A 49,254-nucleotide genomic window follows, 5' to 3' on the forward strand; every position below is an offset into this window, starting at 1 on the left:
ACTGGACTTTGTTCCCAATTCAATTGAACTAAAAATTTTTTAGCCTATACCCGCTTGACTTAAACTAAGGTTTAAGTCGTATGATATTCCCGTCGACAATAATCTGGAGGACTCTAGGATGAACTACTATTCGATTGGAGAAGCAGCTGCGCAATTAAATGTACCCGAATCCACTTTGCGATTTTACGAGAAAAAAGGCTTGGTGACGTTAATCGAACGCGACGAAGCAGGCAGACGGCTATACTCGGAGCATCAAATGGCATTGCTTAGAACGGTCATGTGTTTGAAAAACACGAATATGCCCATCTCCGACATCCAGCAATATATCAATTGGATCGTTGAAGGCGATAGCACCATCGAGAAACGCCTTGATATGATGCTTAAGCACAAGCAAGCGGTACTTGATGAAATTGCGCTCATGCACCACTCATTAGATGGCATTGAAGAGAAAATAACGCGATACACAAACAAAATTCAGGAGGCACTAACATGAAAATGACAGGAAATACGATTCTTATTACAGGCGGAGGCTCCGGAATCGGACTAGCTTTTGCCGAACGTTTTGTACGCGAGGGCAACACCGTGATCGTTACGGGACGACGCGAGAAGGTGCTGCAAGAAGCACAAGACAAACTACCCGGTCTGATTACGCGCGTGAGCGATTTGGGAATTGAATCCGAACGGATCGCCTTGTTCGAATGGGTAACCGCAAATTATCCGGATACGAACGTACTCGTGAACAACGCCGGAATTCAGCAGCGCTTCAACGTATTGAAAGCCGACGTAAAAACCGACTGGCCCTCCTTCAACAAAGAAATTACGACGAACATTGAAGCGCCTTTCCATCTGTCTATGCTATTCGCCCCTGTATTCGCGGAGAAAGAATACGCGGCTATTATCAACGTCACATCCGGACTAGCCTTCACTCCATTCGCGATTGCGCCGATCTATTCGGCTACGAAAGCGGCGCTTCATTCCTTCACGATGAGCCTGAGACTCCAGCTGTCGGCAACATCCGTAGAAGTCATTGAAGTCGCGCCACCAGCGGTAAATACCGATCTTGGCGGAACAGGTCTCCATGTCCATGGCGAACCTCTTGACGCCTTCGCGGACGGCATCTTTGAAGGTCTCCGGGAAGACAAGCCGGAAGTCGGCTACGGCACGTCCGTCGACCGTCTCCGCATGTCTCGCGATGATATCGACAAATACGCCCACAGCATGTATGAAGCTACAAAAAATATGCTCAACTAACTGTTTCCGCAACAAAAAGGAGCTGCCATTATCGTCATGGCCAGCTCCTTTTTGTTGCGGTTGCACAGTGATTCCGTCAAGTAGGCAATCAAAACGACAAAAATCCAATCGCTATGCCAATGGCCTCTCCGATGGAAGACGGTATAATTAAATCAACTCAATTCAGGCAAAGGAGAACCCGAATGAAAGCCATAATCGTCATGTTCGATTCATTGAACCGCCATATGTTGCCTCCCTACGGGGGGAAGGATGTTCACGCGCCAAACTTTAGCAGGCTTGCGGACAGAAGCGTAACCTTCGACAACAACTGGGTAGGCAGCATGCCATGCATGCCGGCAAGAAGAGATTTGCTCACCGGCCGCCATAACTTCCTGCACCGAAGCTGGGGGCCGCTGGAGCCTTTCGACGATTCGTTGCCCGCATTGCTTCGGCAACATGGGGTTTATTCGCATTTGGTCAGCGACCACTACCATTACTGGGAAGCAGGCGGTGCCACCTACCATACCCAATACACGACCTGGGACAACGTGCGGGGGCAGGAAGGCGATCCATGGAAAGGCCATGTCGCCAATCCCGAAATTCCGGAGCATGTTCATCAATACGAAGGGTATCGCGGATGGCTGTTCCGGCAGGATTGGATTAACCGGCAATCTATGAGCACGGAGGCCGACCATTCGCAGTCGCAGACCTTCGAGAAGGGGCTGGAATTTATGCGGACCAACCGGAGTGAAGACCGTTGGCTGCTTCAGATTGAAGCCTTTGATCCGCATGAGCCTTTTTTTGCGCCGCAGGCTTACCGGGATCTGTATCCCCATGAATATAACGGCAAGCCCTTCGACTGGCCTAATTATGCTAAGGTACGGGAAACTAGACAGGAAATCGAGCATTGCCGCTTCGAATATTCCTCGCTGCTCAGCATGTGCGACGCATCGCTTGGCAAGGTGCTGGACGCGATGGACGAATATGATCTGTGGAAGGATACGATGCTGATCGTCACGACGGATCATGGCCTGCTCCTCGGCGAGCATGACTGGTGGGGCAAAAGCATGATGCCCTTCTACAACGAAATCGCCCGCACGCCGTTATTTCTATGGGATCCGCGTTCCGGCGACCGCGGCTCAAGATGCGGTCAATTAACGCAGATGATTGATCTTGCCCCAACGCTGCTCGAGCTGTTTGGCGTTCCGGCTACGCCGGATATGATCGGCATTCCGCTAACGGAGGCGCTTAAGGCGGACGCCGATGGAGGACGCAGTCGCGAAGCCGTGCTGTTTGGCATACACGGCGCTCACGTTAACTGCACCGACGGGCAATACGTATATATGCGCGCACCCGTGCATCCGGACAATTCGCCTTTATACAACTACACCTTGATGCCTACGCACATGGCTTCGTTATTCTCCGTAGAAGAGCTGCGCGGCATGGAATTGGCCAAGCCCTTCCCGTTTACGAAAGGCGTAAGCACGCTCAAGATCAAAGCGGACAGCTTTGTTCCCGCCCATCGGATGGGGACGCTGCTCTATGACACGGTTAGTGATCCGGGGCAGTTGCAGCCGCTGGATGACGAAGACGCCGAGAACCGGATGAAGAAGCTGCTCGTATCGCTTATGAAGGCAAGCGATGCGCCGCCGGAGCAATATGAGCGTCTTGGCTTGGCTTAACGAAGCCGGCAAACCTCCCTCGGGAATCAGTTATCCGGATCCGGTGAATAGCCGTAATCCCGGTATTCCTGCGGAGTGACGCCTACCAGCTTCTTGAACAGGTAAGTAAAATACGCGGTTGTCTGAATGCCTACCTGTTCGGCGACCTCGTAAACTTTAATACTGGGGTCCTGCAGCAGCTTCCTGGCCCGCTCAATTCGGGTATCCTGAACAAACTCCGAGATCGTCCGGCCCATTTCCCGCTTGAACAGCACGCTAAGATAGCTGGCGTTCAAGTTGAAATGCTCCGCCAATTGCTTCACCGTCCAATGCTCGTGAAGCCGCTCCTCGATGAACAGGGATACTCGCCGGATCAGGTTATGCTGCTGATTCAGCTGCGCCTTCTGCTCTGTATCCATGTACCGCTGCACGTAACCGGCCAGCAGCTCCGCTAGCTGAAAGGCGCTGCCGCAATCGAGCATTTGCCGCCAGAGCAGTATGTTCCCTTCGCTATCGGGCTCGTTCTTCCACTTCAAATGGCGGATCAGCTCTCCAAGGAAGCTCATGGCGAAGGCTTGCGCATAAGAGAAAGAAGCATTGCCGGTCGAGAGCAGCGCATCCTTGATCTTGTTCATGTATTCAGCGACCTGCTCCGCGTCTCCGGAATCCAGCCGCTTAAGCAAGCCCGGAATAAATTCGTCATGCATCCGGTAGGCCGCGAATTCGCCCGGCTCTAATTCGTTCCCGCGTACGATCTGCCCGTCGGCAAGCAGCCTCGCCTTGGTCATGCTGAACCGTATTTCCCGGTATAATAGCGGCGCATCTTCCCATGCGGAGCCTTCTCTGCTGCAGCCAATCGTCACGCTTGCCCCGTATTGCTCCCTCATGATGGATTGTATGAATCGATATTGCTTCTCTGCCTTGGCGCGGGCTGCCGGAGCCGGGTTGACGTGAAGCGCGACAAATTCGTCAAACGAAGCTTGCGCAAGCCAGATGGAATCGTCTTGGGAGAAAGCAATCTCCACCGTTTTCTTAAAGCTGCTTCCGAGCAGCATTCGCTGCTTCGCCTCCTGCACCGAAGAGGGATTACGATCCAGGCCAAGCACGATAATCTGGTATCCGGGATCCAGCTCAGGCAGCGTCAGCAGTCCGTCCCACGATGCAAGAAGCTCATCGACGGGAAGGGATTCGGCAATCAGGTCGTCTACGAATCTCTCCTTGATAAGCTTGACGCTGTCCGACACTTTCTTCTCAAGCTCCCGGGTCTGCTCCACGACTTCCTTCCGCATCTCAATGGCACTCCGGAAGCTTTGTAGCCGCGAAGTTACCTCTTCAATCTTGAGCGGCTTCAGCACATAAGCCTGCGCGCCGACATGGATCGCATCCTGGACGAATTCGAATTCGTTGTAGCCGCTAATCATCAAAATCTGAATATGGGGATGCAGCCGCTTGGCTTCCGCAGCAAGCTCGATCCCCGTCATGCCGGGCATGGAAACATCCGAGATCAACACGTCAAATTCCGAGTCTAGAAGAATCTCTATCGCTTCTTCTCCCGATTCTGCCGTCCGAGGGACCGCATAGCCAAGCTCTTCCCATTCGATATATCGGACGAGTCCCTGCACATGCGATATTTCATCATCCACAATAAGTACGTTCAGCATCTTTATCGCCCCTTCTTAATGGCTGGCTGGGCCTGGCAGGCCGGAAAATCAATCGTAACCAGCGTCCATGCCCCCAAAGCGCTTTCGATTGTATAACGGGCATCTTCGCCAAAATAAATTGCGAGCCGCTCCTTAATATTGGTAGAGCCAAAGCCGTTGCCTTTCCCCTCATATACGCCATTGGCCAGTTGCCTGATCGTATCCCCGGAAATGCCCTGTCCGTTGTCGAACACCGACATAACGACCCGGTCGTCCCTTCTCTCTATGGAGATACGGATGAAGGCGTCCGGCTTGCGGACTATTGCCCCATGCTGATAGCAGTTCTCCACAACCGGCTGCAGCACCGTCTTGATCGTATACAAATCAAGCGCAGATTCGTCGATATCCCATTCAAGCCGGACTTTGCCCGGATAGCGGAATTGGCAGATTTCCAGGTAAGCCTTCACATGCTCTACCTCATCCCTGATTCGGATAACGCTAATCTGATTGTTCAGCGTCAGCCGGTAGAAGGTCGTTAGCGCGTCGATAATCTGAATTTGCTCCTGATCCTTGGCATCCATGGCTCGCCAGCGGAGCAGTCCCAGCGAATTATAGATAAAATGGGGATTAATCTGCGCCTGCAAAGCCCTGAAAGCCTGCTCCTTCTCCTGCAAACCGGCTTGCGTAATGTCTTCGACGAGTTTGCCTAGACGTTCGGACATCAGGTTAAACCTATTTTCCAGGTCGCCTAGTTCGTCCTGCTCGCTGTACCGGATAGCCGCTTCGAATTCCCCTCGCGACAGATCGCCCATTCGGTTGCCAAGCTTGCGGATCCGCCGAACGATATTTTGCACGACGGTCATCATCAGCGATATGGAGAGCAGCAGGAAGAAGATCGTAATTCCGGCAATTAGAAGCAGAATCCTACGGTCCTGCGTGCTGAGCTGCCTCATCGCGGTAGAGGATACAACGCTCCACCCGGAAGACAGCGGCTTGACAAGGAGCAGCTCTTTGCTATTCGTTAGATCCAGCCAATGGGCCGAATCGTTGATATTGTCCTCCGCGAGTTCCACTTGCCACTCGCTTATCGCAAGCTTCTTCCCGATCTGCTCCCGGTCGGTCGATGCCAGGATGCTCCGGTCGTTATCCACGATGAACAGGCTTCCCTTATCGTTAAAGGGACGGTCGACCCGCTCTCCGAATACAGCGTCATAATCCAGCAAGATATATACAAGACCGAGCGGAGTTCCCGTCCTGTCTACAATCTTGTGCGTGATAACGACACGGTCCGGGCTGCCCGGCACGTTGCTCCATTTGAGCGGCTCCGATGCCGCCATGGTATCCCGATACCAAGTGCTTTCCGTTTGGCCCGCAATGATTCTCGATTCCGGGCGCCATAACAGCTGACCGTCCTGCACTAGCGTGTCATTCGTATGATAAATGCGGAAATCCAAGATGCCCGGCAAATATTTGCCCGTAAGCAGGAAGGTACGGTCCGCGTAATTGACCGTATCCACCACTTCGGCCATATCGTCGTAATGTCTGGAGAGCCGGGCTATCAGTTCGCCGTCTGTCGCCGTTCGAACGGCCAGCAGATCGTAATTTCGTTTGCTGAAATCGGTAATCTGAGCCGTCTGCAGGACTGTCTCGTCCACGGCGGACAAATAGCTGTTGTGAAAGCCCCGGGCGACCAGAAACGCGGAACCGCTTCCGAGCAGCAGTGTTGGCAACAGCAGGATGAGTACGTATAAGGACAAAATTTTGCCGCGGAGACTCATGCCGCGGGTAAATCGGATGATCCATCGAGAGAGAGGGATACGCAAGTTGACCCGCTCCTTTCCTGATAAACGCCCAGCCGCAGCCGACGGAAGGGAAGCCGGCATCTCCGGCTTCCCTTCTCTCACGGCTTGAGTTGCGCCGTATATATGTTTTTTATGCTCCCGGGAATTGCTTAGCCAGCAGCTGATGCCATTCATCCTTCAGTTCGCTCCAATGCGCGCGTTTCTCAAGCGCCGACTGGAATTCAGTCCATGCCGCTTCGAAGGCTTTGTCATCCTTGGCCATCATCAGCTTCGCTTTGTATTCTTTCCTCACGTTTTCCAGCTCGGGCGAATATTTCTCCCACAGGCTGCCCGGTTCGGATTTGACCAAGTCATACTTTTCCGCGACCCGAATGGCTCCCATTTTGCTGATCGCGTTAGTGAAATCGATAGTCTTCTGGCGTCCCGCTACAGAATCGGTAGCTTCGTAATTCCACCATGGGTACCATTCGTTGCTGTACGAGGACGTCGCGTAAAGCTCAGGCGTTGTGCTTGCTTTCTTCGCCGCATCGCCGGAATCATGAAGCGCCGTGTAGTTCTCGTCGATATAATGCCATTTGCCGAGCGGCTTATCGACCCAATCCCAGAACGTGCCCGCAGGTCCTTCATTGACGACTTGCTGCATTTCCGGCTTAGGCGTAAGGGTATAATCGAAAAATTTGAGTATGGCGTCGAGATTTTTTGTATTTTTGCTAATATACACGTCATCGCCCGGATTCGGATTGATGATGGAGTTAATGCCGACTTTGTCTACGCCAGCAACTTTAGGATACGGAACAGTCTGATAATACCAAGCCGGTGCGGTTGGTCCGTTCAGCACTTCCCACAGATGAGCATCCATGTTGAAGAATCCGCCAACGTTCATCGCCATGCGACCGGACTGGTTCTTTTCCTTGTAGCGTTCTTTTTTGTCCGTAATCGCTTCTTTGTCGATTAGTCCTTCGTTGTACATCTTGTTCATCCATTTGTAAGCTTCTTTGTATTGCGGATTATCATAGATGAACTCGTAGTCGTCGCCCTTCTTCTCCACCGGAACGACGCCACCGCCGCTGGTCGATACGCCAAACGTGTTCAGGATCACGTTCTCGTCATTAGCATCCGACAGGAAACCAAGCGGGATAAGCTTGTTGCCGGAGGCGTCCGTCTGCTGGCTTGCTGCCTTCAAATATTGCTCAACGCCTTCAATCGTAGCCAAATCCTCTTTCTTCATGCCTGCTTTCTCCAGGACGTCCTCTCGCACGAACCAGCCAAGCGATGCCCAGCCCGGCCATGGATCTTCCGGGTTCTGGTCATACCACGTCGGTATGGACCAGATATGTCCGTCCTTATCCTTCATCGCGTCCAAATATTGCTTCGGAACCGAAGCGAGTCCCGGATATTTGTCCGGCATGTCAAAGTACTGCTCGAGCGGTTGGATCGTGCCGGAACGGATCATGGACGAATTGATAACGTCGCTCCGCCCAAAGATTGCCGCATCGTCGAAGCCGCCGGTATTCAGCTTCAGGTTAAGCGCGGTTGAGGCATCGCCCTGCGTGGATTCTATCTGCACATCGACAAACGGTTCGTTCTCTCTCCAATATTTTTGCACCATGCTGTCGTTGTTGACGGTAGTCGTCCATCCAAGCCACAGACTGAACTTTCCTGCTTGCTGCTTGCCTCCATCGGCCGTCTGCCCGGTCTGTTCCGGATCCTGCGATGGCAAGTTCGCCGAGTTGCCGCCTCCGCCCGAGCAAGCGGTTAAGGCCAGCATAAGCGCGGCAAGCGCGCCGGCCGTGGTCGATTTCGCGTAAAATGCGCGACTTTTCATGTTTTTTCCCCTCTCTGTCTGGCTATTTGGTATATGTGGTGAATCCTAATACCCGAGTCTTAACCTTTGACCGAACCAATAAGTACGCCTTTGACAAAAAATCTTTGAAGGAACGGATACACGCACAGAATCGGAATGGCGCTTACCATAACAGTTGCCATCTTGACGGACATCAGCGTCACCTGGGCGAGGTTTTGGCTGCCGCGCGCAAGTGCCTCCACGCTATTATTAGAGCCCATCACCACCGAGATATCCTGGGCGGAGAGCAGCTGCTGCAGAAACGTTTGAACCGGAATCAGATTCTGGTCCGAGACGAAGAAGGCGCCTGCGAACCAATCATTCCAGTGCATAACGCCCGTGAAGAGACCAAGGGCCGCGAGCATCGGCTTGGATAACGGAATGATAATCGAGAACAAGACTCTTGGCGGCTTGGCACCGTCCATCTCCGCCGATTCAATCAACGCTTCCGGCATGCCTTGGATAAACTTCAGCATGACGAACATGTTCCAGGCCGAAAAAGCGCTTGGCAGAATGTATACCCAGAACGTATTGATGAGCGACAGATTAAACAGCTGGATATAGAACGGAATGAGACCTCCGCTGAACAGCATCGTGATCAGGACGATCGTCAGCAGCACCCTTCTCGCCGGCATCTGCCTGTAGGACAAGGCGAAGGCGGCAAGCAGTGTTACCAGAAGACCGCTTACTGTCCCAATGATTGTACGCAGAATCGTAATCAGGTAAGAGTGCTGAATAACCTTGTTGCCAAGCACGATATGGAAGTTGGACAACGTGAATTGCCTCGGCCACAAATATACGCCACCCTTGGCGGCATCGCTTCCCGTGTTCAGGGAAATCGCCAGCATGTAAACGAAAGGATAGAGGACCGTCAGGCAGAGTAGCAGCAGGAGCACGGTAATAACCGCCTGTCCGAACTTTTCGCCGGTTGAACGTTTCATCGGTTACCAGAGCCCCTCTCCGTTGATTCTTCTGGATATCTGGTTCGTGCTGAGAACCAGCAGCAGACTAATAACCGAAGACAACAATCCTACTGCCGTGGCGCTGCCGAAATAGCCTTGCTGCAAACCGCTTCGGAGAATATAAGTATCCAGAACATCCGCAACAGGCTGGTTAGCAGGATTCATCAGCGGATAAATCTGGTCCATGCCGACCGCTATGAGACTTGGCATGCTAAGAATCAGGACGATGGAAATCGTCGGCAGGATACCCGGGAACGTAATGTGCCGAATTTGCGCCAGACGACCCGCTCCTTCTACCTTGGCTGCTTCGTAGAGCTGCGGATCGATGGACGTGATCGCGGCCAGATACAGAATCGTGTTCCAGCCAACCTCCTTCCACAATCCGCTGGCTACGATCATCGGTCTGAACCACTCGGTCGAGCCTAAGAAGAATACCGGATCCCCGCCGAGCGACACGATCAGCTGATTCACGAGACCATTGTCGAGAGTAAGCAGCGACTGCAGAATGTAAGCGACTACAATCCAGGAGAAAAAATGGGGCAGATAACTGACCGATTGAACAAATCGTTTGTAGCCCCCATGGCTTACTTCATTAATCATCAAAGCCAGTATAATGGGTGCCGGAAAACCGAATACGAATTTAAGCAACGCGATGTACACGGTGTTCTTCACCACCAGCCAGAATTGGCTGTCTTGCAGGAACGCAAAGTTTTCGAAGCCGGTCCAAGGGCTGTTCCAAATCGTATAGCCGATATGGAAGTCTTTGAACGCGACCTGTATACCGGCCATCGGCACGTAGCTGAACAGCAGAAGCAGCACGACGGCCGGCATGATCATGATATATTGCCATTTGTATTTAAGTATGGCAGACATCGTATCACCTCTTTCTAGCTTCATTGTACGGCAGCGCCGTCCTTTCGAACTACGCAACAACGATTGGTTTTTTATCGCTATGTTTGTCAATTTGATTGGCTGCCCCGAAGAAAAAGAACACACGCAAACGGCTATCGCCAGGCGTGTGTCCTCTTTTCCATGAAGAGCTTATTCAAAAGTATCGTACAGGCTTGTAACGACTAGCTGCTCGCGGAACGCAGATAGGCTAAGCGGCTCGGACAAGCCGTCCTTCTGTACGGTAACTACGGCCGGACGGTCTGCCGAAAGCGCAAATACGTTGTTGCTCCAGCGGGCGTCGGCATGGCTCAGCTCCAGCAGAACAAACGGCGCAAATGCCTGGCTGTCTAGCGTAACGATAAACCGATCTTCTTCCTCCGCCACCTCTGCGCGGATTTCGGGATTCAGCAGTTCAAAATGTTTCGGCTTCACGAACAAAGCCGTCCCTTCGCTTATTATCTCTCCGCCCGCTACAAATTCGAAAGCGAGATAGCTTTGGCTCAGCAGCTGCTTGGTCGTAAGTATCTCCGAGAAGTCCAGTGAGACGACCTCTTCGGAAGAGAGAGAAGCAAGCGTTACTTCCGTTTCGCCCAATTGCATGATCTCCGATTGACGGTCCAGCAGTCTCCAGCGAAGCTGCCCTTTGACCTCCTGCAGCGTTTCGTTGGTCACGTGAAGCGATACCGCCGTCCCTTCTTCCAGAGCGGATGCAAGCACCGGCGCAAAGAAACGCTTGGCGGCGTGATGCGTTGCTTTCCATCGGCCGAAGTAGTCCAAACTGGACCAGGACGCCCCCGGCCAGATGTCGTTAAGCTGCCAGTAGACCGCGCCCATGCATCTGCCTCGGTTGCGTCTCCAGTGCTCCACGCCAACCCGCATGCCTTCCGCCTGGATAAGCTGGGAGACATACAGCAGCTTCTCGAAGTTTCTCGGATATTTGAAATATTCGCTGATGTAATACATGATCTTTTCGTTACCTGTGCCGTTCTTCTGATGGGCTTCCATGACCCGCGAGAAAATATTGCGGTCTTCGGGAAGCGTAAACGTCTCCACCGTCTTAATGGACGGGAACGATTGCAAGCCGAACTCGGACATAAAACGCGGATGCAGCGTCCGGTATTCCGTTATCGGCTTCCGCCCGTGCCAGACATCCCAATAATGCATGTCGCCGATATCTTCGTTATTCGGATCTTCGATCCCGCCCTTGGAGGACGGCGAAGATACCAAATAGGAGGTGTTTGGATCAAGCGACTGCGACAACACCGGCAGGAACTCTTCGAACTGCTTCAGGTAATCGTCGCGCTGCTTCTCCCCGTAGCGCTCCGTCCAGCCCCAATACGCCCAAGCGTATTCCAGCTCGTTGTTTCCGCTCCAGAGACCAAGCGAGGCGTGATGGCGAAGCCGCTTCATATTGTCGATCGTCTCGAGGCGGATATTTTCTTTGAACTCGTCGTTGAAATCGTAAGCTCCGCATGCGTATAAGTGATCCTGCCATACGATCAGGCCATGCCGGTCGCACAGCTCGTAGAAGTAATCGTCCGCGTAGTACCCGCCGCCCCAAACTCGGATACAGTTGTAGTTAGCCTCGACGCAGCTTTGGATCAGCTGCTCCGTCCGCTCGTTGCTGCGCCGACCGAAGATGTTGTCCTCCGGAATGAAATTGGCGCCCATCGCGAAGATCTGATGACCGTTGATTTCAAACGCAAACGACTCGCCCCACTGATCCGGTTGGCGCACGACATGCAACGTGCGAAGGCCGATGCTTAGCGAGCGTTCGTCCAGAATCCGGTCTCCGCACCGCAATTCAACCCGCAGCCCGTATAATGGCTGGCTTCCGAGATTGTTCGGCCACCATAACTCGGGATCCTGAACATTAATCTCAAGACTTGCAGTGTCTCCGATCTGGTCGGCTGACGCTTCCAGCGTCCTTCCATCCGGTGTCTCGATAACAGCATGAAGAACAAGCGGCTCTTCAGAGGCCCAACGTTGTAATTCTACGGCGATATTCAACTGAACGTTATTGGCGCTATGCTGCTGCGTAATGTAGACATCGTCGATTCGGCCGATATTGAAGCCGATGAGAGAGATATCCCGCCAAATGCCCATATCCGGCAGCTGCGGACCCCAATCCCAGCCAAACATGCTATGCGCCTTGCGCAGATGCGAGATGCCCGGTACGGCGTCGGCACAGCTTGTCAGGAAAAGCTCCTTATCCTTCGCAAGCACAAAGTTCGTCGCTGAGCGGATAACGACGTGAATGTCATTGCTGCCTGCGGCGAGCAGCCCTTTCACATCCACTTCGTAGGTCCGGTGCATATTGTCCGTATTTAATACGGCTTGTCCGTTTACGTAAACCTCGCAAAGCGTATCCAACCCCTCGCAGCGGAGCAATACGTGGTCCATCAAGAGCAGATCCCCGTCGACGAGGAAGCTTCGGCGGTATTCGTAATCGAACTTGGTCAGCTCCAAAATATCGTATTCGTTATCGCGGTAATAAGGATCTTCCATCTTACCCGCGGTCATTAGATCATGGAATACGGAGCCCGGAACAATGGCGTTGTTCCACTCCGCTTCATCCGTTCTTTTCATTGTCCAATTGCCATTTAGCGTTACTGAGCGCATGCTTATCAACCTGCTTTCAAATGTATGGATTGTGCTGGAATGATGCCATTCCTTAAATATCAGGTAAGGAGGAAGGCATGATTCGGCCCTATCGTAGCATTCGAAGTAGAATATCGTCTTGTTATGCAGATGCTTTTTTTGTGCTATATTAACATCACTATTTTATATCTAACAAAGACAAGGAAGGCGGCCTCCATGACCGTTAACATGCTGTACGCCGCGGCGCTGATTGATCCGCTGGTGCAATCCAATTTCCACATCGTGCATTCGGTGAGGCATGCCTATCCGCTGCACGGACACGACTTCTACGAAATCTTTATCGTCATTTCCGGCCAATGCGCGCATCTGGTGAACGGAGATACCCAATTGCTGAAAGAGGGTTCTATGGTGTTCATCCGTCCCGATGATACTCATAGCTATGATACGCTGGAAGGTGAGGACTGCCGGTTCTTGAACGTCAACTTCTATAAAGAGGTTGTAGAAGGCGCTTTCGATTACATTGGCCACGCGGCGTTTGCCCAAGCGCTACGGAGCCCGCGGCTTCCGCCCGTCATCCTGCTGCCCGAAGCAGACATGGAGGCTCTCATGAGGAAAAGCGAGCAAATCCAGTTATTTAACTCCACCGATAAGCAAAAGGCAAGAGCGATGGCCCGCAGCTTCTTGAGCGATGCCTTAACTCATTTCTTCCTTCACTTCCGCAATGACGGCACGCAAGCGCTGCCGCAATGGTTCGACCATCTGCTTGCGCAGCTGCAGCGCAAAGAAAATTTCAGCGCCGGACTGCCCAGATTGCGGGAATTAACGGACCGGAGCGACGGCCATCTTAACCGCGTATTCAAGCAATATCTCCGCATGACGCCAACGGCTTATTTGAACCATCTGCGCCTTGGCCATGCCAAAAACCTGCTGCTCACCACGCAGCTGCCCATCGTCGATATCGCTTACGACGCCGGGTTCGATAATTTAAGCCATTTCTACCATCTCTTTAAAGACGCCTACGGGATTGCCCCCGGCAAAATCCGAAATTGGCAATAGAATCGAGGCCGTCCCAAAAGGTGATCACTCACCGTGAAGACGGCTCGCATTAGCAATTAAAGAGTGTTATTTATGGGCAAGCGAAAGCTACCCGACTTCGAGGTTAACTTTCGGTAAGCCTCGAAGCAGGAATCTGCGGAATCCCCGGTTATTTTTATTTGGCTATGTTAAACTCTAATGTTGATTGTTGAGCTGCTGTATTTCATGAAAAATAGGTGCGCGGCGGGGCCTCCCCATCTTACGTTAGTTTGGCTATGTTGCACGTAGTGCAATATATTTCCCTTTAATTAGGCCAATGCGCAAATTATACTGCACGGAATACAGGATATGAGGTGGTTTAGAACCCTTATAGGCATTTTTTAACTTCTATCCTGCATCTTGTGCAGGATATCTCTAGTTAGTGGGCTCATACGCCTAAATATGCTGCATTTCGTGCAACGCAAGCGAAGTGATCGGCGGGGGGGACTTTGATTGAGGTTTTTTTTTCATTTGTGAACCTACTTTTTAAGACAGGTTTTACAAAAACGGAGAAGTTCGAATGATTCTGGAGAAATTAAAAGCTTTCTGAAAGAAAGCTACTTCGAAAGTATAAGCTTATGTCCGCCTTTTCTCGGGGATTCCAACATTGAATTAATCTGATAAGGGAACCCCCGAGCAACAGCGGTCGGAAGAACATTCGTATTCGCAGTTTGCAGCTTAAAACCTTCTTAATCAGTATAGGCTCACATTTTCCTGTACTGGTTGGGCGATTGCCCCTCAAACTTCTTAAACACCTTGCTGAAATATTTATCGTCGTCATAGCCGACCATTTCGGCGATTTGAGCGATTTTCAGATTCGGATTTTGCAGCAGCAGCTTAGCTTTCTCGACCCGGATACGACCAAGATAGTCGAATACATTCTCGCCCATTTCCTGCTTGAAGCGGCGTGAAATATATTCCCTGCTCAAATAGAAACGTTCCGAAATATCCTGCAGCGTTACTTCGCGGTTATAATGCTGCTCCATGTATTTCGCGATGTCGCGCATGACGCTATGCTCTTTGTTGCCACCGGCGCCTGTTAGGGCGGCATATGCAGTGAGCCCGTTAATTAGCTCGCGTCTGCATAACTCGAGCGACAGCTTGCCCTCTTCATCGAGCAGCACCGATAACGGCAAGCCGGAAGGCGGTTCGAGCGGTTCATCCCGCACCTGCTTCACGGCCAGTTCTTGATTCCACCGGCTTAGCATCGCTTCGTATTCGAAGCGCCACAGCTCCACCTGCTCCAGGCTGACCGACGGCAGCATCCGGGCAGCTTCCAAGAAGCTATCGACCGCGGCTTCCAGATCCTTTTCTTTCCCGCTCCATACCGCCAGACGGAACCGTTCCTCATAACTTGCAATACTTAGCGAATGAACTCCCGCTTTGCGTCCGCTTTCCTGGCTATGAATATAGCTGCTGCCGGTCAGCAGGTTTCTTTGTTTTAATGCCATCCGTCCTGCCTGATAAGAAGCCGAAAGTCCTCCAGGGAAAGGCATCGCTTGACCTACGCCGTAATGGAAACGGCCATGGATCGTTTGCTCAATCCCATCCGTAATCCGCGCCAGTATCGTCTCCCATTGGGCCAACCGGTCCCATAACAATAGGATAATCTCATGCTCGCTGTTCCAATAACGGAAGGCGAACCCGACATTGTTATGCCTTAGTATTTCGTTAGCTACATTGATAAGGCAAAAAGTCAGCAAATCCCTGTTGCCGCTGAACTTACGGGAGATTTGCGGCTCAAGCATCTCCGTGCTCAGAATGATTACTTGGCTTGCCGTTACCCGTTCCAGCTTAAACTCTTCCCTCAAGTCTGCCGGTACGCTTGCATTCCCGGATACGGCCGTCTCGCTGATTAACGTCGAGAACAACTTATCCCGATAAACGGGCTTGATCTGATTAATCTCCATATTGCGCTGCTGGTCCAGCTTTCGCGCGTGATCTTCCTGTTCCCAGCTCAGCTTCACCTTTTGCAGAGCTTCCATCAGCTGCTCCGGATCAATGGGCTTCAGCAAATAGTCTTGCCCGCCATATTTCATCGAGCTGCGCACAAGATGGAAATCGTCGTATCCGCTTATAACAATCGATTTACTCTTGCGGCCGTTCTCTTTCATCCAAGCTAGCAGCTCGACGCCATCCCGGTTTGGCATCCGCATATCCGTTATGACAATCTCGGGCGCAATACGCCCAAGCAGCTCGATGGCAGAGTCGCCGTTATCCGCTTCAAAAATCTGTTTGATCCCAAGCTGCTTCCAATCGATCAACAGCTTAATCGCTTCCCGCACATGTTGTTCATCGTCTACAATGAGTATGTTCATGCTCGTTCCTCCAACTCTTGCACAGGTATTCGCAGCGTGACGCTAAATCCTTGAGTAGGCGCCGAATCGATGCTCATCTCCGCTGCCTCGTTATAATAAAGCTTCAGCCGCATCCATACGTTGCTGATGCCGATGCTTTTTTGCTCCTCAAGCAAAGCTCCCGTTGAACGGAACAATAGCTGCCTTAACTCGCGCAGCTTGTCTTGCTCCATCCCGCTGCCGTTATCCTCGATTCGGATCATTAGCCATTTCCCTTCGTCCGCCACTTCCGAGAATAATCGCAATATGCCGCTGCGTCCCGAATTCTCATATCCATGCTTGAAATAGTTTTCGATTAGCGGCTGCAGCAGCATTTTGGGCACTTGAACCTGCAGCGATGCCGGGTCAATATCGTAATGCACGGTTAGCTGTTCGTTGAACCGCTGCTGCTGAAGCTCGAGATACGCTTTGGCGTGGTTAAGCTCCATGGCGAAAGGCACGACCGATTCGCTTGTGTTCATGTTGTACCGCATCATTTTCGCTATGGAAGTGATAAGCGTGTATACCTTTGGCACCCCAGCATGCAAGGCAAGCGTTCCGATCGATTGCAGCGCATTATACAAAAAATGCGGATTAATCTGCGCTTGCATCGCCCTCAGCTGATTGGTTTTATTGGCAATCTCTAGCCGGTATTCACTGTTGATCAGATCCCTGATCGTTTGAATCATCGTGTTGAAACGCCTTGCCAATATGCCGATTTCGTCCTTCCGGTCAACGGGCACCGCGACATTGAAATTACCGGATTGCACCTGATTGATATGGCCGATAAGCCGCTTGATCGGCTTGGTGAACTGGTACGATACAAGGAAGCTTGCGATGACCGCGAGCACCATAAACAGAGCTATAACCGACGTGTTGATCGCCCGAATTGCGGTTGCGCTCTCGTACACATAGGAGTACGGAAGCTGCTTCACGACCACCCAATCCATGTAATTGGTATGGAGTGTATCATAAATAACAATGCCTGAAAATGACTGATCCTTCCATTTCATGACGCCATTCTCCTGCTGGGAAGCAAGAACTTGGTCCGTCCATTTCAGCTCCGATTGGTCTCCTTGTCCATTAACCGAGCATATAAAATTTCGATTCCGGTCGATGATATACAGCTGCTCCTCGGAAGACATGGTCAGCTGCTTGCAAATTTGGTTCAGATCATCGGATTTGACATCCATGGACAAATAACCGATTACTTCGTCGCTGGGAGTCCGGATAATCGGCCGCCGCAAAGTGAAAACGCTTTCCTCTTTGACGGCGCGGCTCCAATCCAAATTATAATGGGCGCTAGTATGCGTCGCCTCCACAAACGGCTTGGAGCTTGAACCATTTCCCTCCGGCCACTCCAGCGGTTGGTTGAATCCTCTGCGGAAAAAACCGCGCGCCATCAAATACGTCAGCTTGCCTTCTCCGATCTGCAGCTGTATTTGGTGAATGCCGTTAGTAGACTGATAAATGTTCAGCATATGAGAATAAATCTGCAAATTATTTTTCTCGTCAAACATCTGCACGTTTACATTTGGCGACTCTCCCCGCTCAATTAAGGCATACAAAGAGTTGGACTTATTGATATTCATATAGACATCAAGCGAGTTTTCGTTGATTTTGTCCATATAGCCCAGGATGTTGTTTTTGCCAAGCGCCAGCAGGTTTTGATTCTCGTGAATCGACTGCTGCGTCACCTTGTCCTTGATGTAATAGTTCGAAATAATCATCGATACGGTAATCGGAATGATCGTGACGGCAAGCAACAACGCCATCAGTTTCCGGTTAATGCTCGTTGTGAACGCAAACATGACACCTTACCCCCAGGTCAATATATTACACCAAACCCATCATATCTATCGGTGGTTCAAATTTCAATAACTGTTTATAGTCTAGCTATACACCGATACTTAATGCCGCATTACGAAGGGGGACTCCAAATTGAACTTACGAAAAAGATCAAACGAATGGATGCAGCAGCTCGTATTTGTCGGGCCCGGCATGATTGTCTTCTCGATCATCGTGCTCATCCCGTTCCTGTTAGGCTTCTACTTTTCCTTCACGGAGTGGAACGGCCTTGATCTCGACAAAGCGAAATGGATCGGCATGGATAACATCCACCGTATCTTTATGAAGGACGATAAGTTCTGGGCATCGTTTAGATTTACGCTGAAATTTACCGTCGTAACGGTCGTTGTGACGAACGTTTTGGCTCTTACTCTAGGGCTATTGCTCACCCGCGCGATGCGGGGACGGAATACGCTCCGCACGATTTTCTTCCTGCCGAACATGATCGGCGGCATTCTGCTAGGTTACATCTGGCAGTTCATTTTCACAAAAGGCTTCAAAACGATTGGCGAAATGACCGGCTGGCATTTCTTCGAGCTTCCGTGGCTCGGCACGCCGGAGACCGGCTTCTGGGGACTCGTCATCGTATTCGTGTGGCAAACCACCGGCTACATGATGGTCATCTACATTGCGGCGATTGTTGGCGTACCGAAAGATTTAATGGAAGCCGCAACGATTGACGGAGCTACCTACTTCCAAACCGTTCGCAAAATCGTGATGCCGCTCGTTATGCCGGCGATTACCGTATGTTTGTTCCTGACTACTTCGGGCGCGTTCAAAATGTTCGACCTTAACCTGTCGCTCACCAAAGGCGGTCCGGGTACTTCTACTCAGTCGCTTGCTTATAACATTTATGCGGAAGCACTGGTTAACAACCGGTATGGACTTGGCACCGCCAAAGCGATGTTATTCTTCTTTGCCGTATCCATCATTGCCGTCACGCAAGTGTGGCTGACCAAACGGAAGGAGGTTGAAGCGTAACATGACCGCTTCCCGTTCCCGGCTTTGGGCCGTTGCAGCTGCGGCAATCCTGCTCGCTCTGCTGTTCATCGCGCCTTTTTATTTCGTACTCGTCAATTCCGTCAAAGCGCTCGGCGAGATTATGGTGGATGCCGCCTCTCTCCCGGACAAGTACTTGTTCTCGAATTACTCGAAGGTGTGGGATATTATTAAATTCCCGAAAGCTTTGCTGAACTCGGTCCTGATTACCGGAATCAGCGTAACCGGCATTGTAATCATCAGCGCCATGACCGGCTACCGGCTAGTACGCCGGCCAACCGTATTCAACAAAATCTTGTTTACGGCGTTTATTTCGGCGATGATCATTCCGTTCCAATCGGTTATGTTGCAGCTGGTTCGCGTAACAAGCTTCCTGGAGCTCCGCGCTAACCTCTTCGGGATCGTCGTCTGTTATCTTGGCTTTGGCTTATCGCTGTCCGTCTTCCTGTTCCATGGCTTTATCAAAAGCGTTCCGCTTGAGATCGAAGAAGCCGCGGTTGTAGACGGGTGCTCGCCTTACGGCGTATTCTGGCGGATTGTGTTCCCGCTGCTTCGTCCGATTATCGTGACCGTTATTATCCTGAACGGCTTATGGATCTGGAATGACTATCTCCTGCCCGTTCTAATCATCGGCTCGAACAAAGATCTGACGACCATTCCGCTTGCGATTACCCGCTTCTTCGGGCAATATACGAAGCAATGGGATCTCGCGCTTGCTGGACTAACGATGGGCATTATGCCGATTATCGTCATGTTTCTTCTGCTGCAAAAACATATTATCGAGGGGATCTCTTCGGGATCGCTCAAAGGCTGAAATCAATATTTTGCACTTTTCACGACAAAAACGTCTGTGTTTCTTGGTTTTAAGCTTCCATATAATCAAACTTGTAAAGAGAACAACCTTTTGACAAAAATGGGGAGGTTAACAAAATGAAGAAGCTTTCTATTCTACTCGCTGCAGCGATCCTGACTTTGACGGCTGCCGGCTGCGGCAACAACGGCAATAACAATGGCAACTCCGGATCCGAGGCTACAAACAAACCTGCCGAATCCGCCAACGCAACAACGGAAGCGACCGAAGCTCCGAAAAAAGACGTAACGATTAAGGTATTCCAGTTCAAGGTCGAGATTGCGGATGCGCTCAACCGGATGGCTGAAGAATATGAGAAAGAAACCGGCGTTAAAGTCCAAGTGGAAACGCATGGCGGCGGCGAAGACTATAATGCCCTGCTGAAAGCTGAAATCGCTTCCGGCTCCGAGCCTGAGATCTTCAACTCCGAAGGTTATGCCGCGCTTGAAGCTTACTACGACCGTGCAACCGACTTGTCCGGCGAAGCTTGGGCGAAAGACGTAATCCCTGCAGCAGCAGGTCCCGCGCAAGTGGACGGCAAGCTGCTCGGCATGCCGATGAACATCGAAGGCTACGGCATTTTCTATAACAAAGATTTGTTTGAGAAAGCGGGCATCACTACTCTTCCTAAGACGTTAACAGAGCTGGAAGCGGCCGCGAAAAAACTGCAAGACGCAGGCATCACGCCGTTCTCGACAACAAACGAATGGTGGTCGATCGGTCATCACACGATCAACGTTGGTCTTGCCGAACAGCCGGACCCAATCGCCTTCATCAACGGTACGAAAGACGGCAGCGCAAACTTCAAGGACAATGACGTATTCAAGAAATGGATCAACTATGTAGACGTTGTGTTCAAATACAGCCAAAAAGACAAGTTGACTACTGACTATGCAACGCAAGTAGCTAACTTCGCATCCGGCAAAGCCGCTATGATCCAACAAGGTAACTGGATCCAAGGCGACGTTGACAAAGTAGCGAAGCTGAACGTTGGCCTGCTTCCTATTCCGATTGACGACAGCGGCAACGCTCATATCTACACAGGCCCTGCAAACTTCTGGATCGTAAACAGCAAATCCAAAAACGCGGAAGAAGCGAAGAAATTCCTGGCGTGGATGGTTACTTCCGACACAGGCAAAACTTATCTGACGAAAGAATTCAAATTCATCCCTGCTCTTACTTCGATTAAACCTACGGCTGATGAAATCGGTCAAATGGGCGTAGCGGTATCCGAGCAAGCGGCAACAGCGGGCGGCTGGCATTGGGGCCGTTACCCAGACGGCGTACCGCAAGGCTGGGGCGCTGCGATGCAAGAATACCAAGGCGGTTCGATTGACAAAGACCAGCTTCTCGACAAGTTGGAAAAAGCGATTCAAGAAATCGTAGAGAAGTGAGAAAACCTCTAACGAGGCTTCTCGAAGAGGCGTGATAGGAATCAACCGGTTAGCGGTCTTGAAAGGTCTACAGCAGACTTTTCAAGGCTGCTTTCTTTTTTACAACAACATGGTCCCGGTTCATTTTGGTTCGATGGTAATTTTGAATTTGTATTGGGAAAGGCTATAATGGAATTAACTGTATCAGGACGTAAGGAGATAATAGCCGATGAAAAACGTAAAAATCTTTTCCGGTTCATCAAACCGCCCTCTCGCGGAAGAATTGTGCCGGCAGCTAGACGTACCCCTTGGAGACATTGAAATCTCCAGACTGGCAAGCGGCGAAATCAGCTTGCGTTACATAGAGTCCATTCGCTCGGCGCATGTCTATATCGTGCAATCGCTGTCGCATCCGGTCAACGAGCATTTGGTCGAACTTATGATTATGATCGATGCGGCAAAACGCGCTTCCGCCAAGACCATTAACATCGTAATGCCTTATTACGGTTATGCCCGCCAGGAGCGCAAGTCCGCTCCGCGCGAACCGATTTCCGCAAAGCTTGTTGCCGACGTGTTAACTACGGTTGGCGCCGACCGCTTAATCACGGTTGACCTGCATGCAGATCCGATTCAAGGATTTTTCGAAATTCCGGTTGACCATATTACCGCCCTTGATCTCATTACGGATTATTTGAAGGCGAAGAACATTCCGAATCCCGTCGTTGTTTCGCCGGATGCCGGACGGGCCACAACCGCCGAGAAGCTGGCGAACTACATGGATTGTCCGTTCGCGATTATGATCAAGAACAGGCCCGCCCACAATGCTTCCAAAATCACTCATATCATCGGTGAAGTCGAAGGCAGAACGCCGATTATTATTGAAGATCTGATTGATACAGGCGGCACCATTATCAAGGTCGTGGAAGCTCTCCACAAACGGGGTGCCAACGACGCCTATATTTGCGCGACACATGGCCTCTTCTCGGAGAATGCGCTGGAGAAGCTGTCGCATCCTTTCATTAAAGAAGTCGTCATTACCGACACGATTGCGATCAACCCTAACCATTCGGACAAGTTTATCGTGCTGCCGATGGCTGATCTTCTGGCGAATGCTTTGCGGATCATTAATAATGGCGGATCGATAAACAGATTGTTTAAGACGAAGCAGATGTGATGTTTGTTAATAGCATGCTGCAGGAAAGTATCTTCTTCCAGTTGCCATTGGGATCATGAAATTTGATTGGAATTTTAGTTGTAATTTCATGAGTCCCAAAAGCAAGCGCTGCGCTCTTCCAGAAGATACTTTCCTTCCGCACATTAACGAACTCACAAACGCTTCACCCAAACAATCTGTTTGGGTGGGAAGAGAACAACAAGGGCTGAACCAATCGTCATGCTCATTGACGAATGGTTCAGCCCTGTTTGTTTATATGTAGTCTTAACGATGTGGCGCATCGTTTAGCTCCTACTTCCTGCTGTTGTTTGGACCCTTAAACGTTGCGGGGCATCGTTAAGGGTCCAAACAGCTGCCCAGAATACCGGCCGGTTTTGGTTTACTTGATCCGGTATAGTCCGTATTTCTTGAGGCTTTCGCGAATCGGAGTTTTATCTTCTTCGAGGCCAGCGGTACCGCCATTTAAGGCCAGGTCGACCTGCCAGGCGGTTAAGTCGGCAACGTTCATCGACTCCATCTCCTCCAGGCTGTAGAAGCCCGCGCCGTCTACTTCTACGCCGTCCGGTTTAGGTACGCCGTCAATGTATTCCATTTCGAAAGTAATATAAATATCATGAACCGAATGAGGACGGTCTCGCAGTCCGATAATCCTAGTAACGATCGCGCGGACGCCGGTTTCTTCCCATACCTCGCGGGCAATTGTTCCCCTGATCTGCTCGAATTGCTCGATATAACCGCCAGGCGTTGTCCAATACCCTTTGCCCGGCTCCTGCGCGCGCCTGACGAGCAATATTTTGTTGTCTTTCACAACGCATGCGCCTACGCCTACGCTATAGTTGCCCCAATGAACAAAGCTGCAGCTCGGACAAGCTTTACGGTCTTCTCCGCCTATTTCGCGAACCTCCAGCTTATCGCCGCACGCCAAGCAGAAATTAATGTTCTCCATTCTAAAAGCCCCCTGTCTTACGATAATGGAAAATAGCCAACAATATAGTGAACATTATACCGCAGCTTTACTTTCATTTGTCTTTATTTTTTTATGTATTCCTAACCTTCCTTTCAGCTTTGTTTAATCTTAGCAGAACATAATTAACCATACTCCCTATTTGATATAGCTTGTCTCTTGGGCCCGCATTCCCGATGCGGGCCACTTTTTTTTGTATAAGAAAAAACCGGCTCAAATTTGAACCGGTCTAACCTTTTATTCAAATGGATAACGAAGTCCCCACTGCCGGCGGATTTCGTCCATCGTCCGCATTAGCTGAAGAGATTCATCAAGCGGAATAATGTCGCTCTCCAGCTTGCCTTCGCGGAGATATTGGCCAGCCGCTTCGGCTTCATATACAAAACCAAGCGTAGAACGGTTGTCTGCGAAGGTTTCTTCCGTTCCATCCTCCTGAGTAATTGTTGCAGATTTGGCATTAAAGAAGGAAGGAATACGAATGGAACCTTTTGTCCCCACTATGTAGGCATCGCTGCCGGAATTCAGCCGGATGGCTGATGTCAGCATCGCCGTCTGGCCGCCTTCGTACGTGAGCAGCATGCTGTTCTCCTCATCGATTCCGGTCTCGCCCAGATGAGCCGTACTGAGCACCTGCTTAGGCTGCCCCCCAAACAACATCGAAGCCAAAGATAACGGATAAATGCCTACGTCAAGCAAAGCGCCGCCGGCTAGCTCGGGATTAAACAAACGTCCTTCAGGATTAAATCCGGTACGGAAACCAAAGTCGGCTTTCAGGAGACGTAGTTCTCCAATTCGGCCTTCTTCAATCCATTCGCGGACTTTGCGAATAACCGGCAAAAACCGCGTCCACATGGCTTCCATTAGGAAAATCCGATTTTCTCTTGCGTACTGCACGATTTCTTCTGCTTCCTTCACGTTAACGGTGAAAGGCTTCTCGCATAATACCGCTTTGCCTGCGCGCAGACATTGTAGCACGTTCGCCCTATGGGTAGGATGAGGCGTCGAAACGTAAATAATGTCGATCTCGGCATCATTCACCAATTCCTCATAACTTCCATAGGCTTTTTTTCCGCCGTATTTACCGGCAAATTCGGTTGCCTTCTCTAACGAACGCGAGCCAACGGCAGTAAGTTCCGCATTGCTGGCAAACGCCAGATCGCGAGCGAATTGGGACGCTATCCCACCAGGGCCAAGTATGCCCCATTTGATCGTTTTGTTCTCCATTATTCCTGCACCTCCAAACGCAGTATATCAGCATTCCCGCTGATATGAAAGCGTTTAAAGACGCATAATTCTCTTAATTTTGCTGTCTTGAAATGATATATAACGTAAACCAGATAAATACAAAACCTACAAGCTGCGCAGAAGTAATGACCTGGCCAAACACGAACCAGTTAAGCAAGACGCCAACCATCGGGAAGCTAAGCTCGGCGATCGTTGCGTAAGAAGCTTTGATTTTACTCAGACCTTTATAATAGAGAAGCAAGCTGAGCAGCCCCGGCAGAAGCGCTTGAAGCAGCAGATTAACGATAACAGCTGTAAGATCCGTACCTTCAGCAAGCTTCCAAGCCGCTCCTTCCGACCATGTAATGACAAGCAGCAGCGGCAATGCCATCATAAATCTCAGTGAAGTAACCGTTTCGTATTTCATGCTGCCAAGCAGGTAACGCCCCATGACCGTCGAACCGCCCCATAACGCAGCGGCGCCAAGCGACAATAGGCTGCCTACTTGAACGAATTCATTCATATGGCCAAACGGCAATGAAAATCCAAATGTCAGAAAATACGTTCCGATCATCGCAATTACAAGCAATGGGCCAATTTTCTTAGGCAGCAGCTCTTTCAACAGAATTCTTGCCATAACGATCGCAAACAGCGGCTGCAGCTTCTGCAACAATAGAACCGCATTGGGATTGCCATGCACCAGACCTTGCGTGAACAGAATGGTTGCAAGCGCCGACCCGCCCCAAGATACAAACAGCAAGGCGCCAAGCTGGCGAAGCCTGACTCCGCGAAGATCCGCTCGAAATTTCCATAATACAGGCGCAGCGGCTAGAAATAAAATAACATGCTCCAGCAATACAATTTGCGTTGAAGTCAACGTCTTGAGCAATATGATCCGGAATACCGGATCTACTCCCCATAACGCTGCCCCTAGGACAACCAGCCAAAACTCCGGCCTCACGGGTGATTTGGTGCGAATAAGCGGTGTAGCAGTAACATTGTTCATCTTAATACCCTTTCTGAATACAGGACCCAAGGTGAAACGGCTTCGCCGTCCCTAGGCGGGAAAGCGCGTTTCATTCCGATGAATTCTAAGCGTCTATAGGATAAAACCTATAAATGCTTAGAATTGAAAAAGCCCCGATCCGCTTGTTGCTCGCGAATCGGGGCCAACTTAAATAAACTTGCGTTCCGGCTATACTAACGCCTTCCGCAGTTTATTCAAGCGATCTTCTATCATCCGGACTATACCGTCGGCCTTGGAATTGCACCAAGTCAGTCCCCTTGCTGTTAGACAGCTCAGGGAGTCGCGGGCTTTGTTATTCCCTTTCCCTTAATAGTCAGAGTAATGGGAATAACATTTACCGCCGGTCAGGAATTTCACCCTGCCCCGAAGATCCTTATTCTGTTCATTTGAAATAATTTGGATTGAGTATAACGCCGATGCTTCCGAGTTGTCTAGTAGGAATAGAATTGTTTTATCGGCCAATCGATTAAACCTTTATTTGAAGCGATTCCCGGACAAGCGGCGCTACTTGCGTAGCGAGCAGCTTGATCGAGTGCTCCACCTGCGCTGGCGGCATGCCGCCAATGTCCATTTGCGCCATAAATCTCGAATGCCCGAACAGCTCGTGCTGGGCTACAATTTTCTCGGCAATCCGCTCAGGACTGCCAATTGCGAGCGACTCCGCCAATTTATTGAAATCGTCCCTCGAGAGAGGTTTTCCGTTCTCCTTGCCGCCCATGAACTGAAGATAGTACTTCGAATATCCGGCATAAAATTCATCCAACGCCTGTTCCGTCGTCTCCGCGACGTAACAATGGCCGGTTATGGCTACACGAAGCGTATCGTTGCCGTAACCGGCAGCCTGCCCCGCTTCCCTATAGCAATCGACCAAATGCTTGTACTTTGCCGGTTCGCCGCCAAGCAGCGCCAGCGCCATGCCTGCTCCTTGCCTGCCGGCAAGCGCCGCGCTCTCCGGCGTGCTGCCAACGCCTACCCATACCGGAATAGCCGCCTGCTGCGGACGTGGAGCAATCTCGGCATCCTCGAGAGGACTGCGAAGACGGCCGCTCCACGTAATGCGTTCCGAAAGATTTAATTGCCTCATTAATTCCAGCTTTTCGGCAAACAGCTCTTTATAATCATCAAGCTCGAATCCAAACAATGGGAAAGATTCAATATAAGCGCCGCGCCCGGCGATCATCTCGGCACGACCGTCCGAGATCAGATCAAGCGTCGCAAAATCCTCAAATACCCGTACGGGATCAGCGGTTCCGAGTACCGTTGTGGCGCTTGTAAGACGGATTCGGGAAGTCGCTTGCGCAATTGCCGCAAGCACAACCGGAGGAGAAGATAACGCAAAGTCCAGACGATGATGCTCCCCGACGCCAAACACGTCAATTCCCGCTTCATCGGCTATGATTGCCGCTCGAATGATCTCCTTCATTCGTTCTCCAGCCGACTTAAGACTCCCTGTCCGGGAATCATAAGCAAGATCGCCTAATGTATAAACTCCAAATTCAAACGTTTTGTCATTTCTTGATGGCATCCGTAAGTCCTCCTCAGCACAGCCAACCAAATCTTTATTCTCTAATGATTTGCCATGCTTCCATTCCTATTCATGTACGCAAAGTAAGTAATATACGTAAAGTAAGTAAATGTCTAGTGTAATTGTGCCTAATTCTGTCCCTCTAGTCAAGCCTCGCTTCAAAAAAACAAGGCCGTTACTCCTGCTCCGCATACCAGCCGATTGTTCTTGTCAGCCCTTCTACAAGGGAAAATCGAGGTTTCCATCGCACCTCATCCCTAAGTCTGCCTACATCAGCCCCAATAATAATGGGCTCTTTCGGAGGTTCATTCCCGAATATAATCTTGTCCTCGCTGCCCATCAAGGTACCGATCTGCAAAGCAAGTTGCTTCAGTTGAATCGGCTTGCCGTTTGCAATATTTACCGTTCCTTCGCATCCGCTTTCGAATAAAGCGACGAATGCGTCCGCTGCATCTTCTATATAAATGTAGTCTCTATTAAGATCTCCGAATTTGCAAAAAGCTTCCCGCTTGTTTATAAGCGAAGTAATGATCGAGGCTACAAGCCGGTTCCCTGGATCATGCGGACCAAAAAGGTGAAACACCCTGCCCCATGCCGCGCTGAAACCTGCGATTTGCGCGTAGGATTCCAGCCAGATCCGCAAGCTGTTTTTGCTTGCCGCATAAGCATTTGCAAACGAATCGGGGGATGAATTTTCTGTAAGCAGCCCTTCCTCCCACCTATATTCCGCACCTGTTCCAGCTACTACTACGCGTTGTCCGCCGCATTGAACGAAATGATGAATGAGCGCCATGCTATTCCTCGTCCATTCGTAATTGGCAAGCGACCGGTAACATTGCGGCGGGACCGCATCCCATGCAAGATGGATCAAGGAATCCGGTTTTACGCTCTTTATAAACTTTACTCCCTCATCTCCATTCAGCAGATTCACGCGATGCCATATCCCGCCTGTTGCAAGGGGAGTTTGCCGATAGGTGGCATGAACTTCATACCCTTTGTCAAGCAGCAGCGCAACAACGTAACGACCAATCCAGCCGGTAGCACCGGTAACGGCAACCTTATGCATCATTATCTAATCCTTATCTGTTTATATTCCGGATGTAATCGCAAATCTCCTGTGACCGCCGCATAACTCAAATACTGCAACTCAAGTTCCTTCGCGTTCATGGGATGATGGCTTCCCATGTTGCGGCGCAAGGCGGATTCCGGGATTGTTGGACCAATCTGAAGTTTTCTTGCGCGCATCGGATTTGTCCAGGGACTATATGAAAACTTGAAAATGAAAGTGGGTTGCAACAGCACCTCATGGGCTCTCGTTGTCCAATGCCTGCCTGCAGTATAGTGACCGCTCTTGTGCTTATGAATAAATCGGTTCGCATACAAATTCGACGCTGACGGAAAAACGCCATGATAACGCTGCTTAACCAGCGGCAAGGCGTACACGGGATCATTATAATAACCGTCAGGATCAACCATCGTAATGGTCCGGATCCCATACATTTGCCCGCCGAGCCTATCCATAATCGGAAACAATTGCTTGCCGTAACGGCCGACAAGAAACTCCGTCGTATTCAGCACCATTTTCCATCCCTGTACGGTTTTCTCCAAATCCATCACTTCGTTATCCACATCGACCGCATGAAAATCCGGCACCTTGGAATCCCGAATTTCCCAATGCGGAGCCAACTTCCGGATCCATTCGACCGACTTATCCGTTGATCTGCGGTTAATCAGAATCCCATGATCAAATAATGGGACGTGGTGCGCCAGCCACCATGGCAGCAAATATTCCTCATTATAGAAGTGGGAAATAAGCGTCGCCATTTGGTCACCTCCGCTGTTCTAGCAGTCTACTTTATATACCTTATCTACCATTATATGAATGCGAAATAGAAGAGGTTCTCCACTCCCCGCAACCTTCCTGTAGGTCTCCGGAATCACTCCCAAAGGAATAAAAGAACGAAATATTTTTCAATTGACGTAAACGGTTGCATGATTTATAGTGAGAACGAGCCAAATATATAACAAGCCTTTTGGCATGTTACTAGTTCGACTAGGCATGAGCCAAGGAGAGTATCCGCCCGAATTACCGGCGGTGTCTTTTCTTGGTTTTTTTGTGCTCAAATTGGGGAATTTACTACTGAGAGGAGGGATTGACGTGGGGATCAAAGGACAACTTCGGATCGATCGGATCGTTGGCAATAATGTCATCCTAACGATGGAGCCGAACTCATCGAGAGAATATGTACTGTTTGGCAAAGGCATTGGCTTCTCGTGCAAAGGCCAGAAATTTATCGATGCCGAAGACCCACGAATTGAGAAGCGTTACCGGCTGGATGATCGGGATAAGGCATTGCATTACCACTCTTTGCTTGAAGAATTGGATCCCGAAGTGGTGCAAATCTCAGAGCAGATCATTGATGAGATTCGAGAGCGGCTCGGCACTCCTGTCGATCCGAAAGTGTATTTCGCTTTGCCGAGTCATATTCAATTTGTTGTCTACCGGTTAAGAAACGGCATGGAGATCGTCAATCCTTTCCTGTATGAAACGAAAATGTGTTATCCCCAGGAGTACAAAATCGCGTCCAAGGCCGCAAAAATGATCAGCGAGAAATTCGACGTCATCATCCCTGAAGATGAAGTCGGCTTTCTGACGTATCACGTGTATTCGGCAGCAGGGTCCGTTACCGCTGGACAGCTGGTTCAGTTAACGGAGCTGATGAACGAGATCGTAGAGCGGATCGAAGAATGGCTTGGCACGCAAATGTCGAAGACGAGTTCGGATTATGCAAGGCTGATTATGCATCTGCGTTATATGATGGAGCGCATCCTGCAGAACAAAGAGACCGAAAATCCATTTTCTGCGGAAATACGAAACAAGATACCTACTGAGCATCAGAAGGCGGAAGTAATCGCGGCTTTGATCGGGGAAAGATTAAGCATGAAGGTTTCCTTAGATGAAATTGGTTACCTCGCCATGCATTTGTACCGGTTATTCCGGTCGGTGGATGCAGACTAACATAGACAAACAACAACATGGATAGCAAGGAGAAGATCATATGAAATGGTTTGGCAAAAAATCGAATTCCGTAAGTGTATCCGCGCCTCTGAGCGGCAAACTCGTTCCGCTTAGCGAGGTGCCGGATGAAGCATTCGCACAAGGCCTGATGGGAGAAGGCGTTGCAATCGAGCCGGAAGACGGACGTGTAGTTGCTCCGTTTGACGGTGTGGTCAGCCATTTGATCGATACGCATCACGCGCTCATCATTGAGCATTCGTCCGGCTTGCAGCTTCTCATTCACGTGGGAATCAACACGGTAGCCCTGAACGGCGATGGCTTCAAAGCGCTCGTAAGCACGGGAGATTCCTTCAAAGCAGGTCAAACGCTTCTGGAATGCGACCTGGACAAAATCCGCAATGCCGGTTATCCGGTGATAACCCCAATTATCGTAGCTAACGAGGATGGTGCCGAGAAAGTGGAATGCACCTTCAAATCCGTAAAAGCCGGTGATCCGGATACGATTAGGGTTATTTTGAAAACCTAAACTATTGACATGGAGTGAGGATAAGATGCTCGCATTTTTGCAAAAAATCGGTAAATCTCTAATGCTTCCTGTCGCGGCTTTGCCTGCGGCAGCCCTTCTGCTTCGTTTTGGCAATATCGATTATGTAAAGGATTTCGGCTTTGGACAATTTGGTGACTTCCTGAACCATTATATCGCGCCATTCCTTGCCGCCGGCGGCTCCGCAATCTTTGATAACCTGCCTCTCATCTTCGCAATTGGCGTTGCGATCGGGATGGCCGGCGATGCGGTTGCAACGCTTGCAGCTGTTATTGCGTATCTTGTGCTTACAAACGTACTCAGCAAGATTCCGGTTGTATTCACGAGTCTCGTTGAAAAAGACACAACGCTTAACATGGGTGTTCTCGGCGGTATTATCGCAGGTCTTGTCGCTTCTTACTTCTATAACAAGTACCATGACATTAAGCTGCCGGATTGGCTTGGCTTCTTTGGCGGCAAACGGTTTGTACCGATCATTACCTCGTTTGCAATGGTTATCGTCGGTTTGATCTTTGGCCTTATCTGGGGACCTGTCCAATCGGGTCTCGACACGTTTGGCCGTTGGATTGTAGATCTCGGCGGTATCGGCGCGTTTATCTTCATGACGGCTAACCGACTGCTCATCCCGTTTGGTCTGCACCATGTTATCAACGCGATCGCTTGGTTCCAAATCGGCGATTACACGGATGCTGCAGGCAATGTGGTACACGGTGACTTGCACCGCTTCTTTGCAGGCGACCCTACTGCGGGCATGTTCATGACAGGTTTCTTCCCGATTATGATGTTCGCCCTTCCGGCTGCTGCCTTCGCGATTATTCATTCGGCCAAACCGGAGAAACGCAAACTTGTATCTTCGATCTTTATCGGTTCCGCTCTTGCCTCGTTCCTGACAGGTATTACAGAGCCGCTTGAATTCGCGTTTATGTTCGTGGCTCCCGTGCTTTACGTGATCCACGCCGTCTTGACCGGTATTTCGGCTTGGCTTGTAGTTGAGCTTGGCATTCACCACGGCTTTGGTTTCTCGGCCGGTTTCCTGGATTATGCCATCAACTACCCGCTCTCGACGAAGGGCTGGATGATCATTCCGATCGGCCTCGTATACGCGGTTGTATACTATGTGCTGTTCCGCGTCGTAATCGTGAAGCTGAACCTCAAAACGCCTGGTCGCGAAGACGATGAACTCGTTGAGGAAGGCGGCAGCGCAGTTGCTCCTGCTGCTGGCGACGATAAAGCTAGCCAAGTGCTGGCAGCGCTTGGCGGTTCCGGCAATATCGAGAGCATTGACGCTTGTATTACCCGTCTTCGTCTCATCGTTAAAGATGATAAAGCGGTAAACGACGCTGAACTGAAACGTCTTGGCGCTGCCGGCGTCATGCGTCTTGGCAAAGGTGCCGTTCAGGCGATTTTTGGTACCCAATCGGAACGTTTGAAAGAACAAATCAAAAAACGGATGTAGTTAGAAATATATGGCAATACGTTTAGGAGGCAATCATGGTGGAGAAAGCATACGTAGTAATGAACCCGACGGGCATCCACGCCCGTCCTGCTAAAAAAATTGTTGAAGCGGCTAAAATTTGCGAAGGTACCGTTTATTTGGAGAAAGGCGGACGCAAAGTGAGCGCTAAAAGCTTGGTTAACGTCCTCTCGATCGGCGCAAAGCAAAACGATACGGTAACGGTCAGCGCTGAAGGAGAGAAAGCGGAAGCCGCGGTTGATGCTATTGGTGCGGTGCTGGCAACTGCGGAAGCAGAGTAAGGAGGCCCGCAAATGATGGCAACTGAGATTAAAGGAATCGCCGCATCGGAAGGTTATGCGATCGGCCGTGCGGTGATCCTCCGCGAAGAAGCAGCACCGCAAGGCATCACTTATATTGACGCTGGCCAAGAAGAAGCCGAGCTGACGCGATTTGACTCTGCGGTTACGGCGGCACGCGGTGAGCTTGAAGCGATTCATGCTCGCATGCTGGAAGACGGCCGCGAGAAGGAAGCGGAGATCTTCGAAGCTCATCTCATGCTGCTCGAAGATGAAGAGCTCATTGGCGCAGCGCAGGAGAAGATCCGCGGTCAACGTTACAAGGCGGAAGCCGCCATGAATAAAGCCGGCGAAGATGTGGCAAGCATGCTTGCCGCTCTCGATGACGAATATTTGCGGGAAAGAGCCGCGGATGTCCGTGATGTCAGCAAACGCGTGATCCGCAAGCTAAGCGGCGCAAGCGACTCCGATGCTATGCAAGCGGCTGCCGGAGATTCCAAGTCGAAGTCGATTTTGTTCGCTTTCGACCTAACTCCTTCGGATACCGCGCAGCTTGATCCTTCCGTTATTGGCGGCTTCGTGACCGCAGCGGGCGGACGTACTTCCCACTCCGCGATCATCGCGCGTTCGGTGGGAATACCTGCGATCGTGGGTGCAGGCGAAGCAGCGCTGCAGATTGAAGACGGCAAGCTGGTTATCGTTGACGGAGCGGCAGGACTTGTCCTCGTAGATCCGAAAGACGACGAATTGGCCCGTTATGAGGCCTTGCGGCAACAAGCGGAAGGCAAGCGCGCTCTTCTCGAGCAATTCCGCGGCAAACCGTCCGTCTCCGCTGACGGCCATCAGGTGGAGCTTGTTGCCAATATCGGCTCCGCCCAGGATGCCGTTGCGGCAAGCGAGCATGGTGCCGAAGGCGTTGGCTTATTCCGAACGGAATTCCTGTATATGGGCCGGCCGGATTTGCCTACCGAAGACGAGCAGTTTACGGCATACAAAGAAGTGGCTGAAGCGTTCGGCCATGGCGCCCCTATCGTTATCCGCACGATGGACATCGGCGGCGACAAGGAGTTGCCAAGCTTGCAGCTTGAGAAAGAAGACAATCCGTTTCTCGGGTACCGCGCGATCCGTATTTGCCTGGACCGTCCGGAACTGTTCAAGACGCAGCTCCGTGCCGTGCTGCGGGCAAGCGCTTTTGGCGAATTAAAAGTCATGTTCCCGATGATTGCAACGCTAGGCGAATGGCGCCAAGCGAAAGGGCTGCTCGAACAGGCCAAACAAGAGCTCCGAAGCGCAAATATCGCCTTCAACGAACAGATTGAAGCCGGCATCATGATCGAGATTCCCGCGGCAGCCCAGATGGCAGACCGTTTCGCCCGCGAGGTTGACTTCTTCAGCATCGGAACAAACGACCTTGTTCAATATACGATGGCTGCAGACCGGATGAATCCGAAGCTTGGTTATTTGTCTGATCCGCTCCATCCTCCTGTCCTGCGCTTGATCGATCAGGTTATTCGGGCGGCGCATAAGGAAAACAAGTGGGTTGGCATGTGCGGCGAAATGGCGGGAACGCCAATCGCCATTCCGATTCTGCTTGGCATGGGACTGGATGAATTCAGCATGAGCGCATCCGCCGTCCTTCCTGCCCGCGCGCTCCTCTCCCGTCTTGATCGCGCTAAGCTCGCTTCCCTAGCGGAAGCCGTGCTTGATCTGGATGATGCGGAGGCGGTACGAGCTTATGTAGAACAGCAGGTACCGGAGCTAAATCCATAAACCGCAGAAAGACAGCTTACAGCAGAAACATTGCTGCTGGAGGCTGTCTTTTTTCTTTGGTTACCTTCCCCTCTTTACATACTTACTTTTTTATAGTATCTTAATTTTAAGATAACTATTACTCATCACTTTCACATAAAGGAGTGCTTCAATCATGACAACTACTTTCCGGGCAATTGAAGGCGTATTTCAAGGAGCTCCCTTCCATATGGTTGGCGACGGCTTCCGGGTATCCAATTATTTCCCTGGGGGAACCAACTTCGGCCAGCGGTTCAGTCCTTTTATCCTGATGGATTATAATGCCCCATTCGTATTCCCGCCTAGCCGAGAGGCGAAAGGCGTCGGCGCTCACCCGCACCGCGGCTTCGAAACCGTTACGATCCCTTATGAAGGATCTGTCGAGCATCATGACAACATGGGCAACCACGGCGTAGTTGGTCCCGGCGATGTGCAATGGATGACAGCAGGTTCGGGATTGCTCCATAAGGAATACCATGAGAAAAGCTTTTCGGAGCAAGGCGGCTTGTTCCATATGATCCAGCTTTGGGTCAACCTTCCCCGGGCACACAAAATGCATGCCCCTAAATATCAGGAGCTGCTTAAAGCGGATATGGGATACGCTGAGCTTCCGGATGGCGGCGGTACGGTTCGCGTTATTGCGGGCAGCTACAACGGAGTAACCGGCCCCGCGCAAACCTTCACGCCAATTAACCTGTTCGATATGGCGTTCAAAGCAAACGGAACCGCAACCTTCGAGCTCCCTTCCGCCTACAATACGGCTGCTCTCGTGCTGAAAGGCAGCGCCGTTGTGAACGAAGACAAAACGGTATCGGAAGGGGATTTCATCCTTTTCTCCAATGTTGAAGGTGACATTCGAATCCAAGGATTAACCGATGATACCGTCGTGATCGTGCTGAGCGGCGAACCAATCGATGAGCCTGTCTTCCAGCAAGGACCTTTTGTAATGAATAGCAGGCAAGAAGTATTCCAGGCTTTCGTGGATTTCCAGGATGGCAAAATGGGAACAACCGATTTCTGAAAGAATGCATGGATTCAGTAGATATAAAACCAGCGGCAGCCATGGCTGCCGCTGGTTTTTATTATTCAAAATCCGCTACGGTAAATCTAGTGTTTTATGCTATAATTTCTTGTTGGTATTACTATTTTTATCCAAAAAGGAGAGTATTAATGTCGCGTTCAGCAATTCGCACGAAATGGCTTGCAGGCATGATGGCAGCCGCAATAGCCGTAACGCTTCCTGTTCCGGTGAGTAAGGCCGCCGCAGCAAGCCCCGCGCCAATCGCGGATAAGGTGCCGCATTATACGGATGTACCGGATAAAGCTTGGTACGCAGAGGCGGTAAACGATTGGATTGCGAAGGGAATCTTAAGCCCGAAGCAAGGAGACAAGTTTGGACCCGAGGTTGTGATGACGCGGGGTAATTTTGCTTTTCTGTTTGCCTATTCGTTGGGCTTGTCCCCGTCCGAGAACCCTTCTACATTTAAAGATGTGAAAGATGACAAATTGGCCGGATACTACGCCGCTCTCCAAGAGGCGGGTCTCGCGCACGGTTTCCCTGACGGCACATTCCGTTCGAGCTTGCCTGTAACAAGAGCTGAAGCAGCCAGCTGGATCGCGGCTGCCAAACATCTAACAGCGCAAACCAGCAGTTCATTTCGCGATGTACCGGCGAAAAGCTGGTATGCCGGCGCGGTTAACGCGTTGACAAGCACCGGAATCATTGCCGGAAAAGCTAAGGATCGATTTGCCCCGGGCGACGTCATTACGCGGTCCGAAACCGTTACCCTCTTATATCGTTCTTTCTATAAATCTTACCGGATCGAGGATATCCATGATGACGGCACGATCATTATCGACGGCCATTCCTATCGTGCGGATAATTCGTTAAAAGGTTTATTTCAACCTTCGAACAAGTCCATCTTGCATGATGCTGCCATTCAGTTCACCCGGCGCGAGAATAAGATTGTTTCCGTCGAAACGCTGATAATCGGTTATAAAGACGCCTTGGACGGTCAGCATGCGAATCTCGTCTTGAATGCGCAAGGCAGCACGATTAACGGAACTGTTATCGTAGATGCGGATCAGGTTACGCTTGCCAACGTGATCATTAAAGGCGATTTGTATCTTGCTCCGTCTATCCAATCCAATTTCTCCGCGTCAAACGTGCAAGTAAATGGCGAGACGGTGTATGTGGAAGATGCTAATCGCCCACATACGCAGGTAGCGAATTTGTCGCTGCAGAACAGTGATTTGGGTCAATTGGTACTCGAAAACAGCGCTAATCTGAAGCAGATCGATCCGGCTAATCCCGTTCCGGGGACTCGCAGTCTGGCGTTGTCATCTCCTCCCATACCTTCTGGCGCTGGGACGTCACCGGGTCTTTACGTTCAAGTGATTGACGGCCTCATTCAACTGACCAATTCCGGCGGGACGACGAATTTCTCGGCTGGACAGTTTGGCTACGTGCCAAGCTTTCAACAACCGCCAATCGTTATACCTAGTAACCCTGGATTACAGTTTACGCCACCGCCTATATTCACACCAACACCAACAGTCCCGACAACACCAATAACACCGCCAAGTCCGGACACAAGCAATACGGGCGGCAAAAAGGTTGTATGCGAGAACATGAAATGCGACTTGGTTGCTTTTGTGCCTACTGAGGTCAGTACCGGAAGTACCGGTTCGATTGGCGCAATTACCGTTCAATCCGGTACTAGCTTGAACTATACGGGCAATCCGCAGATCGATACGCTTATTATCGGCGATCCTAGTGCAACAAGCGGCAATGGCGCGACTTTCACCGGTAAAGCCAATATCAATCATGTTACCGTAAACGGCAGCGGCGGCACGAATACAATCTCTCTGGTGGGCACAATTGGAACGCTTGAAATACAAGGCACTTCCCTATTGTCTTTGCCGGGAAATACGCAAATCAATAACCTCATTCTGCCGGCAGGGGTAAAACCACAGGCATTGTTCGCGAATCCGAACGACTTATCAAAAGTAGCGGCGATTAATGGACAATTGATTGCGCCATCCGCTCCTTCTACATCCACACCGCAGCCAGATCTGACACCGCCTAACGGTTTGAGTTCAAAAGCGGAGGTTACGCAAAAGTTAGGAAGCACTACTCATGCCGTTCTCTCGATCGCGGACGCCGATGCGGCAGAGCAAGGCGTCGATTACTATAAAGTGTTCGTAGCGGAAGACGGAGAAGCAACAACTTCGGATCCTTACTGGCGTGTTGAAGCTGCCGGCGAAGTGGACATCAAGCTAGACGCTTTAGAAGGAGGCATAGTTACGCCATCCGATTCGCAAACCGTGCATTTTACTATCGTCGCTTACGATCAAGCGGGCAATCCGTCGGTACCGACCATTAATGACAAGGCATCGGTGAAGTGGGATAAGGCTGGACCAACAAATGAGGGGCTAACGGTAACCTTGGAGGATACGGATGTTAGACCAAACTACATTGCCGGAAACATTCATGCGGCAAGCGAACAGTCTGACGTATCGTCTATCCTTGTTACCATTGTGGATCTTACGAACGACGTAAGCACCGAGCTGAATCGTTTCACGCAAGATAAGGATGAGACAACGGCAATGGAATCCACATATGTAGCGGATTCGTCCATTCTTCAGATAAAAGCGGCACCAGTGGACATTTACGGGAACGTTGGACCTTCCGTCACTTGCGAAGTTACCGACTGGGCAGACCCCGTTGCAAATCCCGAACCAAACGGGGTAACTTCGTTAAGTATCACGCGAAGCAGCGCAACTGCCGCCACTCTGACGATTACGGATACAGATGCTGAAGAGCAGGGAATCTCGTATTATAGAGTTTATATAGCAGTGAATGATGACGCATCCGAGGAACATCATGCTGATCATGTTAATATAGACCGTGGAATTACCATTACGCGGGAAATTGATTTAAGTTCATTGCTTGCAAACGATATTCTGCATGCAGGTGACACCGTTTATTTCACCGTTGAAGCTGTGACGCAGACTGAAATCTCTTCTGTTCCAACTGAAACGGACAAAGCTAGATTGGAATGGGGCACTTTCGAGCTCTAGAACGACCAATAACTCCCCTATGGCAGCAGGTTATTAATCCGTCTGCCGCAGGGGAGTTTTCTTATTATGAAAGACAGGAATACACGATGTTTCTCAGCCTTGGATGGACGTAAGGCTCCTGATTATTGATCAGGTGCTGCGCATACATGACCGTCAACTGCGACTCGGGATCAATGATCGCGTAACTGCCGGCCGCGCCGCTCCAACCGAATTCGCCGAGTGGGGACAAGGAGCCGCTGCTGGCTTTAGATATATGCGTTCTTACGCCTAGTCCATAACCGTAACCCGCGTGATGTTCCCAGTTATAGTCGCTCCGCGTGAGCTCGGTCAGATGATTCGTCCTCATCAGTTCTACGCTGGCAGCTGACAAGATGCGTACGCCTTCCGGGCTTGTCCCGCAATTGGTCAACGCGTTCAGGAACAGCGAATAATCGCTTACGGTTGACAGCAATCCTCCCCCTCCGCTCTCGAGTTCCGTTCCGAGACGGTACCAATCTCCGTCAAATCGATCGGCCTTGCCAAGTTCATCATTGAATATATATTGAGGTACAAGGCGGCTATGTTGCTCATCCGTTAAGAAAAAGCCAGTGTCGCGCATGCCAAGCGGACCTGTAATCTCCTCGCGGATATACGTGCTGAAGCGCCTCCCGTCAACGGCTTCCACTAGAGCTGCAAGAACGTCATGGCAAAAACTATAGTTCCATCTTGTCCCCGGTTCGAATAGAAGCGGTTCCTTGGCGAGAGCCCTGGCAAATTCGCGGGTCGGCAGCAGACCGTTCGTGCTTGTTATAGCCTCCCTCAGGGAAGGCGCAGCGAAATCGTAGGAGAAACCAGCGGTCATCGCCAACAGGTCGCGAACCGTTATCGGACGTTCCGCTAACTCCGTTGTAACGCCACCGTCCGATTGCTCCTTGCGTACCGTCATCTCCGAAAACTCCGGCAGATAAGCGGAGATCGGATCTCCGAGCAAGATTGTACCTTTTTCAACGAGCTGAAGGGCGGCCGTGCACGTTACTATTTTCGTAAGCGAATAGAGATAAATCAACTTGTCCTCTTCAATGGCGGTCTTCGCTTCCAGATCGGCGTATCCGGCACGGTAGCGGAACACCGTTTCATTACGGTGCATAACATGCACCTCCGCCCAAGGAATACGCCAGGCCGTGATTTGATCGATAAATCGGGACAACGGTGCAAAGTTCATTTTTTCCCCATCCTCTACTCAAATGAAATAAGGTGTCAAACGTATAATAGGACCGAAAAGAAATGACAGATCGATCCGGCGATCACAAAGAGATGCCACACGGCATGATGGTACGTGAATCCTCTCCATACATAAAAGATGCTGCCAACGGTATAACACACGCCGCCAATGACCAGAAATACGAGACCGCCATGTGCTAGATGGTCAACTAACGCCCCCCATGCAAAGACGATCATCCATCCCATAACGACGTAACCAAGCGTTGATAGGACTAGAAACTTTTTTACAAAGAACCATTTAAACACCACACCGAACACCGCAAGACCCCAAACAATGCCGAATAAACTCCAACCAAGCGGACTTCGTATGGATACGAGCAGATAAGGCGTATAGGTACCGGCAATAAACAAATAGATGGACCCATGATCAAATATTTCAAATAGATCTTTTACTTTCCCCTCTGGGAAGCTATGCAACAAGGTTGATGACAGGTATAAAATGACCATAGACAACCCGAATAGGGTGAATGATACGATATGCCATGCTTCGCCAATGTAACTCGCCCTTACAATAAGCAATACCAGAGCGGCAATGCTCAATCCTGCGCCAATGCCGTGGGTGAGCGCGTTAGCGACTTCTTCTTTTTTGGAATAGACATGCGTGCTAGCCATAGATGAACCACCTTCTTATGGAAAAATGCGAACTTGAAACGACACAAAAGTCGGGACTGCCTGCATAATATTGTTATTTTTGATCCCCGATGTGCTGAATAACCATTTCCCTTCAACTTCGGATGTTTCATTGGGCTTCAACCACTTGCCAACCGCTATTGTTGTATCGCCCGATTGGAAGTTGTTGTTTACTGCTTCTGCAAAAATAGCCTTAACCTCTTTTACGTATACAGGGTAATGTCCTTTATTTTTAATTGTCGCGTTAAATTGAATGGGCTGTGTAGCGTTTAAGTATTGTTGATCTTTGGAAATCGCACCCCAACCACTGACGAATGTATTTGGCGATAACCAAGGTCTCAAATAGCCAATTAAGAAAACACCAAGTGCCATGCAGAGAAACACTGGAATCAACCATAATTTCCGCAAAATCTTCCTCCCTTCTAATGCTCCGGCCTATGTATTACCTTTTCAATGTCACAAACTATTATCTCGTCCGGGTTTCGTTACTTACCTTCTCCATTTTACTCTTTCATTTCCGGATCCTACAACTTTACTTCCCGTGTGCTTAACGGTGCGGGACATCATTAGGCACCTCGTTGATATGCCAAATGATCTCCTCCCCCCATCTTCCCAGCCTGCCTCATAAAAACCAACCCTTCCCTCATAAGTTTGTTTGAAGAGCTTAAAGTCTATGCTTACGAAGCAAGAATCGCTTTGCAATTCTTTGTAGGAGGGAAAGGTATGAACGATTCGAATTCCGGCGGCGGCAAATCCGAGCCTATTAAGGTTCCGCAACCCTATCGTGCCATTGATGGCGCCGGGGGGCCAGATCTAGGCCCGCGGGATATTATGAGAGATCTCGAGAATCCCGATATGCTTCGCCCGCCGGTGACCGATAACGGTCTGGTTCCGAACATGAAATTTTCTTTCTCCGATACCCATATGCAGCTTAATCAGGGAGGCTGGTCCCGCGAGATTACGGTCCGCGAGCTGCCGATTGCCACTACGCTCGCCGGAGTAAACATGTATCTGACGCCAGGCGGCGTCCGGGAATTGCATTGGCATCAGCAATCGGAATGGGCTTATATGATCTGGGGCAGCGCGCGGATTACTTCGGTGGACCAGGACGGACGCAATTTCATTGCGGATGTTGGCGCGGGCGACTTATGGTTTTTCCCGGCGGGATTGCCTCATTCCATACAAGGGCTTGAGCATGGCTGCGAGTTCCTGCTTGTGTTTGACGACGGCAAATTTTCCGATCTGAACACGCTGTCGATCTCCGATTGGTTCGCACATACCCCGAAGGATGTGTTATGCGCCAACTTTGGCGTTCCGGAATCCGCGTTCGACTCGATTCCAACGGACCAGCTGTATATTTTCCAAGACGAAGTACCCGGTTCTCTCGATAGCCAGCAGGTTCATTCCCCCTACGGGACCGTACCGCAAAGCTTCAAATACCGGCTGCTCGCCCAGACTCCGATTGTAACGCCAGGCGGTACGGTACGAATCGCGGACTCGACCAACTTCCATGCCGCCAAAACGATTGCCGCCGCGCTCGTCGAGATCAAACCCGGCGCCATGCGGGAACTCCATTGGCATCCGAATAATGACGAGTGGCAATATTATTTGACCGGACAAGGAAGAATGACCGTCTTTGCGGGCAACGGTGCGGCCAGAACGTTTGATTACCGGGCCGGCGATGTCGGCTATGTTCCATTTGCTTATGGGCATTACATTCAAAATACAGGCGACCAGTCGCTATGGTTTCTCGAGATGTTCAAAAGCGACCGATTTATGGATGTCTCCCTTAACCAGTGGATGGCCCTTACGCCCCGTGACCTCGTCAGAGACAATCTGCATGTCGGACCAGAGCTATTGAACGCGCTGCGCAAGGAGAAATGGCCGGTCGTGAAATACCCGGGCAAGTCCTATCTGAAATAAATAGGCGGACGTCGTGCCGGGCGAACGCATAGGATATCCCATTAGTTTTTCAAAATCGATGTCTTCGGAAAGGCGGAGAGCTAGTGGCGGTATCCTATATGGATTTCACTTCCCCTAACGTGCAGTTTTGGTACGATGTCAACAAGAACACCACGTTCAAAAAAGACAACCAGAACTTTATTAATACGCTTGGCATTGAACAATTAAATACGCTTGGCAATGTCTCCTTGCTTGATATTTATTTGAGCCGTTCGAATGTCGTAGAACCGCATATTCATCAGAATGCTACCGAACTTGTCTACTGTATTTCCGGCGCGGCGCTTGTATCCCTCATTAACCCGTTTACGAAAAAACTGCTGAATATTCCGATCACTCCCGGCCAAGTCGCCAATATTCCGCAAGGCTGGCTGCATTACGAAATGGCCACGGTCGATAATACCCATCTGCTGGCGATCTTCGACGCCCCCGTTCCGGAGTTTATCGGAATGTCCGATATGCTGCGCTTGACCCCTCCCGGCGTGCTTGCCCATACTTATTGCCTGAATGAACAAATGGTCCAGCAGACGCTTGCTCCAATTACGGATACGACGGTAATCGGGCCGCCGGCCAATTGCCAGCCTATGCCAATGTCCCGCGAACAGCAGCAACAGCAACAACAACCACAGCAGCAGCAATATCCATATCCTCAACCATTTGGTTATATTCCGCAACATAATCCAACCTTTTTCTTCTAATAAATTGACCTTGTATTCATCAAAAAAGACAGCTGCCGATGTCCTTTGTGTGAAAGGACCCGTGAGCTGTCTTTTGTTATTAAGCCGACTGACGCGGATAGACGAACACATCCGCAACGCTTATATGCAAACTTCCTTCCTGGCCTGCCTCCAAATACTCGTCATTCAGGAAGGAGATGGACTGGCCGTCTCCGGTCTTTGCAAGCACGCGCCAGCGTTTGCCCTCAAACACGCTGTGAAGCACATGGACGGTTAGCTGATTTCCTTCAGCCGAAGGGTCGCTCCGATATAACGCCGAATCCGGGCGGAACAGCAAATCCACCGCTTCCGCATGTTGAACCTCCGAACTGCCGCCTAGCGTAGTTCCAACCATGTCGTGTCCGGCAATACGCACCGTTGCATGCTCCCCTTCGCTGACGAGCGTGCTCTTCAGACGGTTGCCCGCTCCAAGCAGCATCGCCGCGGATAACGTTGCCGGGCGTTCATAACAGATTTGCGGACGGTCAATCTGATCGATTGCTCCCGATCGCATAATCATGAGCCGATCCGCCATGGCAAAAGCTTCATCCGGATCATGGGTCACATGGAAGACCGTCGTGCCTAGCTGACGGAACAAGTAAGCCATCTCCGAACGCATCTCAATGCGCAGGCGCATATCCAGATTGGAGAGCGGCTCATCCAGCAATAGCAGATCCGGCTTTGTCGCAAGAGCGCGGGCAATCGCCACCCGCTGTTGTTGTCCGCCGGATAGCTGCGGCGGGAGACGATCCTCTAGCCCTTCGAGATGCAGTAACGCTACAAGCGCGGCAAGTTGTTCCTTGATTGCGGCTGCAGGTACCTTTTGCCTTCGGAGTCCGTACGCCATATTGTCATAGATCGTCATATGCGGCCATAACGCATAGTCCTGGAACACCATGTTAATGCCGCGTTTCTCGGGTGCAACCATCCGAGATGCCGATGCCACGGTTGCTCCCCGCAGGCAAATCTCGCCTTCATCCGGCTGCTGAAGACCCGCGATCAACTGAAGCAGCGTAGATTTGCCGCAGCCCGACGGACCAAGCACGCTAATGATCTCGCCTTGCTTAACCGAGAAATTAATATTTTTTAGCGCCGTATGGGATCCAAAGGATTTGCCTAACTGCTTCACTTCCAATATGGTAGTAGTCATGATTTTACCCGCTTTCTTGAAGGTTTGATGAGCAGTTCCATGACCGCAATGATGAGAATAACGAGACCGCCGCCCGTTAAGGTCGCCGCAGCCGCATAGCCGAACTGCAAATCCTCGAACGCTTTGTTAATCACTACCGGAAGCGTCATAAAGTTAGGCGGATACAAGATGGACGAGATCGCCAGATCAAACACGCTCGCCCCAAAGGCGGCTAGACCCGCGTACAACATGGCCCCTTTGATGAGCGGCATTAAGATCGACGTAACCCGCTGCCAGAAGGATGCGCCTTGCATTTGGGCCGCCGACAACAGCTGTCTCGGCACCTTCGCCATCGCTCCAACAACAACTCTCGTAATGACCGGAATTACGCCGGCTACGCTTGCCAGGATCAGAATCCAAGGCGTTCCGTAGAGGAGAAGTCCGATTTTCTCCAGCCAGGCCTGATTCCAAATAAAAATATAACCGATGCCAAGCACGATTCCCGGCACAGCCAGCGATACAAGTGAAATGACGTCGATCGTCTTGCGCAGCTTGAATTCGGAATAAGTCAAGACATAAGCAACGAGGAAACCAACGAATAACCCAATCACCGCCGCTACCGCCGCAATCTCAAGCGAATGGATGAGACCTTCCAGCAAAGCGTCGTTTTTCCCCGCAAATAAAGCTCTATAATGTTCAAACGTCAACCCCTTGCCGGAGGAAGAGGAGCTGCCCGAAATAGACATCAGCAGATTGGAGCCAAACGGGATGCCGATAACAACCGCAAGAAAAACAAGGTTCCCGATGACAAGATAAATACCGCCTTTGCGCGGTTTTCTAGGTTCCGAGCGCGTGGCCCTTGAAGACAGAAAATCGTACCGGGATTTACGCATCGCATACAGTTGAACGCTCATCGCAAGCGCAATGAGCAGCACGAGATAAAACGATAACGCCCCAGCCATATCAAACCGAATTGGGGAGGTGTACAGCGCTGAATAAATGGAATAAGGCAAAGTCGGAAAACGGAATATCGTCGCAATGGATGCCGGAAGACCAAAGTCTCCTACCGTATCCATAAAAACAAGCATCGCTCCGGAACAAATCGCCGGCAGCAGGAGTGGCGCTTGAATCGTCCGCCATACGGTCCAGCTGGAGCCGCCGGACAATCGTGCGGCTTCGCTCAGCCGGTCCACCTTCCATTCGAGTGCCGAATATACCGTTAAGTAGGCAAGCGGGAATTTGCTTAACGTCATGACCACAATCAGTCCAACCGGTTGGAAAATAAACGAATGAAGGCTATGCCAACCCAGCCACTGCGCGGCTAAACCGTCGGCAGAAGCAAACATCACCCAACCTTGCGCCAATATAAAGGACGGGGTAATGATGAGTATCCAAACGGCGAAATCAAGCAGCTTTGCGCCCCGGAAAACCCAATTGGCTCTCGCCATAGCAATCGCCGTCCCGATGATGGTTGCAAATACCGTCGTCCCAATACCCAGAATGACGGAATTTTTAAGGGATACATACCAAAGCGGCCGCCGGAATACGTCCAGCAGCAACGACAGGTTTCCCAGTTTGAATTGACCGAAAAAAACGCCCGGCAGAAGCACTTGAATGACTACGGCAAAAAGCGGCAGCAATATAAGCAGAAACAGGACGGCTAGCACTAGCCAGCCTGTCCGGTTTCCTTGTGATCCCATTCGCAGCATTATTTCACCGCTTTATCGGCAAACCATTGTTTGATTTCGCCTTCATGCTCGCCTGCCCAGCCCGCTTCCGCAACAACCAGCTTTGCGTCAGCCGCACGGTCCGCTTTTGCGTTAACGCCTTTTACCGAAGGCTCGAAGTAACTCTCGTCGCCTTTGTCGATCAATGCCTGCTGCGTTGCCGGATCAAGCAGGAATTCTACGAATGCTTTTGCCGCTTCTTGATGTTTGGATTCCTTCTGAATGGCAGCAACGCGTACCGAAGCCGGTGCGCCTTCTGCCGGCCAAACAATATCAACAGGTTCGCCGGAGTTCTTGAGCGTATACGCATTGCTTTCTTGAAGCGCCGCGGCTTTGATCTCGCCGTCCGTCAAAGCTTTTGCCACGTTAGGGTTTTTCGGGTAGACATGAACATCGTTTTTGAGCAGAGCGTCAAAGAAGCTTTTGCCTTGATCCATGCCTTCCGATTGGAAGAACCAAGCGACAAACGGGTACGCCGGAGCCGCTACGGCAGGATCGGCCATGCCGATGGTACCTTTGAATTTGGCATCCAGCAGATCATTCCAAGTTTTCGGGGCGCTGTTTGCGTCAAATGCTTTGGTGTTGTATACGATAACCGATGCGGCATGCTCGCCTGTCGGGAAGTAAGTATGGTTAGTTGGGACAAGCGATTTGGCAAAGTCAGTCAACCCGTCCAAGTTGCTTGGCGCCCAGCTGTCGAGAAGCTGGCCATTTTTGCCCATCTGGTCAATTGTTGGCATGGAGTCCATCCATACGACATCCCAATGCGGATTGCCTTTCTCCGCTTCGATCCGGGAAGCGATCTCCGCGCCGTTGCCGGAAACGATCTCCAATTTATAGCCTGTTTTCTCTTCGAACATCGGCTTAACGATATCGTCGAAGTCGTTCAAATAAACAACGAGAGGTTCGTCTTTGCTGGCATCTGCCGCCGTGTTGTCTGCAGCCGGTTCTGTGGATGTCTCTGTGCTGGCTTCAGTGGTTGCCGCGGCATTATTCGTGGCTCCCGCCGTATTAGCTTCGTTATTGCTATTCGCGTTGTTGCCGCATGCCGCCGATAATGCAGCTGATACCATCAATACGCTCGCAAGCATAAGACCCTTCATTTTATATCCGTTTGCCATTTCTCTTACCCCTCCAATATCTTTTTCTTTCATTCTCAGATTAACGAGAAATTGTAAATGGAAGATTAAGAGAATGATAAGATTACATTAAATAACGTCTATCCTTATTGATAGGTTTATCGAAATTATCTATAGTTAGGCAGTAGAGATAAGGAGATGAACCTGAGATGAACTTACAGCAGCTTCGCGTATTTGCGCATGCCGCCCGTCTGTCTACCTTAACAGAGGTAGCAGCCGAGCTTTCCCTTAAACAACCAACCGTCAGCTTTCATCTGAAGAAGCTGGAGGAAGCCCTTGGCGTAGAACTGTTCTACAAACATCCCAGGCAGCTCCGGCTTACCGATGCCGGACAAACCCTTCTTCCCTATGCCAAACGCATTTGCGCGTTATTGGATGAATCCAGCCAGTTAATGATGGAGATTCGGGACCAAGGCCGCGGACAATTAAAAATAGGGGCGAGCTATATACCCGCCACCTACTTTCTGCCGCCGTATTTGGCTGCCTTCCAGGCTGATCACGATAAAGTAATTCCCCAGCTTACGGTCAAACAAGCCGGCACGGTGATTAAACTGCTGAGAGAGTTCGAGATTGATGTGGCCGTAGTCTCGCTAATTGTCCGTCCGCAGGAAGATCTGGAGATTATCCCGCTTGCGGATGACGATTTGAAGCTTGTTCTGCCTTTTAACCACCATCTGGCCCATCAAGAGACGATCACCGTTGACGATCTTCGGACGGAATCCTTTCTCCTTCACGAGCATGGCTCCACCTCCAGGGAGTTGTCCGAGTTATGGGCAAGGGACAACGGGCTGGAATGGAAGATTGGAATGGAGCTGGGTGCAATTGAGACAATCAAGGAATCCGTCAAATACGGGATTGGCATCGGCATTTTGCCATGGCGGAGCGTGAAGCGCGAAGTGGAAGGGAAGGAGCTCGTCCTGCGGGAATTGCCGGGTAAGGTACAGCAGCGGCACATTTGTCTCGCTTTCCGGAAAGCCGATATCTTGGCTTATCATGTCCGTTCCTTCATTCAATTCATGAAGCACTCCTGCCAGAAGGAATAAAGAAAAGCCGTTCTGCAATCATCGGATGATGATCTTCGACGGCTTCTCTAACCACTATTAGGAGTTCAACCGATAACTTACAAAAGCAAGCTGCGTGCTGTCCGGCGACCACGAATTGACGTTAATCGTTCCTTGTCCGCCAAACAGCTGAACGAGCGTCCGGTATTCGCCGCCTTCACTTGACATGAGACGGATTTCCACCTGCTTGTTAGGGGGATGGTCGCCAGGCTCAACATCGCCTTTCCGGTACGTTATATAGGCAACCAAGCTGCCATCCGGCGACACGTGAGGAAACCAGTTGTTGCTCTCGTCAAACGTCATCTGCGTCTGCTCGCTGCCGTCCGCCTTCATCCGCCAAACCTGCATAAGTCCCGTCCGAACCGAATTGAACCAAATATACTCGCCATCCGGCGAATACTCCGGACCATCGTTAAGTCCGGGAACGTTCGTCAATTGCGTCTCTTCTCCGCCAATGGCCGGGATGATATAAATATCGTATTGGCCGTTTCTCTCCGCGCAATAGGCTAGCGTGCTGCCGTCCGGCGACCAGCCATGCAAATAGCTTGGCCCCATTGGAGTTACTAATACGGGATCCCCGCCTTCGATCGGAATTACATAAATGCGGGATTGCCCGTCTTCCTTCGTATGATGGCTGACGGCAAGACGGGAGTTGTCCGGAGACAAGACGTGGTCGTTATTGCAACGGTTGGCATATAACGAAGCTATTTCTTGGCTTCTCCCTTGTTCAATATCATAGCTATAGATCCGGCCCTTGCTGTTATAGATTAAGGTTTTGCCATCGCTTGTCCAATTCGGCGCTTCAATTAAGTAATCAAATTGCGCAAGTACGCGGCGCTCTCCCGAGCCCGCATCCACAATCTCTAGAAAGCTTGTAACGCCTGCTGCATCCGCCATGAATCCCTCTCCTTATGTAACCGTTTTTATAACCCGATTGTAGGTTAACGACTACAGAAAGAATTGTCAATCCAAACCGGACCCTTTCCTGTACAAAAAAAAAAGGAGGTGTCCCATAAGTCATGAAAATGACGATGGGACACCCTGTTTTTTGTTTTAGGTAAACCAGCTGCCTGCGCATTAAATGTTCTTCCAATCGCCATTGCTCAGGGATTCCCTTTAATCAACGAGGTAAGGTAGGAATCCCTGAGCAAAAGCGACCGCTTCAAAGCTTTCTGAAAGAAAGCTACTTCGTAAGCATAAACTTCGCTTCTCCAGAATCATTTAATGCTCCGTCTGCCTTTAACCTGTTCATGAAATGCTCAAACAAAAAGAAGCCAACCCTTGTTAAAATGGAGGTACCACCCAACCATTCTAAGTAAAGAGAGGCTTCTTTATGTACAAAGAATATAACATCGATCAACTGTCCTTGCCAATGGACTTGCAAGAAGATATCCCCGAAAATCATCTCGTACGCGTCATCAAC

General features: G+C 50.6%; 39 protein-coding genes, 1 pseudogene and 1 riboswitch. Of the genes and pseudogenes, 18 read left to right on the plus strand and 22 right to left on the minus strand.

The annotated features are described in order from the left end of the window. Nucleotides 1–118: 118 nt before the first annotated feature. From QQK89_RS18680 to QQK89_RS18690, 3 genes are all read left to right on the plus strand, one after another. Nucleotides 119–493 carry a MerR family transcriptional regulator gene (locus QQK89_RS18680; RefSeq protein ID WP_284240153.1) on the plus strand — a complete coding sequence of 125 codons (375 nt, stop codon included), beginning with the start codon at nt 119–121 and terminating at the stop codon, nt 491–493. Further along, complete coding sequence (locus tag QQK89_RS18685; RefSeq protein WP_284240154.1) at nt 490–1,251, plus strand: SDR family oxidoreductase; 762 nt, start codon at nt 490–492, stop codon at nt 1,249–1,251. Before QQK89_RS18680 ends, QQK89_RS18685 begins: the two co-directional genes overlap by 4 nt. 182 nt (nt 1,252–1,433) lie before the next feature. Further along, entirely contained in the window at nt 1,434–2,912 is a 1,479-nt protein-coding gene (locus tag QQK89_RS18690) for a sulfatase (RefSeq protein ID WP_284240155.1), read from the plus strand. Nucleotides 2,913–2,938: 26 nt separating this feature from the next. Here the strand turns inward: QQK89_RS18690 and QQK89_RS18695 are convergent, their stop codons facing one another. The 6 genes from QQK89_RS18695 to QQK89_RS18720 all read right to left on the minus strand — a co-directional run bounded on the left by QQK89_RS18695 (nt 2,939) and on the right by QQK89_RS18720 (nt 12,651). After that, nucleotides 2,939–4,552, minus strand: a complete 1,614-nt coding sequence (locus QQK89_RS18695; RefSeq protein ID WP_284240156.1) for a response regulator transcription factor — start codon at nt 4,550–4,552, stop codon at nt 2,939–2,941. Nucleotides 4,553–4,554: 2 nt separating this feature from the next. After that, nucleotides 4,555–6,507, minus strand: coding sequence for a cache domain-containing sensor histidine kinase (locus tag QQK89_RS18700; protein WP_284240157.1), 1,953 nt, complete (start codon nt 6,505–6,507; stop codon nt 4,555–4,557). Beyond that, on the minus strand, nt 6,464–8,158 hold the full coding sequence (locus QQK89_RS18705) for a hypothetical protein (RefSeq protein ID WP_284240158.1): 1,695 nt from the start codon (nt 8,156–8,158) through the stop codon (nt 6,464–6,466). The genes QQK89_RS18700 and QQK89_RS18705 overlap by 44 nt, the downstream gene beginning before the upstream one ends. A gap of 59 nt (nt 8,159–8,217) precedes the next feature. Next, entirely contained in the window at nt 8,218–9,117 is a 900-nt protein-coding gene (locus QQK89_RS18710) for a carbohydrate ABC transporter permease (protein ID WP_284240159.1), read from the minus strand. A gap of 3 nt (nt 9,118–9,120) precedes the next feature. Continuing rightward, on the minus strand, nt 9,121–10,011 hold the full coding sequence (locus QQK89_RS18715; RefSeq protein WP_284240160.1) for an ABC transporter permease: 891 nt from the start codon (nt 10,009–10,011) through the stop codon (nt 9,121–9,123). A 168-nt stretch (nt 10,012–10,179) separates the two neighbouring features. Then, a complete protein-coding gene (locus QQK89_RS18720) occupies nt 10,180–12,651 on the minus strand; it encodes a beta-mannosidase (RefSeq protein ID WP_284240161.1) in 2,472 nt (823 codons plus the stop codon). Nucleotides 12,652–12,846: 195 nt separating this feature from the next. Between QQK89_RS18720 and QQK89_RS18725 the strand changes: the two genes are divergently transcribed. Then, a complete protein-coding gene (locus QQK89_RS18725; protein ID WP_284240162.1) occupies nt 12,847–13,686 on the plus strand; it encodes an AraC family transcriptional regulator in 840 nt (279 codons plus the stop codon). An 87-nt stretch (nt 13,687–13,773) separates the two neighbouring features. Here QQK89_RS18725 and QQK89_RS29730 read toward each other — a convergent pair. The 3 genes and pseudogenes from QQK89_RS29730 to QQK89_RS18735 all read right to left on the minus strand — a co-directional run. Beyond that, nucleotides 13,774–13,842: pseudogene (locus QQK89_RS29730) on the minus strand (transposase); the annotation flags it as partial. A gap of 566 nt (nt 13,843–14,408) precedes the next feature. Further along, nucleotides 14,409–16,022 carry a response regulator gene (locus tag QQK89_RS18730; RefSeq protein ID WP_284240163.1) on the minus strand — a complete coding sequence of 538 codons (1,614 nt, stop codon included), beginning with the start codon at nt 16,020–16,022 and terminating at the stop codon, nt 14,409–14,411. After that, nucleotides 16,019–17,851, minus strand: coding sequence for a cache domain-containing sensor histidine kinase (locus tag QQK89_RS18735; protein WP_284240164.1), 1,833 nt, complete (start codon nt 17,849–17,851; stop codon nt 16,019–16,021). The genes QQK89_RS18730 and QQK89_RS18735 overlap by 4 nt, the downstream gene beginning before the upstream one ends. 160 nt (nt 17,852–18,011) lie before the next feature. Here QQK89_RS18735 and QQK89_RS18740 point away from each other — a divergent pair, with 160 nt between their 5' ends. The 4 genes from QQK89_RS18740 to QQK89_RS18755 all read left to right on the plus strand — a co-directional run bounded on the left by QQK89_RS18740 (nt 18,012) and on the right by QQK89_RS18755 (nt 22,284). Further along, nucleotides 18,012–18,869, plus strand: coding sequence for a carbohydrate ABC transporter permease (locus QQK89_RS18740; RefSeq protein ID WP_434481720.1), 858 nt, complete (start codon nt 18,012–18,014; stop codon nt 18,867–18,869). A gap of 1 nt (nt 18,870) precedes the next feature. Next, nucleotides 18,871–19,701 carry a carbohydrate ABC transporter permease gene (locus QQK89_RS18745; RefSeq protein WP_284240166.1) on the plus strand — a complete coding sequence of 277 codons (831 nt, stop codon included), beginning with the start codon at nt 18,871–18,873 and terminating at the stop codon, nt 19,699–19,701. A gap of 116 nt (nt 19,702–19,817) precedes the next feature. Then, nucleotides 19,818–21,131: an ABC transporter substrate-binding protein gene (locus QQK89_RS18750; RefSeq protein WP_284240167.1), complete on the plus strand. Its 1,314-nt coding sequence runs from the start codon at nt 19,818–19,820 to the stop codon at nt 21,129–21,131. A gap of 208 nt (nt 21,132–21,339) precedes the next feature. Then, nucleotides 21,340–22,284 (plus strand): ribose-phosphate diphosphokinase, encoded by a 945-nt coding sequence (locus QQK89_RS18755; protein ID WP_284240168.1) that lies wholly within the window; start codon nt 21,340–21,342, stop codon nt 22,282–22,284. A gap of 379 nt (nt 22,285–22,663) precedes the next feature. On the opposite strand, the gene QQK89_RS18760 is transcribed toward QQK89_RS18755, so the two are convergent. The 6 genes from QQK89_RS18760 to QQK89_RS18785 all read right to left on the minus strand — a co-directional run bounded on the left by QQK89_RS18760 (nt 22,664) and on the right by QQK89_RS18785 (nt 28,848). Next, nucleotides 22,664–23,230: an NUDIX hydrolase gene (locus QQK89_RS18760; RefSeq protein ID WP_284240169.1), complete on the minus strand. Its 567-nt coding sequence runs from the start codon at nt 23,228–23,230 to the stop codon at nt 22,664–22,666. Between the two features lie 255 nt (nt 23,231–23,485). Next, complete coding sequence (locus QQK89_RS18765; RefSeq protein WP_284240170.1) at nt 23,486–24,472, minus strand: Gfo/Idh/MocA family protein; 987 nt, start codon at nt 24,470–24,472, stop codon at nt 23,486–23,488. A gap of 73 nt (nt 24,473–24,545) precedes the next feature. Then, nucleotides 24,546–25,478, minus strand: a complete 933-nt coding sequence (locus tag QQK89_RS18770) for a DMT family transporter (protein ID WP_284240171.1) — start codon at nt 25,476–25,478, stop codon at nt 24,546–24,548. Between the two features lie 218 nt (nt 25,479–25,696). Further along, a riboswitch (FMN riboswitch) is annotated at nt 25,697–25,874 on the minus strand. A gap of 91 nt (nt 25,875–25,965) precedes the next feature. Then, nucleotides 25,966–27,024 carry an LLM class flavin-dependent oxidoreductase gene (locus QQK89_RS18775; RefSeq protein WP_284240172.1) on the minus strand — a complete coding sequence of 353 codons (1,059 nt, stop codon included), beginning with the start codon at nt 27,022–27,024 and terminating at the stop codon, nt 25,966–25,968. Between the two features lie 175 nt (nt 27,025–27,199). Further along, the gene (locus tag QQK89_RS18780) at nt 27,200–28,090 is read right to left on the minus strand and encodes an NAD-dependent epimerase/dehydratase family protein (protein ID WP_284240210.1); all 891 of its coding nucleotides are present in this window, start codon (nt 28,088–28,090) and stop codon (nt 27,200–27,202) included. 2 nt (nt 28,091–28,092) lie between these two features. Further along, entirely contained in the window at nt 28,093–28,848 is a 756-nt protein-coding gene (locus QQK89_RS18785) for a glycosyltransferase family 2 protein (protein ID WP_284240173.1), read from the minus strand. A 334-nt stretch (nt 28,849–29,182) separates the two neighbouring features. Between QQK89_RS18785 and QQK89_RS18790 the strand changes: the two genes are divergently transcribed. From QQK89_RS18790 to QQK89_RS18820, 7 genes are all read left to right on the plus strand, one after another. Then, complete coding sequence (locus QQK89_RS18790) at nt 29,183–30,043, plus strand: PRD domain-containing protein (RefSeq protein WP_284240175.1); 861 nt, start codon at nt 29,183–29,185, stop codon at nt 30,041–30,043. Nucleotides 30,044–30,083: 40 nt separating this feature from the next. After that, a complete protein-coding gene (locus QQK89_RS18795; RefSeq protein WP_284240176.1) occupies nt 30,084–30,569 on the plus strand; it encodes a PTS sugar transporter subunit IIA in 486 nt (161 codons plus the stop codon). A 25-nt stretch (nt 30,570–30,594) separates the two neighbouring features. Next, nucleotides 30,595–32,043 carry an N-acetylglucosamine-specific PTS transporter subunit IIBC gene (gene nagE / locus QQK89_RS18800; RefSeq protein WP_284240177.1) on the plus strand — a complete coding sequence of 483 codons (1,449 nt, stop codon included), beginning with the start codon at nt 30,595–30,597 and terminating at the stop codon, nt 32,041–32,043. A gap of 35 nt (nt 32,044–32,078) precedes the next feature. Continuing rightward, nucleotides 32,079–32,342 (plus strand): HPr family phosphocarrier protein, encoded by a 264-nt coding sequence (locus QQK89_RS18805; RefSeq protein ID WP_284240178.1) that lies wholly within the window; start codon nt 32,079–32,081, stop codon nt 32,340–32,342. Between the two features lie 12 nt (nt 32,343–32,354). After that, complete coding sequence (ptsP, locus tag QQK89_RS18810) at nt 32,355–34,109, plus strand: phosphoenolpyruvate--protein phosphotransferase (protein ID WP_284240179.1); 1,755 nt, start codon at nt 32,355–32,357, stop codon at nt 34,107–34,109. Nucleotides 34,110–34,263: 154 nt separating this feature from the next. Further along, nucleotides 34,264–35,148, plus strand: a complete 885-nt coding sequence (locus tag QQK89_RS18815) for a pirin family protein (protein WP_284240180.1) — start codon at nt 34,264–34,266, stop codon at nt 35,146–35,148. A gap of 149 nt (nt 35,149–35,297) precedes the next feature. Next, complete coding sequence (locus QQK89_RS18820; RefSeq protein WP_284240181.1) at nt 35,298–38,210, plus strand: S-layer homology domain-containing protein; 2,913 nt, start codon at nt 35,298–35,300, stop codon at nt 38,208–38,210. Nucleotides 38,211–38,274: 64 nt separating this feature from the next. On the opposite strand, the gene QQK89_RS18825 is transcribed toward QQK89_RS18820, so the two are convergent. Genes QQK89_RS18825 through QQK89_RS18835 form a run of 3 tightly spaced genes read right to left on the minus strand, consistent with a single transcriptional unit; the run spans nt 38,275 to nt 40,508 of the window. Beyond that, nucleotides 38,275–39,411: a serine hydrolase domain-containing protein gene (locus QQK89_RS18825; protein ID WP_284240182.1), complete on the minus strand. Its 1,137-nt coding sequence runs from the start codon at nt 39,409–39,411 to the stop codon at nt 38,275–38,277. Nucleotides 39,412–39,446: 35 nt separating this feature from the next. Continuing rightward, a complete protein-coding gene (gene trhA, locus QQK89_RS18830; protein WP_284240183.1) occupies nt 39,447–40,082 on the minus strand; it encodes a PAQR family membrane homeostasis protein TrhA in 636 nt (211 codons plus the stop codon). A 15-nt stretch (nt 40,083–40,097) separates the two neighbouring features. Then, a complete protein-coding gene (locus tag QQK89_RS18835; RefSeq protein WP_284240184.1) occupies nt 40,098–40,508 on the minus strand; it encodes a hypothetical protein in 411 nt (136 codons plus the stop codon). A gap of 315 nt (nt 40,509–40,823) precedes the next feature. On the opposite strand from QQK89_RS18835, the gene QQK89_RS18840 reads away from it, so the two are divergent. Together QQK89_RS18840 and QQK89_RS18845 are read left to right on the plus strand one after the other, a co-directional pair. Continuing rightward, nucleotides 40,824–42,023 (plus strand): oxalate decarboxylase family bicupin, encoded by a 1,200-nt coding sequence (locus tag QQK89_RS18840; protein WP_284240185.1) that lies wholly within the window; start codon nt 40,824–40,826, stop codon nt 42,021–42,023. A gap of 83 nt (nt 42,024–42,106) precedes the next feature. Next, complete coding sequence (locus QQK89_RS18845; RefSeq protein ID WP_284240186.1) at nt 42,107–42,757, plus strand: cupin domain-containing protein; 651 nt, start codon at nt 42,107–42,109, stop codon at nt 42,755–42,757. Between the two features lie 79 nt (nt 42,758–42,836). Here QQK89_RS18845 and QQK89_RS18850 read toward each other — a convergent pair whose 3' ends face one another. Genes QQK89_RS18850 through QQK89_RS18860 form a run of 3 tightly spaced genes read right to left on the minus strand, consistent with a single transcriptional unit; the run spans nt 42,837 to nt 46,752 of the window. Beyond that, complete coding sequence (locus tag QQK89_RS18850) at nt 42,837–43,925, minus strand: ABC transporter ATP-binding protein (RefSeq protein WP_284240187.1); 1,089 nt, start codon at nt 43,923–43,925, stop codon at nt 42,837–42,839. After that, nucleotides 43,922–45,604: an ABC transporter permease gene (locus tag QQK89_RS18855; protein ID WP_349816731.1), complete on the minus strand. Its 1,683-nt coding sequence runs from the start codon at nt 45,602–45,604 to the stop codon at nt 43,922–43,924. Before QQK89_RS18855 ends, QQK89_RS18850 begins: the two co-directional genes overlap by 4 nt. A gap of 8 nt (nt 45,605–45,612) precedes the next feature. Further along, nucleotides 45,613–46,752 (minus strand): ABC transporter substrate-binding protein, encoded by a 1,140-nt coding sequence (locus QQK89_RS18860; protein WP_284240189.1) that lies wholly within the window; start codon nt 46,750–46,752, stop codon nt 45,613–45,615. A gap of 167 nt (nt 46,753–46,919) precedes the next feature. On the opposite strand from QQK89_RS18860, the gene QQK89_RS18865 reads away from it, so the two are divergent. Next, nucleotides 46,920–47,813 carry a LysR family transcriptional regulator gene (locus QQK89_RS18865; RefSeq protein ID WP_284240190.1) on the plus strand — a complete coding sequence of 298 codons (894 nt, stop codon included), beginning with the start codon at nt 46,920–46,922 and terminating at the stop codon, nt 47,811–47,813. A 57-nt stretch (nt 47,814–47,870) separates the two neighbouring features. Here the strand turns inward: QQK89_RS18865 and QQK89_RS18870 are convergent, their stop codons facing one another. Next, on the minus strand, nt 47,871–48,728 hold the full coding sequence (locus QQK89_RS18870; protein WP_284240191.1) for a TolB family protein: 858 nt from the start codon (nt 48,726–48,728) through the stop codon (nt 47,871–47,873). Nucleotides 48,729–49,254: the final 526 nt, after the last annotated feature.

This window comes from Paenibacillus glycanilyticus, from assembly GCF_030161375.1.
In the GTDB taxonomy this organism is placed as follows: domain Bacteria; phylum Bacillota; class Bacilli; order Paenibacillales; family Paenibacillaceae; genus Pristimantibacillus; species Pristimantibacillus glycanilyticus_B.

What these genes read in the sequence shown, in the direction of transcription:
- QQK89_RS18680 (WP_284240153.1), top strand. Translation starts at nt 119, where the DNA reads ATGAACTACTATTCGATTGGAGAAGCAGCTGCGCAATTAAATGTACCC.
- QQK89_RS18685 (WP_284240154.1), top strand. Translation starts at nt 490, where the DNA reads ATGAAAATGACAGGAAATACGATTCTTATTACAGGCGGAGGCTCCGGA.
- QQK89_RS18690 (WP_284240155.1), top strand. Translation starts at nt 1,434, where the DNA reads ATGAAAGCCATAATCGTCATGTTCGATTCATTGAACCGCCATATGTTG.
- QQK89_RS18695 (WP_284240156.1), bottom strand. Translation starts at nt 4,552, where the DNA reads ATGCTGAACGTACTTATTGTGGATGATGAAATATCGCATGTGCAGGGA.
- QQK89_RS18700 (WP_284240157.1), bottom strand. Translation starts at nt 6,507, where the DNA reads ATGAATGGCATCAGCTGCTGGCTAAGCAATTCCCGGGAGCATAAAAAA.
- QQK89_RS18705 (WP_284240158.1), bottom strand. Translation starts at nt 8,158, where the DNA reads ATGAAAAGTCGCGCATTTTACGCGAAATCGACCACGGCCGGCGCGCTT.
- QQK89_RS18710 (WP_284240159.1), bottom strand. Translation starts at nt 9,117, where the DNA reads ATGAAACGTTCAACCGGCGAAAAGTTCGGACAGGCGGTTATTACCGTG.
- QQK89_RS18715 (WP_284240160.1), bottom strand. Translation starts at nt 10,011, where the DNA reads ATGTCTGCCATACTTAAATACAAATGGCAATATATCATGATCATGCCG.
- QQK89_RS18720 (WP_284240161.1), bottom strand. Translation starts at nt 12,651, where the DNA reads ATGCGCTCAGTAACGCTAAATGGCAATTGGACAATGAAAAGAACGGAT.
- QQK89_RS18725 (WP_284240162.1), top strand. Translation starts at nt 12,847, where the DNA reads ATGACCGTTAACATGCTGTACGCCGCGGCGCTGATTGATCCGCTGGTG.
- QQK89_RS18730 (WP_284240163.1), bottom strand. Translation starts at nt 16,022, where the DNA reads ATGAACATACTCATTGTAGACGATGAACAACATGTGCGGGAAGCGATT.
- QQK89_RS18735 (WP_284240164.1), bottom strand. Translation starts at nt 17,851, where the DNA reads ATGTTTGCGTTCACAACGAGCATTAACCGGAAACTGATGGCGTTGTTG.
- QQK89_RS18740 (WP_434481720.1), top strand. Translation starts at nt 18,012, where the DNA reads ATGCAGCAGCTCGTATTTGTCGGGCCCGGCATGATTGTCTTCTCGATC.
- QQK89_RS18745 (WP_284240166.1), top strand. Translation starts at nt 18,871, where the DNA reads ATGACCGCTTCCCGTTCCCGGCTTTGGGCCGTTGCAGCTGCGGCAATC.
- QQK89_RS18750 (WP_284240167.1), top strand. Translation starts at nt 19,818, where the DNA reads ATGAAGAAGCTTTCTATTCTACTCGCTGCAGCGATCCTGACTTTGACG.
- QQK89_RS18755 (WP_284240168.1), top strand. Translation starts at nt 21,340, where the DNA reads ATGAAAAACGTAAAAATCTTTTCCGGTTCATCAAACCGCCCTCTCGCG.
- QQK89_RS18760 (WP_284240169.1), bottom strand. Translation starts at nt 23,230, where the DNA reads ATGGAGAACATTAATTTCTGCTTGGCGTGCGGCGATAAGCTGGAGGTT.
- QQK89_RS18765 (WP_284240170.1), bottom strand. Translation starts at nt 24,472, where the DNA reads ATGGAGAACAAAACGATCAAATGGGGCATACTTGGCCCTGGTGGGATA.
- QQK89_RS18770 (WP_284240171.1), bottom strand. Translation starts at nt 25,478, where the DNA reads ATGAACAATGTTACTGCTACACCGCTTATTCGCACCAAATCACCCGTG.
- QQK89_RS18775 (WP_284240172.1), bottom strand. Translation starts at nt 27,024, where the DNA reads ATGCCATCAAGAAATGACAAAACGTTTGAATTTGGAGTTTATACATTA.
- QQK89_RS18780 (WP_284240210.1), bottom strand. Translation starts at nt 28,090, where the DNA reads ATGCATAAGGTTGCCGTTACCGGTGCTACCGGCTGGATTGGTCGTTAC.
- QQK89_RS18785 (WP_284240173.1), bottom strand. Translation starts at nt 28,848, where the DNA reads ATGGCGACGCTTATTTCCCACTTCTATAATGAGGAATATTTGCTGCCA.
- QQK89_RS18795 (WP_284240176.1), top strand. Translation starts at nt 30,084, where the DNA reads ATGAAATGGTTTGGCAAAAAATCGAATTCCGTAAGTGTATCCGCGCCT.
- nagE (WP_284240177.1), top strand. Translation starts at nt 30,595, where the DNA reads ATGCTCGCATTTTTGCAAAAAATCGGTAAATCTCTAATGCTTCCTGTC.
- QQK89_RS18805 (WP_284240178.1), top strand. Translation starts at nt 32,079, where the DNA reads ATGGTGGAGAAAGCATACGTAGTAATGAACCCGACGGGCATCCACGCC.
- ptsP (WP_284240179.1), top strand. Translation starts at nt 32,355, where the DNA reads ATGATGGCAACTGAGATTAAAGGAATCGCCGCATCGGAAGGTTATGCG.
- QQK89_RS18815 (WP_284240180.1), top strand. Translation starts at nt 34,264, where the DNA reads ATGACAACTACTTTCCGGGCAATTGAAGGCGTATTTCAAGGAGCTCCC.
- QQK89_RS18820 (WP_284240181.1), top strand. Translation starts at nt 35,298, where the DNA reads ATGTCGCGTTCAGCAATTCGCACGAAATGGCTTGCAGGCATGATGGCA.
- QQK89_RS18825 (WP_284240182.1), bottom strand. Translation starts at nt 39,411, where the DNA reads ATGAACTTTGCACCGTTGTCCCGATTTATCGATCAAATCACGGCCTGG.
- trhA (WP_284240183.1), bottom strand. Translation starts at nt 40,082, where the DNA reads ATGGCTAGCACGCATGTCTATTCCAAAAAAGAAGAAGTCGCTAACGCG.
- QQK89_RS18840 (WP_284240185.1), top strand. Translation starts at nt 40,824, where the DNA reads ATGAACGATTCGAATTCCGGCGGCGGCAAATCCGAGCCTATTAAGGTT.
- QQK89_RS18850 (WP_284240187.1), bottom strand. Translation starts at nt 43,925, where the DNA reads ATGACTACTACCATATTGGAAGTGAAGCAGTTAGGCAAATCCTTTGGA.
- QQK89_RS18855 (WP_349816731.1), bottom strand. Translation starts at nt 45,604, where the DNA reads ATGGGATCACAAGGAAACCGGACAGGCTGGCTAGTGCTAGCCGTCCTG.
- QQK89_RS18860 (WP_284240189.1), bottom strand. Translation starts at nt 46,752, where the DNA reads ATGGCAAACGGATATAAAATGAAGGGTCTTATGCTTGCGAGCGTATTG.
- QQK89_RS18865 (WP_284240190.1), top strand. Translation starts at nt 46,920, where the DNA reads ATGAACTTACAGCAGCTTCGCGTATTTGCGCATGCCGCCCGTCTGTCT.
- QQK89_RS18870 (WP_284240191.1), bottom strand. Translation starts at nt 48,728, where the DNA reads ATGGCGGATGCAGCAGGCGTTACAAGCTTTCTAGAGATTGTGGATGCG.